Annotated in this window: 50 protein-coding genes; 20 read left to right on the top strand and 30 right to left on the bottom strand. The window is 66.7% G+C overall.

The annotated features are described in order from the left end of the window. Positions 1-3,066 (top strand): autotransporter outer membrane beta-barrel domain-containing protein (locus tag CEY11_RS24450; RefSeq protein WP_088606055.1); only part of this gene is annotated, 3,066 nt, incomplete at its 5' end. Between the two features lie 278 nt (positions 3,067-3,344). On the opposite strand, the gene selD is transcribed toward CEY11_RS24450, so the two are convergent. From selD to argF, 4 genes are all read right to left on the bottom strand, one after another. Beyond that, positions 3,345-4,406, bottom strand: a complete 1,062-nt coding sequence (gene selD / locus CEY11_RS24455) for a selenide, water dikinase SelD (RefSeq protein ID WP_088606099.1) — start codon at positions 4,404-4,406, stop codon at positions 3,345-3,347. A 104-nt stretch (positions 4,407-4,510) separates the two neighbouring features. After that, positions 4,511-5,620: a tRNA 2-selenouridine(34) synthase MnmH gene (mnmH, locus tag CEY11_RS24460; protein ID WP_088606056.1), complete on the bottom strand. Its 1,110-nt coding sequence runs from the start codon at positions 5,618-5,620 to the stop codon at positions 4,511-4,513. 74 nt (positions 5,621-5,694) lie between these two features. Further along, a complete protein-coding gene (locus tag CEY11_RS24465) occupies positions 5,695-6,156 on the bottom strand; it encodes a GNAT family N-acetyltransferase (RefSeq protein WP_088606057.1) in 462 nt (153 codons plus the stop codon). A 149-nt stretch (positions 6,157-6,305) separates the two neighbouring features. Beyond that, the gene (gene argF, locus CEY11_RS24470; RefSeq protein WP_088606058.1) at positions 6,306-7,247 is read right to left on the bottom strand and encodes an ornithine carbamoyltransferase; all 942 of its coding nucleotides are present in this window, start codon (positions 7,245-7,247) and stop codon (positions 6,306-6,308) included. Between the two features lie 324 nt (positions 7,248-7,571). On the opposite strand from argF, the gene CEY11_RS24475 reads away from it, so the two are divergent. Next, positions 7,572-7,898 (top strand): DUF3579 domain-containing protein, encoded by a 327-nt coding sequence (locus CEY11_RS24475; RefSeq protein ID WP_088606059.1) that lies wholly within the window; start codon positions 7,572-7,574, stop codon positions 7,896-7,898. Between the two features lie 252 nt (positions 7,899-8,150). Here CEY11_RS24475 and rpsT read toward each other — a convergent pair whose 3' ends face one another. The 3 genes from rpsT to CEY11_RS24490 form a co-directional block, all read right to left on the bottom strand. After that, positions 8,151-8,414 (bottom strand): 30S ribosomal protein S20, encoded by a 264-nt coding sequence (gene rpsT, locus CEY11_RS24480; RefSeq protein WP_088606060.1) that lies wholly within the window; start codon positions 8,412-8,414, stop codon positions 8,151-8,153. A 159-nt stretch (positions 8,415-8,573) separates the two neighbouring features. Beyond that, a complete protein-coding gene (locus CEY11_RS24485) occupies positions 8,574-9,554 on the bottom strand; it encodes a Bug family tripartite tricarboxylate transporter substrate binding protein (RefSeq protein ID WP_088606061.1) in 981 nt (326 codons plus the stop codon). A gap of 91 nt (positions 9,555-9,645) precedes the next feature. Beyond that, positions 9,646-11,070: a CoA transferase gene (locus CEY11_RS24490; RefSeq protein ID WP_088606062.1), complete on the bottom strand. Its 1,425-nt coding sequence runs from the start codon at positions 11,068-11,070 to the stop codon at positions 9,646-9,648. A gap of 95 nt (positions 11,071-11,165) precedes the next feature. On the opposite strand from CEY11_RS24490, the gene CEY11_RS24495 reads away from it, so the two are divergent. Beyond that, positions 11,166-12,113, top strand: a complete 948-nt coding sequence (locus CEY11_RS24495; RefSeq protein WP_088606063.1) for a LysR family transcriptional regulator — start codon at positions 11,166-11,168, stop codon at positions 12,111-12,113. On the opposite strand, the gene murJ is transcribed toward CEY11_RS24495, so the two are convergent. From murJ to CEY11_RS24535, 8 genes are all read right to left on the bottom strand, one after another. Next, positions 12,088-13,650, bottom strand: a complete 1,563-nt coding sequence (murJ, locus tag CEY11_RS24500) for a murein biosynthesis integral membrane protein MurJ (protein WP_088606064.1) — start codon at positions 13,648-13,650, stop codon at positions 12,088-12,090. The two genes, CEY11_RS24495 and murJ, sit on opposite strands and share 26 nt — an antisense overlap. Positions 13,651-13,655: 5 nt before the next feature. After that, positions 13,656-14,414 carry a 3-hydroxyacyl-CoA dehydrogenase gene (locus CEY11_RS24505; RefSeq protein ID WP_088606065.1) on the bottom strand — a complete coding sequence of 253 codons (759 nt, stop codon included), beginning with the start codon at positions 14,412-14,414 and terminating at the stop codon, positions 13,656-13,658. Positions 14,415-14,426: 12 nt separating this feature from the next. Further along, positions 14,427-15,083, bottom strand: a complete 657-nt coding sequence (adk, locus tag CEY11_RS24510) for an adenylate kinase (RefSeq protein WP_088606066.1) — start codon at positions 15,081-15,083, stop codon at positions 14,427-14,429. Positions 15,084-15,210: 127 nt separating this feature from the next. Further along, positions 15,211-15,975, bottom strand: a complete 765-nt coding sequence (kdsB, locus tag CEY11_RS24515) for a 3-deoxy-manno-octulosonate cytidylyltransferase (protein ID WP_088606067.1) — start codon at positions 15,973-15,975, stop codon at positions 15,211-15,213. Next, on the bottom strand, positions 15,972-16,163 hold the full coding sequence (locus CEY11_RS24520; protein WP_088606068.1) for a Trm112 family protein: 192 nt from the start codon (positions 16,161-16,163) through the stop codon (positions 15,972-15,974). The genes kdsB and CEY11_RS24520 overlap by 4 nt, the downstream gene beginning before the upstream one ends. Positions 16,164-16,479: 316 nt before the next feature. Next, the gene (lpxK, locus tag CEY11_RS24525; RefSeq protein ID WP_088606069.1) at positions 16,480-17,559 is read right to left on the bottom strand and encodes a tetraacyldisaccharide 4'-kinase; all 1,080 of its coding nucleotides are present in this window, start codon (positions 17,557-17,559) and stop codon (positions 16,480-16,482) included. Next, positions 17,556-17,966, bottom strand: a complete 411-nt coding sequence (locus tag CEY11_RS24530) for an ExbD/TolR family protein (RefSeq protein WP_088606070.1) — start codon at positions 17,964-17,966, stop codon at positions 17,556-17,558. The genes lpxK and CEY11_RS24530 overlap by 4 nt, the downstream gene beginning before the upstream one ends. Beyond that, the gene (locus tag CEY11_RS24535; protein ID WP_088606071.1) at positions 17,963-18,589 is read right to left on the bottom strand and encodes a MotA/TolQ/ExbB proton channel family protein; all 627 of its coding nucleotides are present in this window, start codon (positions 18,587-18,589) and stop codon (positions 17,963-17,965) included. The genes CEY11_RS24530 and CEY11_RS24535 overlap by 4 nt, the downstream gene beginning before the upstream one ends. Positions 18,590-19,498: 909 nt before the next feature. Here CEY11_RS24535 and xseA point away from each other — a divergent pair. From xseA to pcaF, 4 genes are all read left to right on the top strand, one after another. Next, positions 19,499-21,004, top strand: coding sequence for an exodeoxyribonuclease VII large subunit (gene xseA / locus CEY11_RS24540; RefSeq protein WP_088606072.1), 1,506 nt, complete (start codon positions 19,499-19,501; stop codon positions 21,002-21,004). 247 nt (positions 21,005-21,251) lie between these two features. Continuing rightward, positions 21,252-21,830 carry a superoxide dismutase [Fe] gene (gene sodB, locus CEY11_RS24545; protein WP_088606073.1) on the top strand — a complete coding sequence of 193 codons (579 nt, stop codon included), beginning with the start codon at positions 21,252-21,254 and terminating at the stop codon, positions 21,828-21,830. A 238-nt stretch (positions 21,831-22,068) separates the two neighbouring features. Beyond that, positions 22,069-23,523: a chloride channel protein gene (locus CEY11_RS24550; protein WP_088606074.1), complete on the top strand. Its 1,455-nt coding sequence runs from the start codon at positions 22,069-22,071 to the stop codon at positions 23,521-23,523. Between the two features lie 264 nt (positions 23,524-23,787). Continuing rightward, complete coding sequence (gene pcaF / locus CEY11_RS24555) at positions 23,788-24,996, top strand: 3-oxoadipyl-CoA thiolase (protein ID WP_088606075.1); 1,209 nt, start codon at positions 23,788-23,790, stop codon at positions 24,994-24,996. Between the two features lie 198 nt (positions 24,997-25,194). Here pcaF and CEY11_RS24560 read toward each other — a convergent pair whose 3' ends face one another. Both CEY11_RS24560 and CEY11_RS24565 read right to left on the bottom strand, forming a co-directional pair. Next, positions 25,195-25,761, bottom strand: a complete 567-nt coding sequence (locus CEY11_RS24560) for a DUF192 domain-containing protein (protein ID WP_088606100.1) — start codon at positions 25,759-25,761, stop codon at positions 25,195-25,197. Positions 25,762-25,886: 125 nt separating this feature from the next. After that, positions 25,887-26,129, bottom strand: a complete 243-nt coding sequence (locus CEY11_RS24565) for a cold-shock protein (RefSeq protein ID WP_088606076.1) — start codon at positions 26,127-26,129, stop codon at positions 25,887-25,889. A gap of 372 nt (positions 26,130-26,501) precedes the next feature. Between CEY11_RS24565 and clpS the strand changes: the two genes are divergently transcribed. From clpS to putA, 6 genes are all read left to right on the top strand, one after another. Continuing rightward, the gene (gene clpS / locus CEY11_RS24570) at positions 26,502-26,825 is read left to right on the top strand and encodes an ATP-dependent Clp protease adapter ClpS (RefSeq protein ID WP_088606077.1); all 324 of its coding nucleotides are present in this window, start codon (positions 26,502-26,504) and stop codon (positions 26,823-26,825) included. Between the two features lie 148 nt (positions 26,826-26,973). Then, positions 26,974-29,292: an ATP-dependent Clp protease ATP-binding subunit ClpA gene (gene clpA, locus CEY11_RS24575; protein WP_088606078.1), complete on the top strand. Its 2,319-nt coding sequence runs from the start codon at positions 26,974-26,976 to the stop codon at positions 29,290-29,292. Between the two features lie 79 nt (positions 29,293-29,371). Next, entirely contained in the window at positions 29,372-30,694 is a 1,323-nt protein-coding gene (locus CEY11_RS24580) for a paraquat-inducible protein A (protein ID WP_408608164.1), read from the top strand. A gap of 227 nt (positions 30,695-30,921) precedes the next feature. Continuing rightward, positions 30,922-32,553, top strand: a complete 1,632-nt coding sequence (locus CEY11_RS24585) for a PqiB family protein (RefSeq protein ID WP_088606101.1) — start codon at positions 30,922-30,924, stop codon at positions 32,551-32,553. Between the two features lie 22 nt (positions 32,554-32,575). Beyond that, positions 32,576-33,217: a PqiC family protein gene (locus tag CEY11_RS24590; protein WP_158215435.1), complete on the top strand. Its 642-nt coding sequence runs from the start codon at positions 32,576-32,578 to the stop codon at positions 33,215-33,217. Positions 33,218-33,426: 209 nt separating this feature from the next. Further along, complete coding sequence (gene putA / locus CEY11_RS24595) at positions 33,427-37,263, top strand: trifunctional transcriptional regulator/proline dehydrogenase/L-glutamate gamma-semialdehyde dehydrogenase (RefSeq protein WP_088606081.1); 3,837 nt, start codon at positions 33,427-33,429, stop codon at positions 37,261-37,263. 64 nt (positions 37,264-37,327) lie between these two features. Here putA and gspF read toward each other — a convergent pair whose 3' ends face one another. Genes gspF through gspG form a run of 11 tightly spaced genes read right to left on the bottom strand, consistent with a single transcriptional unit; the run spans position 37,328 to position 48,061 of the window. After that, positions 37,328-38,533 (bottom strand): type II secretion system inner membrane protein GspF, encoded by a 1,206-nt coding sequence (gene gspF / locus CEY11_RS24600; protein ID WP_088606082.1) that lies wholly within the window; start codon positions 38,531-38,533, stop codon positions 37,328-37,330. A 16-nt stretch (positions 38,534-38,549) separates the two neighbouring features. After that, the gene (gene gspE, locus CEY11_RS24605) at positions 38,550-39,971 is read right to left on the bottom strand and encodes a type II secretion system ATPase GspE (protein WP_088606083.1); all 1,422 of its coding nucleotides are present in this window, start codon (positions 39,969-39,971) and stop codon (positions 38,550-38,552) included. Then, complete coding sequence (gene gspD, locus CEY11_RS24610) at positions 39,968-42,433, bottom strand: type II secretion system secretin GspD (RefSeq protein WP_088606102.1); 2,466 nt, start codon at positions 42,431-42,433, stop codon at positions 39,968-39,970. The genes gspE and gspD overlap by 4 nt, the downstream gene beginning before the upstream one ends. A gap of 29 nt (positions 42,434-42,462) precedes the next feature. Then, positions 42,463-43,227, bottom strand: a complete 765-nt coding sequence (gene gspN, locus CEY11_RS24615) for a type II secretion system protein N (protein ID WP_088606084.1) — start codon at positions 43,225-43,227, stop codon at positions 42,463-42,465. Continuing rightward, entirely contained in the window at positions 43,227-43,820 is a 594-nt protein-coding gene (gene gspM / locus CEY11_RS24620; protein ID WP_158215436.1) for a type II secretion system protein GspM, read from the bottom strand. The genes gspN and gspM overlap by 1 nt, the downstream gene beginning before the upstream one ends. Beyond that, positions 43,817-44,977, bottom strand: a complete 1,161-nt coding sequence (locus CEY11_RS24625; protein ID WP_158215437.1) for a GspL/Epsl periplasmic domain-containing protein — start codon at positions 44,975-44,977, stop codon at positions 43,817-43,819. Before CEY11_RS24625 ends, gspM begins: the two co-directional genes overlap by 4 nt. Before the next feature lie 20 nt (positions 44,978-44,997). After that, on the bottom strand, positions 44,998-45,990 hold the full coding sequence (gene gspK / locus CEY11_RS24630) for a type II secretion system minor pseudopilin GspK (protein ID WP_233155062.1): 993 nt from the start codon (positions 45,988-45,990) through the stop codon (positions 44,998-45,000). Continuing rightward, positions 45,987-46,655, bottom strand: coding sequence for a PulJ/GspJ family protein (locus tag CEY11_RS24635; protein ID WP_088606087.1), 669 nt, complete (start codon positions 46,653-46,655; stop codon positions 45,987-45,989). The genes gspK and CEY11_RS24635 overlap by 4 nt, the downstream gene beginning before the upstream one ends. Next, a complete protein-coding gene (gene gspI, locus CEY11_RS24640; protein ID WP_088606088.1) occupies positions 46,652-47,059 on the bottom strand; it encodes a type II secretion system minor pseudopilin GspI in 408 nt (135 codons plus the stop codon). The genes CEY11_RS24635 and gspI overlap by 4 nt, the downstream gene beginning before the upstream one ends. Beyond that, the gene (locus CEY11_RS24645) at positions 47,056-47,649 is read right to left on the bottom strand and encodes a prepilin-type N-terminal cleavage/methylation domain-containing protein (protein WP_158215438.1); all 594 of its coding nucleotides are present in this window, start codon (positions 47,647-47,649) and stop codon (positions 47,056-47,058) included. Before CEY11_RS24645 ends, gspI begins: the two co-directional genes overlap by 4 nt. After that, positions 47,618-48,061 carry a type II secretion system major pseudopilin GspG gene (gspG, locus tag CEY11_RS24650; RefSeq protein ID WP_088606090.1) on the bottom strand — a complete coding sequence of 148 codons (444 nt, stop codon included), beginning with the start codon at positions 48,059-48,061 and terminating at the stop codon, positions 47,618-47,620. The genes CEY11_RS24645 and gspG overlap by 32 nt, the downstream gene beginning before the upstream one ends. 182 nt (positions 48,062-48,243) lie before the next feature. Between gspG and CEY11_RS24655 the strand changes: the two genes are divergently transcribed. Next, complete coding sequence (locus CEY11_RS24655; protein ID WP_233155063.1) at positions 48,244-48,714, top strand: type II secretion system protein N; 471 nt, start codon at positions 48,244-48,246, stop codon at positions 48,712-48,714. Positions 48,715-48,720: 6 nt separating this feature from the next. On the opposite strand, the gene CEY11_RS24660 is transcribed toward CEY11_RS24655, so the two are convergent. Beyond that, positions 48,721-49,389: a prepilin peptidase gene (locus tag CEY11_RS24660; protein WP_233155064.1), complete on the bottom strand. Its 669-nt coding sequence runs from the start codon at positions 49,387-49,389 to the stop codon at positions 48,721-48,723. 7 nt (positions 49,390-49,396) lie between these two features. Further along, a complete protein-coding gene (locus CEY11_RS24665; protein ID WP_088606091.1) occupies positions 49,397-50,587 on the bottom strand; it encodes a formylglycine-generating enzyme family protein in 1,191 nt (396 codons plus the stop codon). Positions 50,588-50,915: 328 nt separating this feature from the next. Here CEY11_RS24665 and CEY11_RS24670 point away from each other — a divergent pair, with 328 nt between their 5' ends. The 6 genes from CEY11_RS24670 (at position 50,916) to CEY11_RS24695 (ending at position 57,378) form a co-directional block, all read left to right on the top strand. Continuing rightward, on the top strand, positions 50,916-51,419 hold the full coding sequence (locus CEY11_RS24670; RefSeq protein WP_332888383.1) for a YidH family protein: 504 nt from the start codon (positions 50,916-50,918) through the stop codon (positions 51,417-51,419). Beyond that, a complete protein-coding gene (locus CEY11_RS24675; protein WP_088606092.1) occupies positions 51,412-51,738 on the top strand; it encodes a DUF202 domain-containing protein in 327 nt (108 codons plus the stop codon). The genes CEY11_RS24670 and CEY11_RS24675 overlap by 8 nt, the downstream gene beginning before the upstream one ends. 172 nt (positions 51,739-51,910) lie before the next feature. After that, a complete protein-coding gene (locus tag CEY11_RS24680; RefSeq protein WP_233155065.1) occupies positions 51,911-54,121 on the top strand; it encodes a sulfatase-like hydrolase/transferase in 2,211 nt (736 codons plus the stop codon). 232 nt (positions 54,122-54,353) lie between these two features. Next, positions 54,354-55,472, top strand: a complete 1,119-nt coding sequence (locus CEY11_RS24685) for a hypothetical protein (RefSeq protein WP_088606094.1) — start codon at positions 54,354-54,356, stop codon at positions 55,470-55,472. Positions 55,473-55,520: 48 nt separating this feature from the next. Then, a complete protein-coding gene (locus CEY11_RS24690; RefSeq protein WP_088606095.1) occupies positions 55,521-56,099 on the top strand; it encodes a UGSC family (seleno)protein in 579 nt (192 codons plus the stop codon). Positions 56,100-56,151: 52 nt separating this feature from the next. Continuing rightward, positions 56,152-57,378, top strand: coding sequence for a CaiB/BaiF CoA transferase family protein (locus CEY11_RS24695; RefSeq protein ID WP_088606096.1), 1,227 nt, complete (start codon positions 56,152-56,154; stop codon positions 57,376-57,378). Positions 57,379-57,400: the final 22 nt, after the last annotated feature.

Genomic DNA, 57,400 nt, shown 5'->3' on the forward strand with positions numbered 1-57,400 from the left:
GGCTCGACGGCCGGCGAGTCGGACATCACCAATGACCGGGGCGGCCGTACGACATTCGCCGATGCGGGCACCACCGCGGGTACGTCGGACATCACCAACGAGCGCGGCGGCCGCACGTCCTTCCGCAGCGGTTCGACAGCCGGCGACTCGACTATCACCAACAAAACAGGTGGCCGCACGACGTTTGCCGGCACGGACACCACCGCGGGCTCGTCGCATATCAGCAACCGAACCGGCGGCAGCACAGCCTTCTACTGGGGCTCGGACGCGGGTTCGTCGCATATCAGCAACGTCGGCAGCGGCAGCACGAGCTTCAACGACAACTCGTCGGCCGACGAGGCCCGGATCAGCAACAGATTCGGCGGCAGCACTGCCTTTAACGACAGGTCGACAGCCGGCGACGCCACCGTCAACAACGCGTTTGGCGGCAGCACGACGTTCAACGGCCGTTCGAATGCCGGCGGGGCAACGATCAACAACGTCCTGGGTGGCAACACGGCGTTCAACGACCGGTCCAATGCCGGTGGCGCGACGATCGACAACGTCCTGGGCGGCAGCACGGCATTCAACGACCACTCGTCGGCGGGCCATGCCGATATCGCCAATAGCCGTGGCGGCAGCACGGCCTTCAGCGGCGGCTCGACAGCTGACGAATCGACCATTTTCAATGGCCGGGGTGGCCGCACGACTTTCGCCGATGCGGGCACCACTGCCGGCACGTCGACGATCGCCAATAAGCGCGGTGGCAGCACTGCGTTCAGCGGCGGTGCGACGGCGGACGGCGCAAGCATCACCAACGATCGCGGCGGCCGTACGACGTTTGCCGATGCCGGCACTACAGCCGGAACATCGACGATCGTCAACGAGCGTGGCGGCCGTACTTCGTTCGGCCGCGGGTCGTCGGCCGGCGAGGCAAGCATCGCCAACAGCCGCGGCGGCAGCACCTACTTCGGCTATCAGTCGTCCGCCGATGGGGCAAGCATCAGCAACAGCCGCGGTGGCCGCACCTACTTCGGCTATCAGGCCTCGGCCGACGGGGCGGCCATCTCCAACAGCCGTGGCGGCACGACCGCCTTCGGCAACGGAGCGACGGCCGGCGGGGCGAGCATTACCAACACCCGCGGCGGCAGCACCACATTTGCCAAGGGCTCGGATGCCGGCTCGGCCACCCTTGCCAACAGCAAGGGCGGCAGCACGCTGTTTGCCGACGGCTCCATGGCAGAGTCCGCCCAGATCACCAACAGTTCGGGCGGTTATACCTCCCTGGCCGGCAACGCCGCTCTCGGGGCATCCACCGTCACCAACAACGCCGGCGGTGCTCTGTTGATAGGCGGCCAGGCCAACGCGGCCGGCGCCACGGTCATCAACAATGCCGGTGGCAGGGTGGACATCAGCCGCACCTCGGCGGGCGCGAGCATCGGTTCGCTGTCGGGCGCCGGTAATGTTTACCTGGGTGGCCAGGCGCTGACCGTAGGCGCGTTGAACCGCAACGAGACGATCAGCGGCGTGATCTCCGACGGTGGTGTCGCGGGCGGTACTGGCGGCAGCCTGGTGAAGGTCGGTACGGGCACCCTGATCCTCGACGGCGTGAATACCTACACCGGCGGCACCGCCATCAATGGCGGCACGCTGGAAGTGGGCGATGCAAGCACACCCTCGGCGAGCATCCTGGGCGATGTGTCGGTCAATTCCGGCGGCACCCTGCGAGGCCACGGCAGCGTCAACGGCAATGTGGACAACAACGGCGGCATGGTGTGGCCGGGCGGATCGATCGGCACCCTGACCGTGAACGGCAACTACACGCAATCGCCCACCGGCACCCTGCAGATCGAAGTCAGCCCAGAGGTGGCTTCGCAGCTGAAGGTGTCGGGCACGGCCACGCTGGCCGGCAACCTGAGCCTGCTGTATGCGCCGGGTACGTACTCCAGCCAGACGTACACGCTGGTCAGTGCGAATACCGTCAACGGCACCTTCTCTACGGTGGCGGGCAATGCTCCGGCGGGCTCGAAGTACGGTGTGTTGTACCTGTCCAGCGCGGCCAACCTGAGCGTGGCTCCCATGGTTGTGGCGCCCACCCAGGCGACCATATACGGAGCGGTGGCTTCGTCGGCCCTGCGTGAATCGCAGCGCGCCAACGATGCACTGCTGGAGCGCCTGGCCGGGCCTTGCGGCGTGGTGGCCAAGGCTGGCGGCAAGGATGCCGGCAGCAGCGCCGGCCAGACTCCCGACATCTGCGCCCGCCAGGGCAACGGTGTCTGGATTCAGGCACAGGGCACCAACACGCAGGTCGACGGCAATCACGATGCGCCGGACGTCACCGATCGCCGCTTCGGCTTCTTGACTGGGTTGGATCACCAGTGGAAGGGCTGGACGGTGGGCGTGGCCGGCGGCTACAGCCATGCCGATGTGCTGGAAAGCGGCAATGGCTCCAAGGGCACGCTGGATACTCTGCGCATCGCGGGCTACGGCGCGAAGAACCTCGGCGCCTTCACCCTGGCCGGAACCTTGGGCTATGCCTACGACTTCGCATCGACCACGCGTTCCTTCGGTGGCTTGGGTAGCGCCAAGGGCAGCGGCAACGGGCAGGAAGTCACGGCCGGCCTGCAAGGCAGCCGTTCCTGGAATCTGGGCTCGGTGGTGCTCACACCTCGAGTGGGGCTGCGCTATGCCCACCTGGACGGCTTCGGCATGGACGAAAGCGGCCCGACGGCGCAGAACCTGCGCGTGTCCAACCAGAGCCTGGAAAGCCTGCAGCCGTATGTGGGCGTCACGCTGGATTACCCGTTCGTGATGCGTAACAGCGATCGTCCGGCTTCCTTGCAGCTGCGTGCGGGCTATGCCTACGAAACCCTGAACACGGGCCGCAACGTCTCGGTGACGGCGGCCGATGGTACGGGCTTCGTGATCCCGGGTACGGTGGACTCTCGTGGCATGCTGACGGCCGGGGTCGGGGCGAAGCTGCCGATCGGCAAGTCGGCCAGCGCCTACCTGAGGTATGACAGCGTGCTGCACATCGACAATGTGAGCGCGCAATCGCTGCAGGCCGGGGTGGAATACCGGTTCTAAGGCGGGCCCACCGCCTCGGCGGTAGGCGATGGCGGGGCCGGCACCTGGAGAGGTGCCGGCCCCGTCTCATTTACAGAGTGGGCGCCGCGGGCTGGGCGCGGTGCCTGCTCGCCGCGGCACAGGAAGTGTCCGCGCAACCCGGCTTTGCCGGACAGGCGGGCGTAGGGCGGGAAACGATATGAATGCAGTGTTACAGCGTTGCGGTATTGCGTTGTTGCGGTATTGCGGTATTGCGGTATTGCGACGTTGCGACGGCGCGGCCGCCGGCGCCATGCCGCTCAGGCGACGATGATGCGCGGCTCTCCCGCGGCCATGTGGCCGATCAGTGTCGCGTGCCCGAAGCCGTCATTGTGGAATATGTCCAGCACTGCGTCCGCGGCGGCGGGGTCGCAGGACACCAGCAGACCGCCCGAGGTCTGCGGATCGGTCAGCAGGGTCTGAGCGATGGCCGGCAGGGCGCCGGATAATTCCACCTCGGCCGAGCACGAGGCCCAGTTGCGCGCCGAGGCGCCGGTGCGGATGCCGGCCTCGGCGAATTCGCGCGCGCCCTGTATCCACGGTAGCGCATCGTAGCGGATGTGCGCCGCCAGCCGGGCGCCGCGGCACAGTTCCAGCGTATGCCCGAGCAGGCCGAAGCCGGTGACGTCGGTCATGGCATGCACGCCCGGCAGGGCGGCCAGGCGCGAGCCGGGCCGGTTCAGCAGCGTCGTGGAGGCGATCATGGCGCGGTAGCCGTCGGCGCCGAGCTGGTTCTTTTTCAGCGCGGCAGACAATATGCCCACTCCCAGCGGCTTGCCCAGGATCAGCGCGTCGCCGGCACGCGCACCGACATTGCGGGCGATGCGCTGCGGATGCACCAGGCCGAGCGCGGCCAAGCCGTAGATGGGCTCGACCGAGTCGATGGAGTGGCCGCCCGCTATCGGTATGCCGGCCTGCGCGCAGACCGAGGCGCCGCCTTCCAGCACGCGCGCGATCACGTCGTGCGGCAGCACGTTGATGGGCATGCCCACCAGCGCCAGGGCCATGATGGGCTTGCCGCCCATGGCATAGACGTCGGACAGCGCGTTGACCGCGGCGATGCGCCCGAAGTCGTAGGGGTCGTCGACGATGGGCATGAAGAAGTCGGTGGTGGCGACGATGGCCTGTTCATCGTTGAGCTTGTAGACGGCGGCGTCGTCGCTGGTGTCCGAGCCCACCAGCAGGTCGGGAAAACCGGCGGCCGGCGACAGGTGCCCGAGCAGCTCGGCCAGCACGCCCGGAGAAATCTTGCAGCCGCAGCCGCCGCCGTGCGAGAGCTCGGTGAGCCTGGGGGCCGCTGCCACCGCCGCCGCCGCTTCCATGGCTGCGGTCGCGCAAGCCGTGGCGCCGCCAGCGGTGGCGTCGATGGTGTCGGTCGCGGCGGAGGAAGCCGCGGTAAAGGAGTCGGTAAAGGAGTTTGTGGCAGTCATGATGTCGTCGCAGTGTTGCGGGTATCCCGTTGCCCTGTACCTGGGCTTCGCAGCGCCGCGGCGTCGAAGCGGCCCAGCAGCGCGCGAGCCTGCTCGAGGCAAGATTCCGGGGCGCTGTTCAGGACGCAGTGCGTGGCGCGATCCAGACCCTGGAAATGCGCGCCGCTGCTGCGGGCGTATGCCGGGTCGTAGTGCAGTTCGATAAGTTCGGTGAACAATTCAACGCGTGCGCCGGCGTTTATCATGTCGTGCCAGCGCTGCACGGTTTTCTTGCCATGCAGCTGGGTATAGCGCGCCAGGGTCTGCTTGAAGCCCTCGGGCTCGTCGAACAGGTGGGCGTAGTCCTGCAGCAGGAAACCGACGCGATCCGCAATGCTGGCGCTGACCGCGATGCAGTCGCCGCGGTGCACGCAGTCCAGCAGCGGCAGCGGTACGCTGATGCGGCCTATGCGTGAACTTTCCGCTTCGACGAAGACCGGGCGCGCCGGATCGAAGCCCGCCAATGCGGCAACCAGATCCGTCTCGAAGCGCTTTTGCGAAGGCTGCGGCTGGCGTGGCAGGGCGCCCAGCAGCGAGCCGCGGTGCGCGGCGAGGCGTTCCAGGTCGAGCGCCTGCGCGCCTTCGGCCGCCAGCGCTTCGAGCAGCCGCGTCTTGCCGGTGCCGGTGTGGCCGGTAAGCACTACGTAGCGAAAGCGCGCCGGCAGCGTCTCGATCCGATCGAGTACCGAGCGCCGGTAAGTCTTGTAGCCGCCGTCCAGCTGGCGCGCCTGCCAGCCTATCATGTTGAACCAGGTCGTCATCGAGCCCGAGCGCTTGCCGCCGCGCCAGCAGTAGATCAGCGGCCGCCATTGGCGCGGCCGGTTGGCGAACAGGGTTTCGAGATGGGCGGCGATATTGCGCGCCACCAGCGCGGCGCCCAGGCGTGTGGCCTCGAAGGGCGAGACCTGGACGTACATGGTGCCCACGGTGACGCGCTCTTCGTTGCTGAGCACCGGCGCATTGATCGCGCCGGGCACATGGTCGTCGGCGTATTCGAGCGGCGTGCGTACATCGATGATCTCGTCGAAGTCGCCGAGGTTTTCCAGCGGGACGATCAGGTTTTTCACTTTGGAGTCGGGTTCGGGGCCAGGGCCTGTCTACACCAAAAGGGATGAGCCTTTTCTTTTGGCGCAAACGAGCCCTAAAGCGGCTTGCGGTACACGACGAAGCCGGACTTGTCGGCCACGCTGTCGTATAGCCGCATGGCCGTCTGGTTGGTTTCGTGCGTCTGCCAGTATACGCGCTGCGAACCGGCCTGCCTGGCGCGTTCGTAGACGGCCTCGATCAATGCCCGGCCCACACCCTGGCCGCGTGCGTCGGCCGCCGTGTACAGATCCTGCAGGTAGCAGATGGGGCCGATCATGGTGGTGCTGCGATGGTACAGGAAGTGAACCAGTCCCAGCAGCCGGCCGTCGCGTTCAGCCACCAGTGCGTGCATGGGCTCGTAGGCGTCGAAGAAGCGCGACCATGTGGTTCGGGTGATGTGCTCGGGCAGCGCGGTCGGGCCGCTGCGCCCGTAAAAGGTGTTGTAGCCGTCCCAGAGCGGCAGCCAGGCGGGAAAGTCGGATTCGGCAAGCGGGCGGATGTGCGCGGGGCTGGGCATGAGTATTTCCTTGGTTGAACGCCGGCCGTGGAGCCGGCGCGCATTTGCGGTGCAAGGCTGGCGCAAGGACGCCGCAAGGCCTCCGGGCTGGGACGGAACGACAGCGGGGCGGTGCGCCTCGCCGCAGCCGGGCTTGCGGGGAGCCGGCTTCAGGCCACCTGGCCCAGCAGCAGGAATTCCATCAGCGCCTTTTGCACGTGCAGGCGGTTCTCGGCCTCGTCCCAGACCACGCTTTGCGGGCCGTCTATGACCTCGCCGGTGACCTCTTCGCCGCGGTGCGCGGGCAGGCAGTGCATGAACAGCGCCGCCGGGTCGGCCACCGCCATCATCTCGGCGTCCACGCACCAGTCGGCGAAGGCGCGGCGACGCTCTTCGTTTTCGGCTTCGTAGCCCATGCTGGTCCAGACGTCGGTCGTGACCAGGTGCGCGCCGCGGCAGGCCTGCATGGGGTCGGCGAATTCGCGCAGCACGGTGTCGGAGGGCTGGCCGATGCGCTTGCGGTCGAGCTGATAGCCTTGCGGGGCCGAGACGTGCAGGCGAAAGCCCAGCATCTCGGCGGCTTGCAGCCAGGTGTAGGCCATGTTGTTGCCGTCGCCGATCCAGGCCACGGTCTTGCCTTCGATCGGGCCGGCGTGTTCTATGTAGGTGAAGATGTCGGCCAGGATCTGGCAGGGGTGGAATTCATTGGTCAGGCCGTTGATCACGGGCACGCGCGAATGGGCCGCGAAGCGTTCGATGCGCGTCTGCTCGAAGGTGCGGATCATGACCAGATCCACCATGCGCGAGATGACTCTTGCGGTGTCTTCGATGGGCTCGGCGCGCCCCAGCTGCGAATCGCCGGTGGTCAGGTGTATGACCGAGCCCCCGAGCTGGTACATGCCGGCCTCGAACGACACGCGGGTGCGGGTGCTGGCCTTTTCGAAGACCATGGCCAGATTGCGGTCGTGCAGCGTATGGTGCGGCTGGTAGCGCTTGAATTTGTCTTTGATGAGGCGGGCGCGATCCAGCACATAGCGTATTTCGTCGCGCGACAGGTCGCGGAATTGCAGGAAGTGCCGCAGCGGGCCGGTTTGCGGTGGAGTGGAAGCCATATCGAGCCTTGATCGAGAAAAACTCGGCCGGCGCTCAATGCAAGAGCGCTTTTGCAAGTGATGATGGGAAAGAGTCAATGATATACATATTCGACGTCTCGCGGGTAGCGGCGCGCTGGAAGCGCTGCGCGGGCAGGGCGGCTTGTAGGCAATCCGAAAGCTCAAATTGGGTACAATTCGGGCGCGGACGTTCATGGCGCAGGGCCTGCCGGTTCCGCAAGCGCCGCAACCCCTGCCGGGGCGGCCTCCATTTGCCCACTGGGGCAGCGCTACTCTGGGTGCCAGCGTCTCTTTGGGTGCGTAAATGGGCTGCAAGGCCCGTTTGTGCTAAACCAGCGCCCTTTTCAGTGTAAACAGACCTTAGTGCAACAGTTCATCATCCACGGCGTCACCCTCGATGGGCAGCGCTTCCGCCCCAGCGACTGGGCCGAGCGCCTGGCGGGGGTGCTCTCGCCATTCCGGCCGGCGGGCAGCGCCGGCGGCCATCTGACTTATTCGCCGTATGCCTTGCCCACGCTTATAGACGGGGTGCGTTGCGTGGTGGTGGATGCGCGCCTGCGCGATCTGGAGCCCCTGGCCTGGAAATTCGCGTACGAATTCGCGCGCGACAACCGGCTGCAGACCACCGAGTCGCCGGGCCCCGCGGCTTGAGCAAACGGCGGCTCGGGCCGGAATAAGCAGCCTGCGGCGTTGGCGGGGATGCACACTGAGGATGTGTGGGGATGGCCGGATGTGCGGGGGATGGCCGCTGCCGGGCCATGCGGCCAGGTGTCCGGACGAGAAGATGCCGGACGAAAAGCTTCCCGATGAGAAGGTTCCAGGCAAAACAAAGGGGCGCCGCGGCGCCCCCAGTGCTGTAGCGGCTGCGAAAAACTTCGCGCCGCTACGACCCGGTCGTGTCGATTAGGCCAGGGCCTTGACGGCCGCGGCCAGGCGGCTCTTGTGGCGAGCGGCCTTGTTCTTGTGGATGATGTTCTTGTCGGCAACGCTGTCGATGACGCTGGTTGCTTTGCGGAAGACTTCGGCAGCGGCGGCCTTGTCGCCGGTGGCGATAGCCTGGCGCACGCGCTTGATCGAGGTGCGCAGCATCGAACGCAGGCTGGAATTGTGTTTGTTGCGCTCTACCGACTGGCGGGCGCGCTTACGAGCTTGGGCGGAATTGGCCATTGTTAAATATAAACCTAGAATTAAACCGGGCAAACGTAAATTGTATAGGGAAAACAGGTACATGTAAATAGCGACCAGCTCAAGGTGGCTTGGCCCCGCCACGCCGGCGGGGCGCCGGTGCCGCGCCGGCGCGGGGCTCCTTCCTGTGCCGCCGGATCCCTAGCTTCCCGCCTTCAGGCCCAGGCGCTTGACGGTGCCCGACCAGCGCTCATATTCGCTGTTTATATAGGCCTGGCACTGCGGCAGCGTCTTGTTCATGACTTCCGCGCCCTGGAAGCGCAGGCTCTTCATTACCTCCGGACTCTTCATGGCGGCCTGCACGGCGTGATCGAGTTTCTGCAGTATTTGCGGGCTGGTTCCCTTGGGCGCCAGCAGCACCTGCCAGGTGCCGGCGTCGTAGCCCTTCAGCCCGGGCACGGCTTCGCCGAGCGTGGGCACGTCGGGCAGAACCTGGGAGCGCTTGGCCGAGGTTACCGCCAGCGCCTTGACCTTGCCGCTGTTGATGAACGGTATGGCACTGTTGAACGAACCGGAATACATGAAGCTGGTGTTGCCCGCGGCCAGGTCGGACAGCGCCGGGCCATTGCCCTTGTAGGGCACGTGCTGGAAAGTCAGGCCCAGCCGGGTGGCGATGTCGGTGCCCACCAGGTGGTCTATGGAGCCGACCCCGGACGAACCCATGAAGTACTTGCCGGGGCTGGCCTTCATGTCCTGGTAGAGCGCCGTCGCGCTTTGGACATTGAGCTTCTTGCCGGCCAGCAATATCAGCGGCACCGCGACCGAGCAGCCGGCCACGTCGAAGGCGGTCTTGGGGTCGAGGTCGTTGCGCCCGAACAGCGCCGGCGCGGTGGTGATGGACGAGGTGCCGTACAGCAGCGTGTAGCCGTCGGGCTTGGCGCGCAGCAGATCCTGTTCGCCCACGGTGCCGCCTGCGCCCGGGCGGTTTTCTATCACGACCGGCACGCCCAGTTCCTGGGACACCTGCTTGAACAGGACTCGGCCTATGGAGTCGGTCGGCCCGCCGGGCGCGAAGCCGATGATCAGGGTAATGGGCTGGGACGGGTAGTTTGCGGCCTGCGCTGCGGGGTAGGCGAGGGCCGCCGCGACCGATGCCGCCGCGATCAATGCGGGTTTGAACATGCTTGTCTCCTAATGGTAGTCAGCCAGTGGCTGGGACTTCGAGCTGCTTGCTTCAATCTTCGGCCGTGTCGTCCGGCCTTGTTTTATTTGTTTATTCGCGCCAGCACGGTGCATGCGCGCCGTTGGGCGCCGGCGGCAGCGACCAGCGCGCGGGGGTGTGGGAAAACTGCGCCACCGGCGGCAATTGCTGCAGCGGGCCGTAGGCTGAAGAGCGTGTTTCCAGCACCGGATCCAGCTCGTCGGCGAAATGGCGCCGAGGCGCGCGCGGATCGTAGTCTGGTTCCAGCCCCAGTTCTTGCACCCACATCGAGGTGCGTGCCAGCGACACACGCACGTGGTAGCTGCCGCCTTCCGTGGCGCGCCGTATCAATGCCATCATGACGCCCGCCGCGCCCAGATAGCCGGTCAGATAATCGTTCAGCAGGTAGGTGGGCACCAGGCGCGGCTTGTCCGCGCCGCCTTCGTTGGTCGCCACGCCGGTCGCCACCTGGCCCAGCTGCTCGAAGCCGCCGCGCGTGCCCCATGGGCCTTCGTCGCCGAATGCGGTAACCGTGACGTACACCAGCCCGGGGCGGATGACGGCCGCTTCCTGCGGCCCCAGGCCGCGGGCTTTCATGCTGCCCGGCCGCCACGACTGCACCACCACGTCGGCGCCGCTGACCAGCTCGCGCGCCCGCGCCTGATCCACCGGCCGGCCCAGGTCGAGGAAGGCCGAGCGCTTGCCGATATTGGTGTCCACCGTCTGGCGGAACGGATCCTGGTTGGTGGGCGAACTGATGCGCAACACCTCGGCTCCGTGCTCGGCCAGCGAGCGTGCCACCACGGGGCCGGCTATCACGTGGCCCAGATCCAGCACGCGTATGCCGTCCAGCGGCCGGGTCGCGCCACTGGGTGGCTGCGGATCGCCGTCGGCGATTTTCGTGACCTCGATGGCCGGCTTGCCCGCCAGCAGCGCCCCTTGCGGGTGCGCGAGCCATTCGTCGGCCGAGCGCGCGTAGACGCCGGGCAGCTTGCGCTGCGCGAAGGCTTCCTCCAGATCGTGGCCATTCCAGCCGGCGATGGAGGCCGCCAGGGCCGGGGCCGTATTGGCGCATTGCAATAAATCGAGGACGCCGTCGCGCAGGTGCGGGTACGAGCCTATCGGAAAGAACCACAGGCCGTCGCGCGTGCGGTAGAAATCGGCTTTCAATTCCGTGAGCAGCGACAGGGCGGGCAGGGCGTAGCCGCTCTGGGTCTGGAAGTGCCCCGGATTCAAGGAACTGGCCGCCTGCATCCAGTCCATGGCTATAGATTGACGCTGGCCGCGCGCCATGTGCCACCATTGTTCGACCCCCAGCGCGTAGGCGCCTACCGCGCTTGCCGCCGCCAGCGTCAGCTTATGCGCCGAGTCGAAGCGGGGCAGCGTGCCATGGAAGCGCAGGCGCCGCGACGCCCCGGTGTCGGCCCAGGGCTGGCCGGCCAGCAGGGCCAGGACGGCGTCACGAGTGTCATCGGCTAGGGTATGTGCTGCCTGCATGGCGGTTTCCTCGGTTTGAACAGCAGCAGTTTAGGTAGCCGGAATCTACACGTCCAACATATAATTCATGTATCTGTAAGACAAGAAAAGTCTATATGTTGAATAGCCGGCTATTGCGCCAGTTCATCGCCGTGGCAGAGGAATTGCACTATGGCCGGGCGGCGCTGCGGGTCGGCATGGCCCAGTCGCCGCTCAGCCAGGCCATCCAGCGGCTCGAAGCCTGCGTCGGCACGCCGCTGTTCCTGCGCAACAAGCGCGCGGTATCGCTGACTCCCGCGGGGCGGGTGTTCCTGGAAGAGGCGTATCAGTGGCTCAAGTTCGAGCAGATCGCCATAGAGCGCGCCCAGCATGCCAGCGGCGGCCAGATCGGCCAGTTGTCGCTCGGGTACATCGGCAGCGCGGGCTACGGCTTCATGCCCGATCTGATCCGGCATTTCCGCCGCAAGTACCCTCAGGTGCGCCTGCGCGTGGTGGAAATGACCACCAAAGACCAGATCGAGCGCCTGCAGGAACGTGCACTGGATCTGGGCATGCTGCGCACGCCGCTACCGCGCGAAGGCGCTATTTTCGAAACGCTGCTGTACCGGCACGACCGCCTGATGGCGGCGCTGCCGGCCAGCCACGCGCTGGCCGGGCGCAAGGCCATTGCGCTGCGGGAACTGGCGCGGGAATCGTTCGTGTCCTTCTCGCGTGAAAAGGTGCCTTCGGCGCACGCACATCTCATTTCGGCCTGTGCCGCGGCGGGCTTCGCGCCCAATATCGAGCAGGAGTGTTCGCAGGTGGGCAGCGTCATGTGCCTGGTGGCGGCGGGGCTGTCGGTGGCGCTGATACCCAGCAATCTGGCATCGCTGATGCACCCCAAGGTCAGGTATTTGCCGATATTGGACGACGGGCCTTACCTGACCCAGGAGGTCTCCATCGCCTGGCGCAAGGATGACGATAACCCCGCGCTGGCAAGCTTCCTGGCCGTGGCGCGCGAGCTGGCCGCGCTGGACGAACCGCCCGGGAACGGGCCGCTCAGGCCCGCGCGCGGCGCCGCGTGAAGTCGCGCGTGCGGAAGCCGCAGGCCAGCAGCACGGCGAAATAGGCGATGCCCGAGGCGGCCAGCACGCCCAGCAGGTACAGCACGCGGCGCCCGGGATGGGCCGCCAGGGCCAGCCAGTCCACGGTGTGATTGGCAGCCAGCAGCACGGCGGCCAGGGCGGCCAGGGCCGGCACCATGCGCAGCAGGAACAGCGTCCAGCCGGCGTGCGGGCGGTAAACGCCGCGGCGGCGCAGGATGACTGCCAGGCACAGCGCATTGACGCTGGCGCCCAGGCCGATCGACAGCGCCAGCCCCGCATGTGCGAATTGCGGCACGAATATCAGGTTGAAGACCTGGGTCAGCACCAGCACTGCGATGGCCACCTTGACCGGTGTGCGGATGTCCTGGCGGGCATAGAAGCCCGGGGCCAGGATCTTCACGGCCAGCAGGCCGATCAGGCCGACGGCATAGGCCATGACGGCCAGCCGCGTCTGCATCACGTCGTGGCCGTTGAATGCGCCGTAGTTGAACAGTGTCGCCACCAGCCCTTCGGACAGCATGGCCATACCCAGCGCTGCGGGCAGGCCCAGCAGCATGACCAGGCGCAGGCCCCAGTCCAGCAGCGCGCTGTAGCCGTCGGCGTCCTGTTTGGCGTGGGCCGCCGACAGGCTGGGCAGCAGCACCGTGCCCAGGGCCACGCCCAGCAGGGCGGTGGGAAATTCCATCAAGCGGTCAGCGAACGACAGCCAGGTGACGCTGCCGGCCGCGAGCCAGGTGGCGATGTTGGTGTTGATGAGCAGCGACACCTGCGCCACCGAGACACCCAGTATGGCGGGCAGCATCTGCCGCAGAATGCGCTTGACCGTGGGGTCGCGCCAGGCGGCGCGCAGCCGCAGCGAGTAGCGCGGCAGCAGCCCCAGCCGCGCCAGCGCCAGCCATTGCACCAGCAGCTGCAGCAGGCCGCCCAGCAGTACGCCGGCCGCCAGCGCGTAGATGGGGGTGTGGAACCACGGCGTCAGGAACAGGCAGGCGCTGATCAGTGCGATGTTCAGCAGCACCGGCGTGATCGCCGGCACGGCGAAACGGCTCCAGGTATTGAGTACGCCCGAGGCGAAGGCCACCAGCGACATGCAGACGATGTAGGGGAACATCATCCGGGTCATGTCCACCGCGGCCTGGAATTCGTGATGGCGCGCCGTGGCGCGCATGCCGCTGGCCATGGCGCTGACCACCCAGGGGGCGGCCGCCATGCCGGCCAGCGTCACCAGCAGCAGCGCCGCGGTCAGCAGCAGCGCCACGCGATCCAGCAGCAGGCGCACCTCGGCATCCGATTTGTGCGTGCGGGCCTGGCCCAGGATGGGCACGAAGGCCTGCGAGAACGCGCCTTCGGCGAACAGCCTGCGCAGCAGGTTGGGGATGCGAAAGGCCACCCAGAAGGCGTCGGTAAGCGGCCCTGCGCCGAAGGTGCTGGCGATCAGCACATCGCGCAGCATGCCCACGACGCGCGACAGCAGCGTCAGGCTGCTGACCGTGGCGGCCGAACGGAACAGGCTCACTGATCTTATTTCGGCGCCATGCGGATCGCGCCGTCCAGGCGGATGGTCTCGCCGTTGAGCATGTCGTTGGTGATGATGCTGTGCACCAGCTTGGCGTAGTCTTCGGGCCGGCCCAGGCGCGAGGGGAAGGGAATGCTGGCGGCCAGCGAGTCCTGCACTTCCTGCGGCATGCCGAAGATCATGGGCGTGCCGAAAATGCCCGGGGCGATGGTGCAGCAGCGTATGCCCAGCTTGGCCAGGTCGCGTGCAATCGGCAGTGTCATGCCGACCACGCCGGCCTTGGACGCCGCGTAGGCGGCCTGGCCGATCTGGCCGTCATAGGCCGCCACCGAGGCGGTGTTGATCAGCACGCCGCGCTCGCCGGTGGGCTCGGGGTCGTTCTCGCTCATGGCGGCGGCGGCCAGGCGCGCCATGTTGAAGGTGCCGATCAGGTTGATGCCGACCACCTTCTGGAACAGCTCCAGCGTATGGGCGCCGTTCTTGCCCACGATGCGCGAGGCCGGGGCGACCCCGGCGCAGTTCACCAGGCCGAACACCGGCCCCAGCGCGCGCGCGGCGGCCACGGCAGCCTGGCCGTCGGCGTCTTGCGTGACGTCGCAGTGCACATAAGTCTGGCCCAGTTCGCCGGCCAGTGCCCGGCCGGCCTCGTCCTGCAGGTCGGCCAGCACCACGCGCGCGCCGTTTTCGGTCAGCATGCGCGCCGTGCCCGCGCCCAGGCCGGAGGCGGCGCCGGTGACGATGAATACTTTGTTCTGGATTTCCATGGGGTGATCCTTTCAGCTTTGCAGTGCCTGGAAGATGCGGTCGCGGATTTCTTCCACGCTGCCCAGCCCGGATATCTGGCGGAAGCGCGGCGCGCCGGGCGCCCCGGAATCGGCCCACTGCGAGTAATAGTCGACCAGCGGCCGGGTCTGGTCGCGGTACACGGCCAGGCGGTGGCGCACGGTTTCCTCGCGGTCGTCGTCGCGCTGCACCAGCGGCTCGCCGGTAATGTCGTCGATGCCGGGCGTCTTGGGCGGGTTGAAGTGAACATGGTAGCTGCGTCCGCTGGCCGGGTGCACGCGGCGTCCGCTCATGCGTTCGATGATGTTTTCTTCGGGCACCACCATTTCGACGACATAGTCCAGCGAAATCTTGGCGTCTTTCAGTGCGTCGGCTTGCGGCAGCGTGCGCGGGAAGCCGTCGAACAGGTAGCCCGGCTTGCAGTCGGATTGCTCGAGCCGGTCGCGCACCAGGCCGATGATCAGGTCGTCGGATACCAGGGCGCCCGTGTCCATGACCTTCTTGGCCTCGATGCCCAGCGGAGTCTGGGCCTTGACGGCGGCGCGCAGCATGTCACCCGTGGAAATTTGCGGAATACCGAATTTCTTGGTGATGTACGCAGCCTGGGTGCCTTTGCCGGCGCCCGGCGGGCCAAGCAGTATCAGTCGCATGAAATTTTCTCCTGGAGTTTTTCGAGTTTTTTGTCGATGTTGCGGTTTTCTTATCGATTATGCCGCAATGCAGCAATTCCTGCTCAGCCGCCGATTTCCCGCCGGCCTGCGTGGATCCCGGCAAGGTTTATAACCGATTTCCGTATGCCTCGCGCACCCGCGCCAGGTCGGCCTGCGTGTCCACGCCCGCGGCCGGATGGTATTCGGTGCGCAGCACGGCGATGGCGTGGCCATTTTCCAGGGCGCGCAATTGTTCCAGCGATTCGTAGCGTTCCAGTGGGCCCACGGGCAAGGTGGGAAAGAGCGCCAGGAAGCCGGCGCGGTAGGCATAGAGTCCGATGTGGTGCAGTGCCGGCAGGCCGTTGGCCAGTTTGCGCCGCCCGTCGGCCAGGGCGTCGCGGGCCCACGGTATGGGGGCGCGCGAGAAATACAGTGCGCGGCCGCGCTGGTCGCATACGACCTTCACGGCGTTGGGGTCGAACAAGGTGTCCGCATGGCCGATGGCGCTGGCGCAGGTGGCGATCGCGGCCTGGGTATCGTGCGCCAGCAACTGCGCCACCGCGTCGATCTGGCGCGGATCTATGAGCGGTTCGTCGCCCTGGACGTTGACCACCACGGTGTCTGCGGTCAGCTGCAGCCGCGCCGCCACTTCGGCCAGGCGGTCGGTGCCGGTGGGGTGGTCGGCGCGGGTCAGCAGCGCTTCGAAACCGTGGGCCTGCACCGCCGCCTGGATTTCGGCGGTATCGGTGGCGACGATGACGCGTGCGGCGCCGGAACGTGCCGCCTGTTCAGCCGTGCGCACCACCATGGGCTTGCCGGCGATGTCCAGCAGCGGCTTGCCGGGCAGGCGCGTCGAAGCCCAGCGGGCAGGCACTATGGCGATGAAGCTCACTGCGCTTCGGCCTGATTTTCGGCGTCGTTCAGGTCGCGCGCCTCGTTTTCGAGCATTACCGGTATGCCGTCGCGCACCGGAAAGGCCAGCCGGTCGGCCGAGCACAGCAGTTCCTGGCGTTCGCGGTCGTAGCGCAGGCGGCCTTTGCACAAAGGACACACCAGAATTTCGAGCAGGCGGGATTCCATGCCGGGCTTCGTAAACCTATAGAAGAAAATGCGGGAACATGCGATTCGGGCATAGGCGGGAATGCCTGCCCGGCGCGCATGGAATGCGGCCCGGACAGCAGCAAGGCGGCCCGGCTACGCACAACGAATGTATAAGTGTAAATCGCGGGCCGCGCTTTTGAAACCGGCTGTCGACAGGACACTTCTACTTGGGAGAAAACCGGACACTTCTATTTGGGAGAAAAGGGGGTGCGGACACTTCTACTTAGCGTTGACACCGGCTGTCGACGCGGCCCGGCGCCACGCTTGCGGGTTGCCGGAGGATTCTGGGCGGGAACTACCGCGCCGCCGCCCCAGGCGCCGCCGCCTTCTGCGCCGCCAGCGCCGTCAGCCGGGCATGCAGTTCGTCGAACCAGCCAGGCGGCGTGAAGCGCGTCGCGGCCTCGACCACCCACACCCGGTCGTCGGCCCAGGCGCCGCATTTCACCGCATCCTTGGCTGTGATCAGCACCACATCGGTATCGAAGTATCCGAAGGGCGATCGGGTGTATTGCGCGTGATCGGGCATGGCGCGGGTCTGCGCCAGGCTTAGTCCGTGGGCCTGCAGCATGCCGAAGAAGCGCCGCGGCTGCCCGATGCCGGCCAGGGCACCGGCACGCGCGCTGCGGTATTCCTGCCGCCACGCGCCCCAGTCCAGCTCGCGGCCCGAGGCCAAGTGGAGCATGCGGCCCGGTGCCAGGCGCATGACGACCTGGCGCGCCGGCGTGGCGGGGCCGGCCGGCGTGGCTTCGCCCGTGGCCAGATTGGTGACGATATAGTCGACTTCGGCCAGGCGCGAGGCCGGTTCGCGCAAGGGGCCCGCCGGCAGCAGCCGGCTGTTGCCCAGGCCGCGCGCGTCCTGCACCACGATTTCCACGTCGCGCGCCAGGGCCAGATGCTGCAGGCCGTCGTCGGCAATGATCAGGTCGACTTCCGGGTGGCGCGCCTGCAGGGCCTGCAGGGCGAGCGCGCGGCGCGGGTGCACGGCCACCGGCACGCGGCCGGCCGCGGCGATCAGCGCCGGTTCGTCGCCGTAGCGTTCGGCCTGCAGCCGCCCCAGGCCGACCAGCGGCTCATCTTGCGCGCGGCCGCCGTAGCCGCGGCTGACCACCCCCGGGTGCCAGCCGCGCGCGCGCAAGGCGTCGATCAGGGCCAGCACCACTGGTGTCTTGCCAGTGCCTCCCACATACAGATTGCCCACGATGATGACGGGGTGGGGCGAGCCCGTGGCGGATTCGGGATTGCGGCGGTAGCGGCGCCGCTTGGCGGCCACGACGCGGCCCGTGATCCAGGCCAAGGGCAGCAGCAGGGTGCTGGCCGGGCCCTTGCTGCGCCAGACGGCATGCGCCGCGCGGGCCAGGGCGGCGGCCGGCTTCAAGGTGCGTCCCGGGTCGCGAAATCGACCCGGCCTATGTGGGCCAGCCGCGCTGCCTGCATGACGCGCACCACCGATGCATGGGTGCTTTGCGCGTCGGCATTGATGACCAGCACCGGATCTTTCCTGCCGCCGGCGGCCTCGGCCAGCGCCGCGGCGATGGCGGCCGTGTCCGGGTTCTGCAGCCAGCGGCCGTCCAGCGCGTACTGCCCGTCGCGGCTGACGGCGATATTGATGGCCTTGGGATCCACGGCATCGGCCTGGGCCTGGGGCAGCTCGATGCCGAGCTGCTTGATGCGTGTGAATGAGGTGGTCGCCGCCAGGAAAATCAGTATGACCAGCAGCACGTCGATCAGCGGTATCAGATTGATCTCGGGCTCGTCGCCGCTGTTCGGCGGGCGGAAATTCATGCCCCGGCCCCCGGCCCGCGCTGCTGCCGCGTACCCAGCAGGCGGCTCAGGGCGCTGGCCTCGCGTTCCATGCGGTGCACGTAGTAGTCGACCCGCGAGCGGAAATAGCGGTGGAAGATCAGGGCCGGCACGGCAATGATGATGCCGAAGCCCGTGTTGTACAGCGCCATGGATATGCCGCGCGCCAGCATTGCCGGGTCGCCTCCGGCCGGGTCGTAGGCGCCGAAGATCTCTATCATGCCCACTACCGTGCCGAACAGCCCCAGCAGCGGCGCGACCACGGATATGGTGGCCAGGGCAGGTATATACCTGTAGAGCCGGTAGGCCACGTCCTTGCCGGCGTCTTCGGCGGCGCGGGTGCGCTGCGATTCGCCGTCGTCGCGATGCAGCAGCACTTCGGCCAGCACCCGGCCCAGGGGCGAATTGTCGGCCAGGCGCGTCAGCGCCTCGGGCGTATCGCCGTTCTGGCGGATCATTTCCATGACCTGCGAGGCGAGCTGCGGAGGAATGACGAGGTTCTGGCGCAGGGACAGCAGGCGCTCGATGATCAGGGCCAGGCCCAGCACGGAGGTGGCCACCAGCAGCCATATCGGCCAGCCTGCTTCGCGTACGATTTCCAGCAAAATGTCTCCTGTGGCCGATAGCCTGCAGTGGGTGATGGGCTTGCTATTTTAAGGGCAAGCTGTCGTATGGTTTAAGGGCAAGCCGTCGCATGGTTTAAAGGCAAGCCGCGCCATGGCTTACGGGCAAGCTGTGGCGTGGCGGCTTGCGGCCCGCCGGCCTGCCTCGGCCAGGTGCAGAGCCAGGTGCAGCCGGCTGGCGCCGGCGCCGATTTGGGACAGGGCCGGCATGGCGCGAAGCCGGCCGGGGCAAGTGCCCCGCGCTGCGTGCGTTTGGGGCTGTAACAAGCCCGTAATGCCCATGATACTTGCATGGCCGAGGGCAAAACGGCATGAACGCTTACTCTCCGGCGGGTATCCACAAAAACTGTGGATAATTCTGTGCAGAACTTGCGCAATAGGCGCAATTACGTAGGCCTGGAGGTCGATTGGGTAATTTTGAGTCAAATTGGTTTGCTAATATTTAATAATATAAATCAAATGCTTATAGAAAATATTTAAAGCATATGCTGACTATCAGGGCGAATTTAATTGATATTTCAGGAGTTTGACAGTAGCCCGCCGTCTGTGGACAGCATGCCGCTGTTTCCGGCCCGGGCCTGGCTTGCCGAGGCTGCACCGGCCGCGCAATTTCGCGGGATAATCGCTACTGGAGCCATGGCTTGCGCTGGCCGGCCTTAATGTGAAAGAAGCCTCTTTCATCCTCGGGGGTGGCCGCAACTGCCGTCCTCGTTAGGGCCTGCCCGTGCCAAAAGGCGAGCCGCATGGCCACAAAGACAGCCCGTGTATCGGGGCGCAGAGCGTAGCCGTGGCAGTGCCACGGCGAGCATCGGCGGCGCGGGATGCCGTCACGGGATTCCATCACTATTCGGATCTAATCTATATCTATATAGCTGCACTTAAACATACTCTATGTATCAAGGTAAAAAAGGCGATCGGTCGAGCAACACATTCCCGGGCAACTCTTTGCCCGACGGCGATGTTTCGGGCAACGCTTTGCTGGGCGACACCTCGCCGGGCAACGCTTTGCCGGGCAACATCTTGCCGGGCACCTCGCTGCCGGGCAACGAACTGCCGGGCGGGCAACTGCCGTCCGGCAGCGAGGTGCTGTCGGTCTCGGAACTGAACCGCCGGGTGGGCCGGCTGCTCGAGGCCCAGGTACCGACACTATGGGTACGCGGGGAGGTCTCCAATTTCACCCAGGCTGCCTCGGGCCACTGGTATTTCACTATCAAGGACGAACGCGCGGCGGTGCGTGCCGTGATGTTCCGCGGCCGCGCCCAGGCCGTGGGCTTCGTACCGCGTGTCGGAGAGCGCTTCGAGTTTCGGGCCGCAGTCACGCTGTACGAGGCGCGTGGCGAGTACCAGCTGCAGGTCGAGGCGCTGCGCCGGGCGGGGCAGGGCAACCTGCACGAAGCCTTCATGGCCCTGAAAGAAAAGCTCGCCGCCGAGGGGCTGTTCGATCCGGCCCGCAAGCGGCCCTGCACGCCCATGCCTGTGCAGGTGGGCATCGTTACCTCGCTGGCCGCCGCGGCGCTGCACGATGTGCTCACGACGATGCGGCGCCGCGCCCCGCATGTGCGCGTCATTGTCTATCCGGCTCCGGTGCAGGGTGCCGATGCCGCGGGCCGTCTTTGCCAGGCGTTGACGCAGGCGTACGAACGTGCCGAAGTAGATACATTGTTGCTGGTGCGCGGCGGCGGCAGCATCGAGGATCTCTGGAGCTTCAATGACGAAGCGCTGGCGCGCATGATCGCCGCCAGCCCCATGCCGCTCATCAGCGGCGTGGGCCATGAAACCGACTTCACGATCGCCGACTTCGCCGCCGATCTGCGCGCGCCTACGCCCACCGCGGCGGCCGAACTGTGCTGCCGCGCCCGTAGCGAATGCCTGCGCAGCATAGAGGCCGCCCTTACGGCCTTGCAGAACCAGCAGCGGCGCCTGCTGGAACGCGCCGCGCTGCGCCTGGATCGTGCCGTGGCCATGCTGGTGCCGCCGGCGCAGCGCCTGGCGCGCCAGCGGGACGTGCTGCGCGGCCTGTGCGACAGGCTGGCACGCGCCGGTACAGGCGGGGCAGAACGGCGCCGCGCCAGACTGGAAGCGCTGACGGCGCGCCTGGTTCAGGCCACGCCCGACCCGGCGCGCGCACGGCTCGATCTGCTGCGCCACCAGCAGCAGCTTGTGCGCGCCGCCGAGCGTGCGCTGGCCTTGCGGCGCGCGCGCCTGGACGCCGCGGCGCAGATGCTCGAGGCGCTCAATCCGCGCAAGATACTCGGACGCGGCTATGCGCTGGTGCGCGACGCCAGCGGGGCTCTGGTGTGCGATGCGCGCGCTTTGCAGCCCGGTGATCGCCTGGCGCTGGAGCTTGCGCAGGGCGGCGCGGAAGTGTCGGTGCTGCAGGCCCACGGTCTGTTGTAAGCGCCGCGGCGAGGGGCTTATATACTTATGTCGAGGGTTATCACAATTAATTCTCGCGTTCCCGATACAATGGGCAGATACGGGCTTGCAACACAAGCAAGGATGGCGTCGCCATGCCTAGGCGTACTATTTGCACTGTTTGTGGCTGCACGCCTCGTTCTTGCGACGTGGTTGCCGCTGCGGCTGCGGGCCCGTACAGGCTGATCGAATTTCGCTGATTGCTTTTTTAAGAAGGAAACTGCACATCATGGCTCATACTCTTCCCCCTCTTCCTTATGCTCTGGACGCCCTGGCTCCGAACATTTCGAAAGAAACGCTGGAATTCCACTACGGCAAGCATCACCAGTCCTACGTCACCAACCTGAATGCCCAGATCCAGGGCACCGAATTCGAATCGGCCTCGCTCGTAGACATCATCAAGAAGGCGTCCGGCGGCGTGTTCAACAATGCCGCCCAGGTCTGGAACCACACCTTCTACTGGAACAGCCTGTCGCCCAACGGCGGCGGCGAGCCCAGCGGCAAGCTGGCCGACGCCATCAATGCCAAGTGGGGCAGCGTGGCTGCCTTCAAAGAAGCCTTCAGCAAATCCGCCGCGGGCAACTTCGGTTCGGGCTGGACCTGGCTGGTCAAGAAGCCCGACGGCTCGCTCGACATTGTCAATACCAGCAATGCCGCCACGCCCATCACCACCGCCGACGTGCCGCTGCTGACCTGTGACGTCTGGGAACACGCCTACTACATCGACTACCGCAACGCGCGTCCCAAGTACCTGGAAAACTTCTGGAACCTGGTGAACTGGAAGTTCGCCGCCGAAAACCTCGGCTGATTTCCCGGTTTCTAATGCTTGGACACGAACCCTCGCTCATGCGAGGGTTCGTCCTTTTTAGCGGGTATGATCACAGTTGCCGAGCCGCTGTGTGCATGCGTCCCGCGGCTCGGCATACGGGTTTGCCTCGCACGCAATTCCAGCTTCGCACGCAATTCCAGCCTCGATCACAGCCTCTTTACTTCCTGCTTCCTACAATGTCGCCGGGCTTCCACTCGGCGCGGACGGATTCCAGACCATGAGCCTGATTGCTCCGCTGCGGCGCCTTCCATTTCAAGCCCGGCGGGCGATACGCCGCAAGGCGCGCCAGTTGCGGCGCCTGTCGCGCAAGACCCTGCAACTGACGCTGCTGCTGGGCGGTGCGGCCCTCGTGGCCCTGGTTTCGCTGGGCTTTGCCCGCCTTGCGGATCTGGCGATCGCCCTGAATGGCCGCTGGCTTGCCGCGCTGCCCTGGCTCGGCTGGGTGTTGTTGCCGTTCGGTCTGGCGCTGATCCGCTGGGCGACCCTGCGCTATGCGCCCAACGCCGCCGGCAGCGGCATTCCGCAAGTCATCGCTTCACTGTCGTTGCCGCCCACTGGCGGGCGGCGCCAGCTTACTTCGCTGGTTCAGGCCTTGTGGAAGATTCCCCTGACCTTCGCCGGCCTGGTGTTCGGCGCCTCCATCGGCCGCGAAGGCCCGTCGGTGCAGGTGGGGGCCGCGGTAATGCTGACTTGGGGCAACTTCTGGAAGAAGATGGGGGTGCCCCTCAAAGGATTCCACGCCAGCGAGCTGATCGCGGCCGGCGCCGCGGGCGGTTTGGCGGCGGCTTTCAACGCGCCGCTTGCCGGCGTCATATTCGCCATCGAAGAGCTGGGCCGCGGTACGGCGCTGCGTTGGCAGCGCCTGGTGCTCATCGGGGTGCTGGCCTCGGGCTTCCTGGTCGTGGCCCTGGTGGGCAACAACCCGTATTTCGGCACCTTCTCGGGCCACTCGCTGGCGCACAATATGCTGGCCTGGACACTGGTGTGCGGCCTGGCCTGCGGCGTGCTGGGGGGCATTTTTTCGCATGCCCTGGGCAAGGGGCCGGCGGCATTCGTCCCGGCGCGCTGGCGCGGCTGGGTGCGGCGCCACCCCGTGCAATTGGCGTTTGTCCTGGGCTTGGGGCTAGCGGCAGTCGGCCTGTATACGCACAACACCGTCTATGGCACGGGCTACGCTCACGCATCCCAGGCCTTGGCCGGTGCCAGCCCCGAAGTTGCCGGCTTTGGCGTGGCCAAGCTGGCGGCGACTCTGGCTTCGTACTGGGCAGGCATCCCGGGCGGCATTTTCACGCCGGCCTTGACCACGGGGGCGGGTATCGGCGCAGAGATCGGACGATTGGCCGGCTCGGCGGCCGACCCCAGGGTGCTGGTGCTGCTTTCCATGGCGGCCTTCCTGGCGGCCGCCACCCAGGCCCCCTTGACCGCAAGTGTGGTGGTCATGGAAATGACGGGCAGCCAGCCGATGTTGTTCTGGCTGCTGGTCGGCTCGCTGTTCGCCTCCGTCGTATCGCGCCAGTTCGGCCCCCACGCTTTCTATCACAACGCGGCGGGCCGCTACCGGCACCGCGCCATCGAATATGACCAAGCCCAGCGCGCCAAAGCTCAGGCCCAGCGCCAGGCTCCGGCCCAGGCTGCGAACCAGGCTGTAAGCCCGGAGCGGGCTTCGCCTTAGTGTGAAAGAAGCCTCTTTCATCCTCGGGGGAGGCGGCGCCCGCCATGACCGTTAGAGCCGGCCTTCGGCTCGGGCGCGGCCGCCCGAGCTCGGGTGCTCCCAGGGAGACGTGGCCACTCTGTGGACGGCGAGGGCGATTTCGACAAAAAAGTCCGCCTGGTGCGATAAGATTAGCTTTACGCTTGCCGGGAGGGCAGGCTCCGCGCCGTTTGCTGTACATCTCGTTAGTTTCTTCATTTCTTCTTTTTCGACCCCGGGTTTTCCATGACTACACCACAAGCTTTCATCTGCGATGCCGCGCGCACGCCCTTCGGCCGCTACGGCGGTTCCCTGGCCGGCGTACGCGCCGACGACTTGGGCGCCGCGCCTATCAAGGCGCTGGTGGCGCGCAACCCAGGCGTGGATTGGGCGCGCCTGGACGACGTGCTGCTGGGCTGCGCCAATCAGGCCGGCGAAGACAACCGCAACGTGGCCCGCATGGCGATCCTGCTGGCCGGGCTGCCCGTCGACGTGCCCGGCGCGACCATCAACCGCCTGTGCGGCTCGGGGCTGGATGCGCTGGGCAGCGCCGCCCGCGCCATCCGTGCGGGCGATGCGCAATTCATGCTGGCCGGCGGCGTGGAAAGCATGAGCCGCGCGCCTTTCGTCATGGGCAAGGCCGAAACCGCGTTCTCGCGCAGCGCCGCCATCTACGACACCACCATAGGCTGGCGCTTCGTCAACAAGCGCCTCAAGGCCGAATACGGCATCGATTCCATGCCTGAAACGGCCGAGAATGTGGCCGACCAGTTCCAGGTCTCGCGCAAAGACCAAGACGCCTTCGCCCTGGCCAGCCAGCTCAAGGCGGCCGCGGCCCAGAAGGCGGGCGTGTTCCGGGATGAAATCATCCCGGTGGAAATCCCCCAGAAAAAGGGCGATCCGCTGGTCGTCGACACCGACGAGCATCCGCGCGAGACCTCGCTCGAAGCCCTGGCCCGCCTCAAACCCATCGTGCGCCCTGACGGTACGATAACGGCCGGCAATGCCTCGGGCGTGAACGACGGCGCCTGCGGGCTGCTGGTGGCCTCCGAGTCCATGGCCGGCACGCTGGGCCTGACGCCGCGCGCCCGGGTGGTGGCCATGGCCACGGCCGGCGTCGAGCCGCGCATCATGGGCATAGGGCCGGCGCCTGCCTCGCGCAAGGTGCTGCAGCTGGCCGGCATGAAGATCGAGCAGATGGATGTCATCGAGCTCAACGAAGCCTTCGCCGCGCAAGGCCTGGCGGTGCTGCGCATGCTGGGTGTGGCCGACGACGATCCGCGCGTCAATCCCAACGGCGGCGCCATTGCCCTGGGCCACCCTCTGGGCGCCAGCGGCGCGCGCCTGGCCATCACGGCGGTCAACCAGTTGCACCGCAACGGCGGGCGCTACGCGCTGTGCACCATGTGCATAGGCGTGGGGCAGGGCATCGCCGTCATCCTCGAACGCGTCTAGCCGGCGCTACGCGGCCCGCGCCCGCCGGCGGCCGCGCGATTCCAGGCGCCGCTCCCGCGGGAGCGGCGGCCCGTCGCGATTATCTCTTGAGATGCTCTAGAGCACTTTTAACGCAAGCACATATATTTTTCGTGGCCGCATTAGCCAGGCACCACGACAATTCAGTATGCATGTGCGCCCTATTTAGCGTTACAGGCATTAGGGGCGGGGCAAGTCGGCCACTTTCTGCCCGGCGTGTACGCGATGCCGGGCGAACCATCCTTGCTGCATTTCAAGCGCATACAGCACCGGCTGCGCCGGGCAGTGCGGGGTTTCCGTCTGCGGCTGCATGTCGGCGATGTTCACGATGGTGCCGTTGCCGGAGATGAATGCAATGGACAGCGGCACGAGCGTATTTTTCATCCAGAAGCAGAACGGGCCGGCCTGCTCGAAGACGAACAGCATGCCGTGGTCGGGTGCCAGCGACTTGCGGTACATCAGGCCCTGGCTCTGGCTGGCCTCGGTGGCGGCGATCTCGGCCTGTACGGCGTGGCCGCCAACGGCCAGGCGCATTTGCGGCAAATGCATGTCGCGCGGCGCTTGTGCGACGGCGGCGCCGGCCGGCAGTGCGGCGCCGACTATAGCCGCGCCCGCCAGCGCACAAGCGCCGCGTCGGATCGAACGCAAGCAGGAAAAGCGCAGCGAAGCCGCGCCGGCTTGCCGCCTGGCGCGCGGCTTTGCCTGCCGCCCGGGTTCGCCGCGCGCCTCGTCGTTCGCGGGAGCCATACCGTGTTCGGGCTTTCCCTTCTCGCGGCTTGCGCGCCGTCCCGCGGCGAAAAAAATGGGGCCGTCAGGCCCCAGGGTATTGCGTGTATCGAACATCTTTTATGATTTGGTAAGCATCGAGAGGATCAGGCAGCCGTGATGTTCAGCGCTTGTTTGCCCTTCGGGCCCTGGGCGATTTCGAACGCGACCTTCTGGCCTTCTTTGAGCGTCTTGAAACCGTTCATCTGGATGGAGGAGAAATGAGCGAAGAGGTCTTCTCCGCCATTGTCAGGGGTGATGAAGCCAAAGCCCTTGGCGTCGTTGAACCATTTGACGGTTCCGGTAAGTTTTTGCGTGTCCCCTGCGGAGGTTGCGGTTGAATCTGACATGCGGACTGCCTCTCGACTATAGTGTTGACTTGAATGCCCGGCGCGCCGGGTTTAGCCTATTTCTGTTCGTGGTGCCTTCATGGTGCCGGTGCCGACGACGGTGCTAACAAATACATGAAAACATTCAGAATATTATGATAATGCTTAATGTAACCCATGCTGGTCAAGTATGGAAAGCACTTATATAGACTTTGACGCCACATTTTGACGGTTTTTCGGGGGTTTGCGGCGACTTTTTATGCCGTCGGCCGGGATCGCCCCCCACTCGGAGCCGCCGCGGCTCCGGCGGGGCGGCGGCAGTCCGGCCCACTAGCGGACGCCAGCCCCCTGAATTTTCCGGGCTTCGTTTCCCAGGTTTCCCAGTTTCACTCTATGGCCATACAAACCGACAACCAGCAGGACACCGTACTCGACCGGCAGGCCAGCAAGGTGGCGCCGCCGCCGATGTACCAGGTGGTGCTGCTGAACGACGACTACACGCCGATGGAATTCGTGGTCAATGTGCTGCAGCGCATATTCGGCAAGAATGAAGACGAGGCGGCGCGCATCATGCTGCTGGTGCACCACCAGGGCCGCGGCGTGTGCGGCGTGTACACGCGCGACATCGCCGCCACCCGCGTCGAAATGGTGCGCCAGATGGCGCGCGCGCGCCAACACCCTTTGCAATGCATCATGGAACCTGCGCCCGATGCCTGAGCCGTCATGCCCGAAACGCCCGCCGGCTGCGGTTTTTGATGCAATCCGGTAACACTAGGGTCGACGTGAACAATACGCGGCCGCGAATTAGTCATAGAATAGGCTATGCCGATTTGTTTTGTCCGCTTCGATATGTCATGGAGGAAGCGTGATTTCCGAAGAACTTGAGGTCAGCCTGCATATGGCCTTTGTCGAGGCCCGCACGGCCCGGCACGAATTCATCACCGTAGAGCACCTGCTGCTGTCGCTGCTGGACAATGCCTCTGCGGTCGAGGTTCTGCGCGCCTGCTCGGCCAATATCGACGTCTTGCGCAAAGACCTGCGCAAATTCATCAACGAGAACACGCCGGTCTTTCCGGGCGAAGACGAGGTGGACACCCAGCCTACGCTCGGCTTCCAGCGTGTCATCCAGCGCGCCATCATGCACGTGTCTTCGGGCAATTCGTCCAAGACCGCGGTCACTGGTGCCAATGTGCTGGTTGCCATGTACGGCGAGAAAGACTCGCACGCCGTCTACTACCTGCTGCAGCAGGGCGTAACGCGCCTGGACGTGGTCAATTACCTGTCGCACGGCATCACCAAGACGCCCGAAGAACCTCCGGCCGAGCCGCCCGCCAAGCAGCAGGGCGGCACCGAAGGCGAGCACAAGTCCGACCAGCAGAAGTCGCCGCTCGAACTCTACGCGCTCGATCTCAACGCCGAGGCGCGCCAGGGTCGCATCGACCCCCTCATCGGCCGCGAACAGGAAGTCGAGCGCGTCATCCAGGTGCTGTGCCGGCGGCGCAAGAACAATCCGCTGCTGGTGGGCGAGGCGGGGGTGGGCAAGACCGCCATCGCCGAAGGCCTGGCCCGCCGCGTCATCCAGGGCGAAGTGCCCGACATCCTGGCGCACGCCCAGGTCTACGCGCTCGACATGGGCGCGCTGCTGGCCGGCACCAAGTACCGCGGCGACTTCGAACAGCGCCTGAAGGCGGTGCTCAAATCGCTCAAGGACAATACCAACGCCATTCTCTTCATCGACGAGATCCATACGCTTATCGGCGCGGGCTCGGCCTCGGGCGGCACGCTCGACGCCTCCAACCTGCTCAAGCCGGCGCTGTCCTCGGGCCAGCTCAAGTGCCTGGGCGCCACCACCTACAACGAGTACCGCGGCATCTTCGAGAAAGACCACGCGCTGGCGCGGCGCTTCCAGAAAATCGACGTGGTCGAGCCCACGGTCGAGCAGACCATCCAGATCCTGCGCGGCCTGAAGGCGCGCTTCGAGCAGCACCACGGCGTGCGTTATTCGGCGGCGGCGATCACCGCGGCGGCGGAACTCGCCGCGCGCCACATCAACGACCGCTACCTGCCCGACAAAGCCATCGACGTCATCGACGAAGCCGGCGCCGCGCAGCGTCTGCTGCCGCGTTCGCGCCAGAAAAAGCTCATCGGCAAGGCCGAGGTGCAGGCCACCGTGGCCAAGATTGCCCGCATCCCGCCGCAAAGCGTGTCCAGCGACGATCGCAACAAGCTGGCCACGCTCGAGCGCGATCTCAAGACCGTGGTGTTCGGCCAAGACGCCGCCATCGGCGCGCTGGCCGGGGCCATCAAGATGGCGCGTTCCGGCCTGGGGCGTCCCGACAAGCCCATAGGCGCCTTCCTGTTCTCCGGCCCCACCGGGGTGGGCAAGACAGAAGTCGCGCGCCAGCTGGCCTTTACGCTGGGCGTCGAGCTGCTGCGCTTCGACATGTCCGAATACATGGAACGCCACACGGTTTCGCGCCTGATCGGCGCGCCCCCGGGCTACGTCGGCTTCGATCAGGGCGGCCTGCTTACCGAGGCCATCAGCAAGCAGCCGCATTGCGTGCTGCTGCTCGACGAAATCGAAAAAGCGCATCCGGATGTATTCAACATCCTGCTGCAGGTCATGGATCACGGCACGCTCACCGACAACAACGGCCGCAAGGCGGATTTCCGCAACGTCATCATCGTCATGACCACCAATGCCGGCGCCGAGACCCTGAACCGCAGCTCCATCGGCTTTGCCAGCGCCCCGCACGTGGGCGACGAAATGGCCGACATCAAGCGCATGTTCTCGCCCGAGTTCCGCAACCGGCTCGACGCCATCATCGGCTTCACGCCGCTGTCGCGCGAGGTCATCCTGCGCGTGGTCGACAAGTTCCTGATGCAGCTCGAAGACCAGCTGCACGAAAAGCACGTCGAGGCGGTGTTCACGCAGGAACTGCGCGACCACCTCGCCAAGGAAGGCTTCGATCCTCTCATGGGCGCGCGGCCCATGCAGCGCCTCATCCAGGACACGATCCGTCGCGCCCTGGCCGACGAGCTGCTGTTCGGCCGCCTGGTGGGCGGCGGCCACGTCACCATCGATCTCGACGAGCAGGGCAAGGTCGTGCTGCTGTTCGACGAGCGCCCGTCCGGGCCCGGACGGCGCGCGGGTGTCGAGCCGGAAGCCGAACTCGTCGATTGAGGCGGGTTAGTTATCGATGCGGGCACAAGGCGCAGAGCCGCAAACGTTACGAGCCGCAGGGCAGGACGCCGCAACGCGCATCGCGCATCGATTACAGACCGGGCATGCCGGCCGCCCTCGGCCGCTGATCGCCTGCCCGCAATGTGCCTGCCTGCATGAGCGCGCCCCGATTCCGGTCGGGGCGCAGGCGCGTTGCCGGCGCTGCGATCATGTGTTGTATCGCCGCAGCCACTTGAGCCCGTCCGGCTGGGTCGCCGTGACTCTCACGGCGCTGATCGTGTTCGCCCTGGCCAATTTCTTTCCCATCGCCACGCTCAAGCTCAGCGGCATGACGCTCGAGGCCACGCTGCCCGATGCCATCATGCTTACCTGGGAGCAGGGGCATGAGGCAGTGGCCATCATGACCGGCCTGTTCGGCTTCGCGCTGCCGCTGGCGCAGTTGCTGTTCCTGCTGTGGGCGCTGCTGGAGCTGTGCCGCGGCCGGCTGCCTTCCGACTTCGGCCACGGCATGCGGGTGCTGGCCGCTATGCCCGCCTGGAGCATGGTGCCTGTGCTGATGCTGGGCATACTGGTGGCGATCGTCAAGCTGTCGAGCCTGGCCACCCTGAGCACCGGGCCGGGCCTATGGGCCTTTGCGGTGCTGACCGTACTGATGACGTCGCTTACCCGTGCCGGGGCGCGGTATCTGTGGCACGAGGCCGAAGACGCGGGTCTGGTCGAGGCTTCCGGTGCGGCATTGGCCGAAGGCCTGCCGGTAGCCGCCTGCGAGTCTTGCGGCTGCGTGCAGAGCCTGCCGCAAGATGGCGCCGCGGCCAGGTGCCGCCGCTGCGGTGCGGCGGTGCACCTGCGCAAGCCCATCATGGCCTCGCGCGCCTGGGCCTATGTGGCGGGAGCCACCATCTTGTATTTTCCGGCCAATCTGCTGCCGGTAATGCTGCTGCGCACTCCCGCCGGCACCAGTGCCCACACCATACTGGGCGGGGTGATCGAACTCTGGCAACTGGGTTCCTGGGACTTGGCCATCGTGGTGTTCGTCGCCAGTATCGTGGTGCCCATGACCAAATTGTTCGCGCTCGCATTCCTGCTGCTGCACCGGCGTTGGCAAGGCGCCGAGGCGCAGCGCCAGCGCACCCGCCTTTATGAATTCGTGGAATTCATCGGCCAGTGGTCGATGCTGGACGTATTCGTGGTGATCCTGCTGTCGTCCATGGCCAATTTCCCGGGCTTCAGCCAGATCACGGCCGGGCCGGGCGCGGCCAGCTTCGGGCTGGTGGTGGTGCTGACCATGCTCGGGGCCATGAGTTACGATCCGCGTAGCGGCTGGGACGCGCGCGAGGCGGCTCGCGGCACGCACCCGTCCGCCAACGACGCGCATCACGAGGCGATTAGAGAGACTGCATGACCGAATCGAGTATTCCTCCTTCCGATCCGGAAAAGCCCGCCGCAGCGGGCGGCCGAGGCTCCGAAGAGGCGTCGGGCGTCGATACGTCGGGTGTCGATACGTCGGGCGCCGCCGCATCGGGCGCCGCAGCCGCCCCGGCCGGCAAAGAGGCTGGCAAGCATGCCGGCACAGAAGCCGGCGCCGGCACGGCGGGCGTTGCTCCTGCCGGCAGCGGCGCGCCTGCCGCCATGGATGCCTCGTCGGCCGGCGCGCCGCTGCCGCCGCGCGTGGTTCCCAAACGCCAGACGCGAATTTCCTGGATCTGGCTGATCCCCATCCTGGCTGCGGTGATCGGTCTGTCGCTGGTGGTCAGGGCCTGGATGCAGATCGGGCCGGTAGTGACGATCAGCTTCGAGTCGGCCGACGGGCTCGAGGTGGGGCAGACCAAGGTGCGCTACAAAGATGTCGCCATCGGCGTGGTCAAGGACATCAAAGTGTCCCAGGATCGCAGCCGCGTCCTGGTGAAGATCCAGATCAGCCGCGACAGCTCCGACTATGTTGCGCGCGAAGGCACACGCTTCTGGGTGGTGCGTCCCAGGCTGGGCATCACTGGGGTGTCCGGACTGGGCACCTTGCTGTCGGGCGCCTACATCTCCGTGGACACCACCAATTCGCAGGCTGGCGGGAGCGCGGCCAAATACCATTTCACGGGCCTCGAGAAGCCTCCCGAGGTCGCCAGCGACCGTCCCGGACGGCGCTACACTGTGACCGCACCCGACCTGGGCTCGCTCGAGATAGGATCGCCCGTCTACTATCGCCGCATCCAGGTGGGGCGGGTGGTCGGCTACGATCTCGATCCCGGTGGAAGCAAGGTGCGCATCCAGATTTTCGTCGATGCGCCCAACGACAAGTTCGTGACGCGCGATGCGCGCTTCTGGAACGTCAGCGGCATCAATATATCGCTCAATGGCGACGGCCTGGCCGTGCAGACCGGCTCCCTGGCCGCCATCGTCTCGGGAGGCATTTCCTTCTCCCACGGAAGCAGCGGCGACAGCACCCCGGCGCCCGCCAACGCCGTGTTCGAACTCAAGGCCAACGAGGCCGAGGCCGAGGCCCAGCCCGACGGCCCGCCGTTCCCCATCAATCTGGTGTTTCCGCAGTCGGTGCGTGGCCTGAAGGTCGGCGCCCCGGTGGACTTCCGCGGTATCGAGCTGGGCAAGGTCGAGGACATCACCCTCGAATACGACCGCAAGGAACATGACTTCGTGGTCTTGGTCAAGACCGTCGTGTACCCCTCGCGCCTGGGGGCGGCCTATGAAAGCCTGTACCAGGACAACGTCCACAGCGGGCGCAACGGTGGCGCCGCGCTGGCGCCTCTGGTCAAGAAGGGTTTGCGGGCGCAGTTGCGGGTGTCCAACCTGCTGACCGGCCAGCAATACGTAGCCCTGGATTTCTTCCAGCACGCCGCGCCGGTGGAATTCGACGTTACCGCCGATCCCGTCCAGCTGCCGACCTTGCCGGGCAATTTCGACCGGCTGCAGCAGCAGCTGGGCAATATCGTGGACAAGCTCGGCGAGGTGCAGTTCGGCGCCATAGGCAGCGACCTGCAAGACCTGCTGAAGTCGCTGACGCGCCTGTCCAACCGGCTGAACGACCAGGTGGCGCCGCAGGCCACGGCCGCCCTCAAGGCGGCGCGGCGCTCGCTGGGGCACGTCGATACATTGGTGGCGCCGGGCTCGGCGCTCAACGGCAATCTGGATCAGACCCTGCGCGAATTGCAGGCCGCGGCGAAGTCCCTGCGGGCGCTTTCCGACTACCTGCAGGCCCACCCCAGTTCCATGTTGCGCGGCAATCCGGCCGACGTGCTGCCGGGCCAGTAGGTCTGTTTGAATGGAGCGATGCTTGAAGAGTTACAAGTTTTTGTGCGTGGCGGCTGCGGCGATGCTGCTGGCCGGGTGCGCGGCGCCGTCGGCCAATCAGTACTACACGCTGGCGCCGGAACCGGCCTCGGCGCCGGCCCCGGCGCCTCATGGGCGGCTGGCCTATGCCTTGAGCGTACAGCCGGTCAAGATACCGGCGCAGGTAGACAGGCCGCAGATCGTCATCGGCGATTCGACTCGGCCGGCACAATTGCAGCCCTTGAATCATTCGCTGTGGGCGGCGCCGCTGGCCGATGAAATCCGCCATGCGCTGGCCGGCGAGCTGTCGCAGCGCCTGGGCGTGCCCGACATCCCGCTGGGCACGCAGCCGCGCGGCCTGCCGGTGTGGCGCCTGGATTTCACCGTCGACCGCTACGAGCTGATATATGCCCGCGCAGCGGTGCTGGAAGCCACCTGGCGCCTGGCCGAGCTGCGCGGCGGCACCGGGCACGAGTCGGTGCGGGTGTGCCGTGCGCTGGCCGAGGTGCCGGCCCGAACGGGCGTGGCGCCGCTGGTGGCCGGGCAGCGGCTGGCCCTGCAGCATATCGCCGCGCTGATCGCGGGCCAGATCTCGGGGCATGGCGAAGCTCCTGCGACTGGCGTTACGCTTGAAGGTTGCACCTGAAAATCGTTTATGAAGCAATGGGCTAATCAATTTTCATAAGAAAATGTCGCGATACCTTATATAAAGGGTTAACCCTAATATATAGAATGTTGCAACCCATTTAGCATACCATTCCATACGCCGTCCAGGTCGCCGCGCGCAGCGCCGCTGCGCCCGCGCCCTCATTCAACCGCAACCCGCGCATCCGGGCGGCATATTGGGACGTGCACATGGCAAGCACTACATTGGGCGTCAAGGTCGACGACGCCTTGCGCGAACGGCTGCGTCTGGCCGCCGAGAAAGTCGGGCGCACTCCGCACTGGCTGCACAAGCAGGCCATCCTGTCCTACGTCGATGCGATCGAGCGCGGCCGCATACCGGTGGAAATCTCCGGCCGGGCCAGCCCTGAAGCCGAATCGGCGCAGGGCGCCGCGGCGCCCGAGCCTATGCCGGTGTTTTATGAATTCGCGCAGGAAGTACAACCCCAGTCGGTGCTGCGCGCGGCGGTCACCGCGGCGTACCGGCGCCCCGAAGCCGAGTGCGTGCCGCTGCTGCTCGACCTGGCGCGCAGCCGCCAGCCGCGCGAGGTGCACGATCTGGCCCTGCGGCTGGTCGAGGCCCTGCGCGGCAAGCGCAAGGGCGGCGGGGTCGAGGGTCTGATCCAGGAGTTCTCGCTTTCGAGCCAGGAGGGCGTGGCGCTGATGTGCCTGGCCGAGGCCTTGCTGCGCATTCCCGACCGGGCGACCCGCGATGCCCTGATACGCGACAAGATCAGCCACGGCGACTGGAAGTCACACTTGGGCGAGTCGCCGTCGCTGTTCGTCAATGCCGCAACCTGGGGGCTGGTGCTGACCGGCAAGCTGGTGGGCGTCAATAGCGAGCAGTCGCTGTCGCACGCCCTGACGCGGCTCATCGGCAAGGGCGGCGAGCCGCTCATACGCAAAAGCGTGAACATCGCCATGCGCATGATGGGCGAGCAGTTCGTGGCGGGCCAGACGATCTCGGCGGCCATCGCCAACGGCTGCGAACTGGAAGTAAGGGGCTTTCGCTATTCCTACGACATGCTGGGCGAGGCGGCCACCACCGCCGAAGACGCCCTGCGCTATTACTCCTCGTACGAGCAGGCCATACACGCCATCGGCAAGGCCGCGCAGGGCCGCGGCATCTACGAAGGCCCGGGCATTTCCATCAAGCTCTCGGCGCTGCATCCGCGCTATGCGCGGGCGCAGCGCGAACGCGTCATGGCCGAGCTGCTGCCGCGCCTGGCGGCCCTGGCCCATCTGGCGCGCGGCTACGACATCGGCCTGAACATCGATGCCGAAGAGGCCGACCGGCTGGAGCTGTCGCTCGACCTGCTCGAGGCGCTGTGCTTCGATCCCGGGCTGGCGGGCTGGAACGGCATAGGCTTCGTCGTCCAGGCCTACCAGAAGCGCGCGCCTTTCGTGATCGATTACGTCATGGATCTGGCGCGGCGCAGCTCGCACCGGCTCATGCTGCGCCTGGTCAAGGGCGCCTACTGGGACGCGGAAATCAAGCGCGCCCAAGTGGATGGGCTCGAGGGGTATCCAGTGTATACACGAAAGATCTACACCGATATTTCGTACCTGGCCTGCGCGCGCAAGCTGCTGTCCGATCCCGTGGCGGTGTTTCCCCAGTTCGCCACGCACAATGCCCATACCCTGGCGGCCATTTATCACATGGCGGGGCAGAACTTCTATCCGGGCCAGTATGAATTCCAGTGCCTGCACGGCATGGGGGAATCGCTGTACGAAGAGGTCACCGGCCCGCTGGCGCAGGGCAAGCTGAACCGGCCATGCCGCATCTATGCGCCGGTCGGCACGCACGAGACGCTGCTGGCCTACCTGGTGCGGCGCCTGCTGGAAAACGGCGCCAATACTTCGTTCGTCAACCAGATCGGCGCCCCCGACCTGGATATCGAAGCGCTGATCGCCGGCCCCGTACAGGCGGCCGAGCGCATCCGCCCGCTGGGGGCCGCGCACCACAAGATTCCGCTGCCGCACGATCTGTACGTGCAGGCCGAAGGGCGGCTCAATTCCTCCGGCCTGGATCTCAGCAACGAGCAGCGCCTGGCGTCGCTGTCGGCGGCGCTGCTGGCCGGCGCCGCTACGCCCTGGCGTGCTGCGCCGCTGGTGGGCGAGGGTGCGGCCGGTGTCGAGTGGGACGAGGCGCGCGCCGTCGCGGTACTCAACCCGAGCGACAGGCGCGATGTCGTGGGCCAGGTCATCGAGGCGGATGCGGCGGAAATCGAGACGGCTCTGGCCGCCGCGGTGCACGTGGCACCCATCTGGCAGTCGACGCCGGTGCCCGAGCGCGCCCAGTGCCTGTTGCGTGCCGCCCAGTTGCTGGAAGACGAAATGCAGCCCCTGCTGGGCCTGATCGTGCGCGAAGCGGGCAAGTCCTTGCCCAACGCGGTCTCCGAGGTGCGCGAGGCGGTCGATTTCCTGCGCTACTACGCAGGCATTATCGAACGCTCTTTTTCCAACGACACGCACCGCCCCTTGGGGCCGGTGCTGTGCATCAGTCCGTGGAATTTCCCGCTGGCCATCTTCACCGGCCAGGTGGCCGCGGCCCTGGCGGCGGGCAATCCGGTGCTGGCCAAGCCGGCCGAGCAGACCAGCCTGATCGCCGCGCAGGCGGTGGCGATTCTGCATCGTGCCGGGGTACCGCGCGCCGCCGTGCAGCTGCTGCCCGGGCCCGGCGAGACCGTGGGCGCGGCGCTGGCCGCCAGCCCGCGGGTGCGCGGCGTCATGTTCACCGGTTCGACCGAGGTGGCGCAGGGCATCAACCGCAAGCTGGCAGAACGCCTGGACGACGCCGGCCATCCGGTGCCCCTGATCGCCGAGACCGGCGGCCAGAACGCCATGGTGGTGGATTCGTCGGCGCTGGCCGAGCAGGTGGTGTACGACGTGCTGGCTTCGGCTTTCGATTCCGCCGGGCAGCGCTGCTCGGCGCTGCGCCTGCTGTGCCTGCAGGAAGAGTGCGCCGACCGCGTGCTGGCCATGTTGCGCGGCGCGCTGCGCGAATTGCGCGTGGGCCCCACCGACAATCTGGCTAGCGATGTCGGCCCCGTCATCGACGAATCGGCGCACTCGGTCATCGAGGCGCACGTCGAGGCCATGCGCGCCGCGGGCTTTGCCGTCGATCGGCAGGAGCTTGGCGCGGCTTGCGCACACGGCTGCTTCGTGGCGCCGACGCTGGTCGAGATCGACGACGTGTCGGTGCTGGGCCGGGAAGTGTTCGGGCCGGTGCTGCACGTACTGCGCTACGCCCGCGGCGAGCTGGACGCCTTGCTCGACGGCATCAATGCATTGGGCTATGGGCTGACTTTCGGCGTGCACACGCGCATCGACGAAACGGTAGAGCGGGTCACGAGCCGCATCCACGCCGGCAATCTGTATGTGAACCGCAATATCATCGGGGCGGTGGTGGGAGTGCAGCCTTTCGGCGGCGAAGGGCTGTCGGGCACCGGGCCCAAGGCCGGCGGCCCGCTGTATTTGTGGCGGCTGCTGGCGCAGCGGCCGTCCGGGCTGCCGGCGGGCTGCGAACTCGGGGCCGACGGCCGCGCCTCGATTACGCTGCCGGGCCCCACCGGGGAAAGCAATACCTACCGCCTGCAGCCGCGCGGCAGCGTGCTGTGCATCGCCGCCACGGCAGCGGGGGCGCAGGCGCAATATGACGCCTGCCGCGCCACGGGCAACCCTATGCTGTTGCTGGAAAATGCCGCGGGCCGCGAGTTCGCCGCCACCGCCATCGCCGGCACGGCCGGCCGCACCGCCGCCGGCCTGCGGCCGCAACTCATGGCCGAGGACGCAATCGATCGGGGCTCGTATCACGCGGTACTGTTCGAGGGCGACGGCGATGCGCTACGCGAGCTGAACCGGCGTGTAGCGGCGCGCGGCGGGCCGATATTGGTCGTGCAGGGCCTGAGCACGGACGAGATCCTGGCCGGCCGGCCCTACGTGCCGGATCGCCTGCTGCGCGAGGTGTCGCTCAGCATCAACACCGCTGCCGCCGGCGGCAACGCCAGCCTGATGATGGTGGGGTGAAAGCAGGGCCGAGCATTGCGCCGGCTTTGCTTGCCGTTCCATGCAGCCTGCGTTGCGCGGCTTTTCACTGCACCAGCTGGTTCAGCTCGATGATGGGCAGCATTACCGCCAGCACGATGAGCAGCACGATGCCGCCCATGATCAGGATCATGAGCGGCTCGAGCAGGGCGGTCATGGTCATGGCGCGCCGCTCCAGATCCGTGGCCAGGACGGCAGCGGCGCGTTCCAGCATGGCGGGCAATTCGCCGGTGCGCTCGCCGCTGCCCACCAGATGGATCAGCAGCGGCGGAAAAGTCTTTTGCGATTGCAAGGCCTGTGCCAGGGCGCCGCCCTCGCGCACGCGGTGGGTCGCTTCGTCTACCGCGGCGCGCAGCCGAAGATTCTTCAGCGTATGGCGCGATGCGTCCAGCGCCGCCAGCAGCGGCACCCGGCTGGCGGTGAGTATGGCCAGCGTGGCCGCGAAGCGCGCCACGTCCACCCCCAGGGCGTAGCGCCCCAGCACCGGCAGGCGCAGCACCCGCGCATGCCAGGCCATGCGCGCGGCGGGGTGGCGCAAGTACAGTCGCCAGGCGGCGAAACATGCGGCGAGCAGCACGCCGGTGGCCAATCCCCAGTTCTGGAAGTAGGCGCTGGCGGCCAGCATCATGCGGGTCAGCAGCGGCAGGGTCTGGTGTGCCTGGGTGAAGGCGCCCACCACTTGCGGTACGACGTAGCTCAGCAGAAAGACCACGATGGCCACCGACACGACGCTGACGATGCAGGGGTAGATGAAGGCCGTCAGCACCTTGTTGCGCAGGGCGCCGCGCGATTCGATGTAGTCGGCCAGCCGCTCCAGCACGCGGGCCAGCTCGCCGGACTGTTCGCCGGCGTCCACCAGGGCGCGGTAGATGGCCGGAAAGTCGCGCGGGTGCGCGGCCAGGGCTTCCCCGAGCCTGTGGCCGGCGCGCACGTCGTCGCGCACTGCGGCCAGCGTCAGGGCCACGTGGCGGCGTTCGGCTTGCTCCAGCGTGGCGCGCAGCGCCGATTCCAGCGGCAGCCGGGCGGCCAGCAGGCTGGCCAGCTGGCGCGTGAGCCAGCCCAGGTCGGCGTCGTTGATGCGCGCGCCGAGCGCTGCGCCCGGCGTGCGCCGGCGCCGCGACTCGGTCACTTCCAGTGGCAGCAGCCCGCGGGCGTGCAGGATCTGGCGCGCGCTGCGCGCGCTGTCCGCATCCACCATGCCGCGCTCGCTGCGTCCCGCGGCGTCGATGGCTTGGTACTGGTAGGAGGGCATGGCGGGCTCCGTCGCCTCAGCCGTCGCGCGTGACGCGCTCGATCTCGGCGAGCGAGGTCACGCCTTGTTCGATCCAGCGCTCGGCGTCCTGGCGCAGGCTGCGCATGCCGCGCTCCCGCGCCGCCAGGCGCAGCGCATGCTCGCCTTCATCGGCGTGGATCATGGCGCGCAGGCCGTCGTCCAGCACGAACAGTTCGTGCACCCCAGTGCGGCCGCTGTAGCCGGTATGGCCGCAGGCCGCGCAGCCCGCGGGGTTCCAGGTTGCGCTGCCGTCGGCCTGCGGCTGCCGGCACGAGGGGCACAGCTTGCGCACCAGTCTTTGCGCCAGTACGCCGCGCAGGGTGGAGGCCAGCAGGAACGGTTCGACTCCCATGTCGATGAGCCGGGTCACGGCCGATACGGCGTCGTTGGTGTGCAGCGTGGCCAGCACCAGGTGGCCGGTAAGCGAGGCCTGCACGGCGATCTGGGCGGTTTCCAGGTCGCGGATCTCGCCCACCATGATGACGTCCGGATCCTGGCGCAGAATGGCGCGCAGCGCCGAGGCGAAGGTCAGGTCGATGCCCGGATTGACCTGGGTCTGGCCGATGCCGGGCAGGTCGTACTCGATGGGATCCTCGACGGTCAGGATGTTGGTGGTCGCGGCGTCCAGCCGGCCCAGGGCGGCGTACAGCGTCGTGGTCTTGCCGCTGCCCGTGGGCCCGGTCACCAGAAAAATGCCGTGCGGATGGTGGATCAGGTCGTCCAGTCCCCGCAGTACCACGGCCGACATGCCCAGGCGCTCGAGCTGCAGGCGTCCCGCGTCCTTGTCCAGCAGGCGCAGCACCGCCCGTTCGCCGTGTCCCGTGGGCAGCGTCGATACGCGCACGTCTATGGCCCGTCCGCCGACGCGCAGGGCGATGCGGCCGTCCTGCGGCAGGCGCTTTTCGGCAATGTCCAGGCTGGCCATGATCTTGATGCGCGAGACCAGGGCGTTGTGCAGCGCGCGGCGCGGGCTGACGATGTCGCGCAAGGTGCCGTCGACGCGATAGCGCACCACGGAGTGCGTCTCGAACGGTTCTACGTGAATGTCGCTGGCGCCGTCGCGCACCGCCTGCGTGAACAGGGCATTGATCATGCGGATGATGGGCGCATCGTCGCTGATTTCCAGCAAGTCTTCGACCTCGGGCATTTCCTGCAGCAGGCGATCCAGATCGATTTCGTGCGAGGCCGCGTCCATGACGGCCGCTGCGTCTCCGGTTTGCGCGTAGGCGGCGGCCAGCAGAGTGTCGAGTTCGGCGTCCGAAACCCGGCGCAGCGGCACTTCGCCGTGGCGGCGCCGGATCTCGGCCACCGCCCAGTCCGGCGTGCGTTCCGAGATCGTCAGCGCCGGGCCGGCGATGCCGGTCTGCAGCAGCGCGCGCTGGCTGCGCGCCCAGACATAGGGCAGGCGCTCCGTCATAGCAGGGATCCGGGCGGCCTGGCCGGCACCGGCGCGGGCTGCGGGGTGGCCGCGGGCGCCGGGGTTTGCGGCGCTGGCCGGGTGTCGGGCGCATCTGCGCCCGCCCCGTGCGCGGCGCCGCGCAGATCGATCAGCCCGGTGCGCGGATCCTGCTGTGCATTGGGCAGCAGCGTGGGCGCGGCCGCCGGCATCAGCCACGAACCGGAAGACGGCTGGCGGGTCTGCAGCGCGCGCATGTAGTTGTAGCGATCCAGCGTCACGCCGGCGCTGTCGCGCGCGGTGCGCACGATGTGGGGGCGCAGGAACAGCATGAGGTTCGTCTTGGTGTGGGTGCGCTTGCGGTATTTGAACAGATTGCCCAGAACCGGGATGTCGCCGAGCACGGGCACCGAGGCGTCGGAATCGTCCATCTCGTCCTCCAGCAGGCCGCCCAGCACGATGATCTGGCCATTGTCGACCAGCACATTGGTTTGCAGGGCGCGCTTGCGCGTGATGATGGAGCCCGAGGTCAGGGACGAGGACGGATCGATGCTGCTGACTTCCTGATAAAGCGCGAGCTTGACCGTGCCGCCCTCGGTGATCTGCGGGCGGATGCGCAGCGTCAGGCCCACGTCTTCACGCTGCACGGTCTGGAACGGGTTGCTCGCGCCGTCGCCGGAGGTGGTGTAGGAGCCGGTCACGAAGGGCACCGTGCGGCCGACGATGATGCTGGCTTCTTCGTTGTCCAGCGTCATGAGGTTCGGGGTCGACAACACGTTGACCCCGCCGCGCTGCTTCAGGGCGCGCGCCAGGACACTGAGGTTCAGGATCTGGCTGCCCAGCACGTTCACGGTGCCGTTGACCACGCCGAGGCTCAGGCCGGTGCCCAGGGCGTCGATGGTGGTGAGGGCATTCGTATTGGTGCCTATCCCGGTGCCGCCCAGGTTGGCGCCGCCGAAGAAGCTGGAATGGCCGCTGTCCAGTCCGTTGGAGCCGGCCATCCATTGCACGCCGAGTTCGGCTGCGTTGTCGGCATTGACTTCCACGATCAGGCTTTCGATCAGCACCTGCGCGCGGCGCTGGTCGAGTTCGTCGATGACCTGGCGCAGGCTGCGGTACAGCGGGTCGGGCGCTGAAATGATCAGGGTGTTGGTGGTGGGATCGGCCTGCACCGTCGCGCCCGATGCCGAGAAGCTCACCGCCTGCTGGGGCTCGGCAAGCGGCGTCTGCGACATGCCGGCGCCCGTTTGCGCCGATGACGCCAGCGATGTCTGGGCCGATGCCGGACTCGAAAAGGCGGCCGTCGGCACGGTGGTGCCGTGTTGCTGCTGTTGCTGCATGCCTGTCGCGGCCAGCGGCGTGCTGGCCGCGTTGTTTGTCGTATTGCTGCGGCCCGTCAGGGCACCGCGCAGCACCTCGGCCAAGTGGGAAGCCTGGGCGTTGCGCAGATACACCACATGCAGATTGCCCGCCTCGGATCCCGGTGCGTCGATGCGCAGGATGAGATCGCGCACCAGCTTGAGGCGCTCGGGCGTGCTGGCCCGCACCAGCACGGAATTGCTGCGCGAATCGGCCAGGATGCGGAATTGCTGGTCGTTGCGGCCCTGGTCGTCCTGCAGCAGGCGCTGTGCCAGCGCGGCCACGTCCAGCGCCACGCCGTACTCGATGGGAATCACGTCGGTATTGAGCGCCATGGGCGTATCGACGCGGCGGATGATCCTGGCAATGCGCTCGAGGTTGCTGGCGTAATCGGTGATGACCAGCGCGTTATTGCCGGCTTGGGCGGTGATGGTGTTGTTGGGGGGGATCAGCGGGCGCAGCACCGGCAGCAGGTCGGCCGCCTTTTCGTAATGCAGCGGGAAGACCCGCGTGACGAGTTCGCCGCCCGATGCCTGCTTGCCGCCGGAGGCCACCGGCCCGCCCAGCAGCTTGGCGTCGGCCTCGGGCACCACGCGGCTCACGCCGTCCACCTCCACCACCGCAAAGCCCTGCATGCGCAGCGCGCCCAGCAGCATGGAATAGGCGGTGTCGGGGTCGACAGGTGTGTCCGACACCAGGGTCAGCTTGCCCCGCACCCGCTGATCCACCACGAAATTACGGCCGGTGAATTGCGCCAGCGCCCGCACCACGGCTTGCAGATCCGCCTCTTTGAAGTTGAGCCGGGTGGTTCGCTCCTCGTGCGCGGCGGCGCCCTGCTTGGGCTGTTCGTCGTCGAACGTAGGGCGGGCCGGTAAGGGCTGCAGCCTGCGCGGCCGGGGTTGGCGTGCTTGCGTATCGTCGGGAAAGTGCTGCGCTTGTTCGGCCTGCTGCGAGCCGACCGAGGTGTAGACCATCAGCGGAGACCCGTCGGCCTGCGGCGGCTTGCCGGGTTGGGTCGTCGCGCAGCCGCTCAGTGCCAGTGCCACCAGCACGCTCGAGGCCAGGGGCCTGAGGCGCAAGGGTGGGCGGGAGTCCGCCTGCGGACGTTGATGTCGAGAGATCATGGCAACCATATTTTGTTCTAGATAAATTCCTAACGGACTCGTAAGCGGGTCTTGCCCTGCTGGTCTATGTTCGGGCCGAGCGCATGCAGTACGCCGCGCAGCGCCGCGCGGGTGCCGGGAGGGGCGGACGGATCGGCCCAGGCCTCGCCGTCGAAGCGGGCCCGGCCCGAGCGCGGCAGCGTGCCGCGGCCCGCCAGCATCAGAGGCCCGCGGTCGGTCTTCAGGCTCAGATCCAGGGAGCGGCCGGCGCTGCGGCTCAGCAGCAAGGTGTAGTCGCCGAAAGGCTTGATGCTCGACAGCGAGGACGATGCGTTGTGCCATTGCAGCGTCAGCACGCGGCCGTCGCCGTCCGTCGGCAGCGCACCCCATCCCAGCGTTTGCGCCGGCCATTCGACCTGCACGGTGCCGCCCGGATCCAGTGCGTTGAGCAAGGCATGTGCCGTCGTCAGCGCGGTCGCGGGCAGCTGCAGGGACTGGCTCGATATATGTATGCCGCGCCAGGACGGCGACAGTTCGAGCGGGCCGCGCAGCCACGGGTGCCTGAGTTCCAGATGCGGGCCGCCGGCAAAGCTCAGCCGCCACTGCAGCGGATCCGGCAGCGTGCGGCGCAGGCCCGGCGCGCCGACCGCCAGGGTTGCGCGCGCCGACCACAGCGTACCGGTGGCGTCGGTGACCATCACCGGAGACGACTCCGGTATCCAGGCCATGACCCAGCGTGCCGGCAGTATGTACAGCGCCGTCGCGCAGCCCGCCGCGATCAGCAGCCCCAGTTTCAGGAGTCTGGCCGGCCGCATCACGAGGCCTCGGCCTTGTCGGGCAGGCCGAGCAGCACGTCGCCGTCGAGCAACCCCGGCTGTTCGCGTCCGGCCACGGTGCTGCGCGCCAGTTCCAGCGCCTTGACCTGCACCTGGGCAATGGCGGGCAGGCCGGCCAGCCAGGCCATGACCTTGCCGGCCGGAGCCCGGGTGAAGGATATCCGCCATTGCGCTGCGTCAGCCGCGGCGTTCGGCTGCGCGCTGAAATGGCCGACCTCATTCAGCCCCGCGTTGTGCAGGCCCGCCTGCAGGGCCTGGGCCGTGGCGCCAGCGGGCAGGGTGCTGGCGCGCCGGCGGCCCAGCGCCTGGGCTTCGATGATCACCGTGTGCAATTGCGCCGCCTGGGCCTGCAGCACGGGCAGTTGCCGGCGCGCGTCGCGTATTGTGTCGATGGCCGGGCGCAGGCCGGCCTGCCACAGCAGCAGTGCGGCCAGCAGTAGCGCGGCGCCAGACAGCAGACGCCGTTCGCGTAGAGTCCGCTGCTGCCAGGCGGCGCGCATCCGGTTCGCCAGGGGGGCGTAGCGCTCGTGCCCGAGTGCCAGCACTGCCCGCAGTCGTGTTGCGGCCGTCATGGCAGGCTGGCCTGTGTATTCAGCCGCGTCCGCCCGTCGCGGGCCGGCGCGCGCCCGTGCGCGGCGGCGCCATGCGCATTCTGCGCGCCGCTTGTTCCGGGCCGGCGCACGTGCCATACCTGAGGCTGCGCGGCATCTTTTTCCAGCAGCACGCGCTGCACCGCTGCCGTTTGCGCCAGGGCCGCTTCGTTGGCCGGCGGCACGAAACCGTCCGCCAGCGTCAGGGTCAGCACGCCTTTGTCGTAACGCAGCGCGCGCACGTGGCTTTGCGCAAAGCCCAGCACTCGCGCCGTGGCCAGCGCCAGGGGCATGAAGTCGTCGGTGGCGGCCCAGCCCTGCGCGCGTGACAGCGCGTCGCGCTGCTGCTGCGCCTGGCGTAGCGGATCGATGATCACGGGAATCTTGGGAAAGGCCTGGGCGACGGCATCCGTCATGGCCTGCCGCAAGGCCTTGAGCTGCGAGCCGCGCTGCAGGGCATAGATGTTCAAGCCCACGATCCAGAGCGCCGCGGCCGCGCCCGTCCAGGCCAGCGCGCGGCGCCAGCGCCCCAGCCCGGCCGTGGGCCGCGGGATGGCGTCGTGCAGGCTCCAGTCCGGCAGCGGCGCCAGCCAGGCCATCGCGCTGCCCGCATCGTGTTTGTCGCCTGTGTCGATTGTGTCGCCTGTGTTGCCTATGCTGCTCGTGCTGCCCGTATCGCTTGTGCCGCCCGTGCCGCCTGCGCCGGTGCCCGAGCCCGCCTGCGGCCGCAGCAACTGGCGCGGCACGAAGCCCGCCACGGTGAGCCCCGCCGCGGCCATCGTAGCCCAGGCGCGGCGCAGCGCGCCGCGCGAAGCCCAGGCCACCGTGACGCCGCCGTCCACGGCTTGCGGGCCGTGGCCCACGGCCAGTTCTTCTATATCGGACAGCGCCATCGGTTCGATGGTGGCGAGCACCGCCGGACGCAGGCGTTTCACCGGCACCGGCGGCACGGTCACGCGCGTGACGATGGCATCTGACTCATGCAGGATGGCGTAGGCGGGCCAGGTGCGCGCCAAGGCGCCGAGCTGGCGCAGCGGCGCCCGGCCGTCGCGCGTCAGGCGCCCGTCACGCCCGATCAGGGCGTAGTCCACGGGGGTGTCGGCCTGCAGGCTGGACAAGGGCTCTAGTGCCAGCCGCATGTGTTGTCTCGTGATTTTTTTCATTGATAATGTATCCAGCGGGCTTCAGACGACCCCTCTTTGTCGCGATGTAGCAAGGCCCGAAGGCTGACAATCGTACCATCCACGGTGACGCTGCCGGCGACGCGAAACCAGTCGCTGCGAACGGCGATGCGCTGCGCCTCGCCCGGGCCGAGCCTGGACACGCGATTGACGAAGTCGCCGTGATTGACGAACCACTGCCCCCTGTCGCGTTGAGCCACTAGTTCGCGCGCTCCGGCCAGACCCAGCGAGCCGACCACTGCGCCCAGCACTTCGGCAGAAGCCGTATTGACATTGATCGGCGTAACGGCGGGGAGATACGTCAGGTACGGCTGCAAGGCGTCGATCACCTCGGGCGTGAAGCCGTCCAGGGCGCTCAGGTCGCCGATGCCTTGCAGCCCGACCGCCTGCGGCGGACTGCCGGCGATGGACTGGGCGGCGGCCACGCGTGCGGCCATGTCCTGCGCCAGGCCCGGATCCAGGCTCAGCCACTGCAGCAGAGACTGCAGCGCTGCCAGCTGGCGGGCATCGACGCTGCCGCCCTTGGCGAGGTTGTACAAATTGAATTTGCCCTGCGCGTCCTCGATCTGCCCCGAAAACAGCGCCTGATTGGGGTTGGCCGACGGGCCGACCGGCAAGTCGGCGATGGGTGTGGCCCATAGGCCGTCGCGCCGCGTGGTGGGGTTGTTTTGCGCGTCCATCTGCAGAACGACCCGCGACCAATCCAGGCCGCCGCGCAGCAGCCAGTCCGCCTGCGCCCGGTTGCGTTCGATCTGCAGTACGTCGGCCAGCACGCTTTGGCGCTGTATCACCGAAGTGGCGAGAGCCGCCGCCGCGATCACCACCAGCAGGGCGGCGATGATGGCCATGCCGCGCTGCGGCGCCCGGGCGGCAGCCAGGTTCGGGTCGCCGGCGCCGCCACCCATACTGCCGGTTTCCGTAGCGGCTCTGGTTCCGGTACCGGCGGCGTGCTTGGCTTGGGCGCCGATCATCGCAGCACCACGACTTTGCGGTACGGCTGCCTGGCGTCGCCGTCTTGTGTGTATATGGAAACCTCCAGCCCGGTGGCGGAGCCGGATGGAGCCGTCGTAGTGCGCGCCGCAGTAGCGGGCGCGGCGTTGGCCGGCGCCGTGGCGTCGGCCCAGCCCAGCCCGGGTAGCCACAGGCGCACGGCAAACGCGCGCACGCCATGCAGCACCGCGACAGGCGCCTCGACATCGGGCAAGGGCCAGAGGTACGAGGGCGCCGCAACGGAGCGGTACAGGATCCCGTCCCGCAAGTACCAGTGCAGGCGCTGCCAGCGGCCATCGCCCGCCGCGCGCACCATGCCCAGGCCGGTTTGCGCCGACCAGTCCATGCCCGGCGGCAGTGCCGGCTGCGCCGCGCCGTTATGCGCCGGCCCGGCGGCATCGGCGGGCGCCAGATCCGTGTCCGGCAGCACGCCCGGCCCCGGACGCAGGCGCACGTCGCGCGCGATCTGCCCCAGCGCGCGCACCATGGCCAGCGTGTCTTGCGCCCGGGCGTCGAGCCGCTCGCCGACGTGCTGCGCGGCGTCCAGCCCGCGCCAGGACATCAGGCTGACCAAGGCCAGCAGCGTCAGGGCAACCAGCACCTCGATCAAGGTGAAGCCTTGTTGGGGGTAGGCAGCCTGGCTCATGGCAGTTTCGAGGCCAGTCCGTCGATCTCGGCCAGCACCGGGCCGTCGCCGAGCCGCGCGCGCACGGTCACGCGCCGGAAGCGGTAGTTCGGTGTGGATTGCACCAGCAGTTCGCAGCGCAGCGCCAGCGGGCCCTGGGGGCAGGGCAGGCTTTGCCGCCCGGGTGCCGGGAAGCTGCCCTGCAGGCGCATTTCGGCCAGCGTGTTTTCGGCCGCCTGCGTGGCCAGGCTGCGCTGCTGCAGGTTGCGCACGCCGTTGACCCCCGTGCTCAGTGCCCTGACGCTGGCTGCCAGCGCGATGCCCACGATGGCCAGCGCCACCAGCACCTCGATCAGCGTGAAACCGCGCTGCGCATCGCCGCGCGCCGCGGCGTGCCGGGCGGGGTTGTGGCCGGTTCGCCTCATGAGCGCGCCCGATCCTGGGGAGGATGCCGCGCGGCGTCGGGCGGATCGTCCAGCGTGCGCACTACGTAGCGGCCGTCACCGAGCCGCAGCAGGTGCACCGTATGGCCGCCCGCCTGCAGGAGGATGTCCAGCGGTGCATGCACCCAGTCGGCATCGAATACTATCTGCACGTCGGGAGTCACTGACACGGATACCGGGTCGTCCGTGCTCCAGCGGCGGGCCCGCAGCGGCGAGTCGCCGCCAATGACCGTGGCCGGCGCGGCGGCGCCGCGGGCCGCCAGGCGTGCCGGCAATACCAGTTGCCGCGGCAGGCGCACGAAGTCGTAGCCGCCCGCCGCGTAGCGCCAGATCAGCGTGTCGCCGCTGGACATGGCCGTGGTCTGAGCCACGATGAACAGTTGCGCCAGGCGCTGCCCGTCTTCGCGCAGCTTGCGCGCCTGCGGGTTGCCCAGCATCGAGACGCTGGCCGCGGCCGTGGCGATGCCTATGATGAGCAGCACCACCATCATCTCCAGCAGCGTAAAGCCGCGCTGGGGGTTTGCGCCCTTGCGCGCAGCCTCAATGCGACCAGGAGCCGATGTCGCTGTCAAAGCCTTCACCTCCGGGCCGGCCATCGGCGCCCAGCGAAAATACGTCGATCTCGCCGTGCACACCGGGATTGAGATACTGATAGGGCGTGCCCCACGGATCTTTGGGGATGTGATCCATGTAGCCCGATTTGCCGCCCTGCGTGCTGACCAGCGCCTCCAGCCCTTGCTCGGTGCTGGGATAGCGGCCGTGATCCAGCCGGTACAGCTTGAGCGCCTGCATGATGGCGCCCACGTCCTGGCGGGTGGCGATGACCCGCGCCTGGTCGGGCCGTTCCATGACATTGGGTACGATCAGCGCCGCCAGCACGCCCATGATGACTACCACCACCATGATCTCGATCAGTGAAAAGCCGCGTTGGCCAGGGGCGGAGAGTGCCGGTCTTGCGTAGGATGAAAGCTTGCGGGTCGTCATGGCGTATCGTTGGTGCGGCCACGCGCCGCGAGGCGCGGGCCAGGGAAGGAAGCAGGGAACAAGGCAAAGCATGGTAGCGGGGGAAATGCCCCGGCAGCGGCGGCGAGCGGTGGCGAAGGTGGTGCCGCGCGCGGCGCAGACGCACTATACTGCGCGCACGTACCGTCACAGACCGGAGCCCCATGACCGCCGCTATTTCCGTGTTCGCCCAATGGCTGCGCCCGCAAGGCCCGCGCCTGCTGCAGGGGCTTGCGATGCTGGCTCTTGCCTGCGGCGCAGGCTTGTGGGGCGCCTTGCTGCTGGCGCCGCGGCCGGCCGCGGCCCCGCCCATGCTCGCCGAAGGCGCCGCGCCCGGGCAAAGCATCGAGCCGCTGGTCGGCTGGTTCGGCGGCGCCAGTTCGCGGCTGCGCCTGAAAGTCGTCGGGCTGATTGCCGCAGGAGAGCGCGGCACCGCGCTGCTGTCCATCAATGGCGGCGCCGCCGAGGCCTATCACGTAGGAGAGTCGCTTGCGCCCGGAGTCACGCTGGTGGCGGTGCGTGCGAATGCCGTCTCCATCGGCCAGGATGGCCTGGTCGAAGAGGTTGCGGCCCCTGAACAGGCCCTGCCCGCCAATGGTTTCGTTCCGGTGGGAAAGCAAAGCGCCCATCATTGATTCCCGCTATAGTCCGAGCAGCGCCGCCAGGCCCGCCGCGGCCAGGTAGGGGCCGAAGCTGACGGCCGCGCCCGCGGCCAGATTGCCCGCCAGGCGGCGCGCCAGCGCCACGGCCAGGCCCAGCATGGCGGCAGCCAGCAGCACCCTGGGCAGCGATGCCCAGCCCAGCCAGGCGCCCAATGCGGCCAGCAGTTTGCAATCGCCGAAACCCAGGCCGTGCCGCCCCGTGAGCCACAAGAACAGCGCCTGCACGCAGTACAGCGTCAGATAGCCCGCTGCGGCTCCCACGACCGCGTCGGCCAGCGGGGCGAACGTGTCATGCAGATTGACCAGCAGCCCGAGCCATAACAGGGGGATCGTCAGGCGGTCGGGCAGCAGGCCGGTTTCCGCGTCGATCCAGGCCAGCGCCAGCAAGACCATGGCGCAGACTATGGCCGCGGCCGCCGCGCCGGTGGCGCCGAAGCGCCAGGCGCAGCACATGGCCAGCAGCGGGCCCGCCGCCAGGAACGCGAGGCGCAGGCGCCGGTGCGCGACCGACGGCATCGCCGACGTGACGGCGCCCAGGGCCCGCGGCAGCCGCCAGGCCGCCATGCTCAGCGGCACCGCCAGCGCCAGCGCCAGGCCGCTGGCCGCCAGCAGCGCCGCTGCCGTGTCGATGTGCCATACCGCCCACATTGCCAGGCTAGCCCGGCCGCCGGCTTGCCGCCGCTACATAGGCCGCCGTCGGCGCCGGCGCGTCTTGCACCAGGCGAAAGCCGATGTGCGACATCGGGCTGTCGGGGTCGGCCGCCATGCGTGCACTGGGCCGATACGACAGGCAATAGCTTTCATTGCACAGGAACGAGCCGCCGCGGATCACCCGCTTCGGCGCGTGCACCGGCACGCCCGGCGTGGACGGGTCGTAGGACGTGTCCGGCCCGCGCGGGTCGTCGATGGGCTTGCCCTTTGCGGACTGGGCCTGCTTGGCGAAATAGCGCGCGTCGTACCAGTCGGCCACCCATTGCCAGACGTTGCCGGTCATGTCGTACAGCCCGTAGCCGTTGGGCAGGAAGGACTTGACCTGCATGGTACCCACGGCGCCGCTGCGCGGATCGACCACGGGGAAGGGCGGGCGGCTGCTGTCCCAGTAATTGGCCATGGGCTTGCCGTCGGGTTCGAGCTGGTTGCCCCAGGCGTAGTCGGCCTGTTCCAGCCCGCCGCGCGCCGCGTGTTCCCATTCGGCCTCGGTGGGCATGCGCTTGCCAGCCCATTTCGCGTAGGCCTGCACGTCTGTGTAGCTGATCTGCACCACCGGGTAGTCGCCCTTGCCTTCGATGGAGCTGCCCGGCCCTTGCGGGTGGCGCCAGTCGGCCCCCGGCACATAGCGCCACCACTGGCTGTAATCGGTGAGCCTGACGGGTTTGGCGGTGCCGACGAACACCATGCCGCCCGGCACCAGCACGTCGTCGGGCGGCTTGGGCGTGCCCGGCGGAAGCTGCACGCGGATGGCGTTCCAGTCGGGCTTCTGTTCGGCCGTCGTCACATAGCCGGTTTGGTGCACGAATGCGGCGAACTGGTCGTTGGTGACGTCCGTCACGTCCATCCAGAAACCTTGCACGCGCACCGGGTGCGCCGGTTTTTCGTCGGTGCGCGCCATCTTGCTGTCACTGCCCATCTGGAACACCCCCGGCGGAATCCAGGCCATGCCCTTGGGCGTGGTCGCGCCATCGCCGAGTATGACGACCGGCGGCTTGCCGTGGGTTCCGGACGACGGCGTTGCGTCGAAGCCGTACCAGGCATAGGCCCCGGCGACCGTCAGCGAGGCCGCCAGAGCCCCGCCGGCGGCAAGCAGCCATTTGCGCGGAATATTGCGAGGAGTGCTAGTGAACGCCATAAATTGCCTTGCGATGACTCATGGTGCCGCCGAGCTTCTTGGCCGGGGCGGGCCCGCCAGCACGTGCCGCGCTCCTGCGCGGCGCCGGCGCCGCTTGGGCCGCAGCCGGGCGGGCTTGGGCTGTTTGGTTCAAGATTTGCTTTCCCAGGTGAATTGCGGCAACCGGCAATGGATGCAATCGCCGGCTTTTTGTAGTGTTTTGTCTTTCTTTGTGAAGGTACTTGACTGCGAGACTAAGTGCAAGTCCCGGCCCTTCGGGGAATCGGATCGTGCGCCGCGGCCCGCTGCCGCAGCCCTGCTTTGCCGTCGGAAATGAGCCGCGATTTGCATGCCATCCCGAAAATGGCAAAATACACCGGCCGCAGGAGCGAAGCAGTTTGGGCCGGCCGCGGCGCGGCGCGGTTTGCAGCGCCGCAGACGGCCGAAGCCTCGGATGCTTGCGGCGCGGGGACTTGTTCAGGGGATTTTTAAAGCGGCCTCAATGATAAAAAAACCTTCATGGCGGGAGCAGGGGGACGATCCCGATTATCGATTCTCTCTGGCGAACGAACGTACCTTCCTGGCCTGGATACGCACATCCTTGGCATTGCTGGCAGCGGCCGTACTTCTGGATCAGCTGGAGGTTTCGCACCCCCAGGCCCTGGCAAAAGCGGTGGCCGTGGGTCTGGTTCTGGTCGCCGGGTGCTTTGCCGGACTGGCGTACTTCAGATGGCGCGCGAACGAAATCGCAATGCGCAACCGGGTGACCCTGCCGCATTCCATAACGCTGCTGGTGGCGGCCCTGTTGCTGATCGCGATTTCAGTCACCATCGGAGCCCTGGTTCTTGCCTAATCATTCCGACCCGGGGCTGCAGCCGGAACGCACATTGCTTTCCTGGAAAAGAACCTCATTGGCGTTGCTGGCCAATGCGTTCTTGCTGCTGCGCGCCGGATTTTTGCGTCATCAGCTGTGGCTGACGATCGCGGCTTCCATCTTGATTCTGGCCGCGGCGTTCGGGTATTGGGTGGTGACTTCCAGGCAAAAAGTATTCTTCGATGCCGGCGTTCCCCCCATCGTCGGCGAACGTGCGATTGCCTTTCACGCGATTCTGGCGTTCGGCGCGTGTTGCGTTGCCTTGCTGGGAATATTGCTCTGGAGCTCGCCGCTATAGCCGGCGCCTGCGGGCTGGACTTTAAAGTCATTAAACCCGAGCCTGGCGGGAAGATATGTAACAGAATAAGTGTCAAATCGAAACGATTCTGCTACAGTCTCGGTAAAACAGCCGATGGCGGCAGGTTGGTCGGCAATGCATGTCAGCCAAGCCGGCTTTAGGGGAAAGAGACTTGAGCAAAAAATTTCCAGCAGTTGTAATGGCCGCTTGCGCCGCATTGACACTGACTGCGTGCGACGGCGGTAGCGGCGGCGATACGGCCTCGAACGACGCCACTCATCCCAATATACTTTTCGTCATCATGGACGACGTCGGCATCGATCAGATGAAGTCGTTCGGCTACGGCGGCACGGTTCCGCCGAAAATGCCCAATATCGACGCCGTTGCCGCCGCCGGGGTGCGCTTCCGCAATACCTGGTCCATGCCCGAATGTTCGCCGGGGCGTGCGGCATTCTTCGTCGGGCGCTATCCGCTGCGCACCCACATCTATCAGGCCATCGGCCCCAGCGACCTGGCCAATTCACAGATTTCCCCCTACGACACCACCACCCCCAAGCTGCTCAAGAGCGCCAATTACGAAAGCGCCATGTTCGGCAAGTTCCATCTGGCCGGGCCTGACAACAACGAAGCGGGCAACTCCACGCCCAGCCAGCTCGGCTGGGACTATTTCTACGGCTGGATAGGCGGGCTGCCGGGCTCTATCGACACCACGGCCGGCGGCGTGGCCCCCGAGGGCACGTACAGCTGTGGTTTCGTGCCGGGCATCGACTTTACCGGCGGCGCCAAGACAGGCGCCTGCTACCAGGCCGACAACAGCTGTGCCGTCGTCACGCGCAGCTCTCCCGAGCAGGACGCGGCCGGTTTGCAATGCCTGCATTCGGGCGGCATCTTCGTGCCCAACGCCAGCTGCGGCACGCCGCCGGCCGGCCTGAACTTCACTCGCGAAAACGCCTATTACGTATCGCCGCTGGTCATCATCGAGAATGGCAAGGTCGAAGAAGTACCGCTCAGCGACCCGCGCTCGCGGGGCTACCGCACCGAGATCGAAACCAATGCGGCCATCGACTGGATCAAAGCACGCCCCCACGACAAGCCCTGGATGGCGACGGTCAGCTTCAGCGCCGCCCATACGCCGTGGCAGCAGCCGCCCAGCGACTTGCTGAGCGCGCAGGCCCCCGGTTCCGACACTTGGAGCTGTACCAGTTCGGTATTCGGCCGGCTCATCCAGAACCAGATGACCGAAGCCATGGACACGGAATTCGGCCGCCTCATGGTCGAAACCGGCCTGGCCACCCGCAATGCCGACGGCAGCCTCCACTACGATCCTGCGGCCAGCAACACCGTGGTCGTCATCGTCGGCGACAACGGCAGCCTGGGTTCGGCCGTCAAGGCGCCTTTCCGGCCCGACCAGGCCAAAGGCACCACCTACCAGACCGGCGTCTGGGATCCTCTGATCATCGCCGGGCCGCAAGTGGTGCAGCCCGACCGCGCGGTCGAGCACATGGTCAATACCGTCGATCTGTTCGAGTTCTTCGGCGAGCTGGCCGGCATCGACGTGCACAAGACCGTGCCGCGCACGCTCGATTCGGTGGGCATCCTGTCGTACCTCACCAAGCCCGATCAGCCCAGCCTGCGCACCATCAACTTCACCATGAGCGGCTTCAATCTGCAGGCCAATGGCGGGCGCAACGGGCCTTGCGTGATCCCCGGCTCGGATGCCGATCATCCCACCTGCACGCAGATCCCCACCACCAAGAACGTGTGCCAGGACAACCTGGGCATCTGGTGGGGCAAGGGCTACACTGATCCTTCCGTGGTGGACAACGGCGGCGTGGGCTATACCACCTGCGCGGCCGTCAACCAGGCCCTGTACAAGTCTGATGTCAAGCAATCGGACGGCAGCAGCGTCATGCAGGCCACGATACTGCCCGAAACCTCTTCGGCCATCCGCAACGACACCTACAAGCTGGTGCGCAACACCAGTCTTGCCTACGTGCCGTCCACCGACACCATCGAGTCCCAGACCACCGAGCAGATGTTCCAGATCGACGAGGCTACGCCGACTCCCTTGCTCGATACGCCCGACCGCGATCTGCTGCCGCCGGCCAACGCCGACGTGCAGGCGGTGTACGACGACTTGAAATCCAAGATGGACAAGATGCTGGCCTCCAACCCCGAATGCTCCGGAGACGGCAATCTGGATGGCAAGACCGATGCCGCGGATCTCAAGAACTGGGCGCGCATCGCCCACGATTGGGGCCTGTCCAGCGTGTACGACTTGCTGATCGGCGGCGTTCACGATGGTCTGACCAACAACCTCGACGAAAGTGTCATCCAGGCCAACCTGAACAAGCCCTGCGCGGCCACCTCTTCGCTGTACTGATCGCTGTATTGATCGCTGCACTGATCAATGGCCGGGCGCAAGCCCGGCTTTCTTTTTCCGGCAAGGCCCCCGGGGCGTGGCCCGGCCCACCACCCGCCGTGGTGCTTGCACACGGCTAGTTATATATGCATAAAAAACAATAATAAATGTAAATAGATTATTATTGTTATTAATAGCCTGACTGCGTAAGCTAGTCGATATCGACATCGACAACAAACGCAGGAGCAAGGCAATGGATACATTGGCAGGTAGCCGACACGACACCTATGACAGCGTGTCGCCAGGTCTGGATCTGGTAGAACACTATTTCGAGCAGGGCTTTACCGACGGTTTGCCCGTAGTACCCCCGACACGCCAGAAGATCGACGCCATCGTCGACAGGCTGGGGGGCGATCCCGACTATGTCGAAGCAAAAATCGCCCCGAGATGGGGCGAGCTGACGCGCGAAGTGCTGGCCATCAATATGGTGATGGCCGGCTGCAAGCCCGAGTACACCCCCGTGGTGCTGGCGGCCGTAAAAGCTATCACCGACCAAGCCTTCAACCTGAACGGCGTGCAGGCCACGACGCACGTCGCCTCGCCGCTGATCATCGTCAACGGCCCGATTGCGCGCGAGATCGGCATGAATGGCGGCTGCAATGCCTTCGGATCCGGCAACCGGGCCAATGCGACCATAGGCCGCGCCGTCAGGCTGATCATGCTGAACGTGGGCGGCGGCTGGCCCGGCGACCTGGACAAGAGCACGCTCGGGCACCCCGGGAAATACACCTATTGCGTGGCCGAGAACGAGCTGCAAAGCCCTCTGGCCCCGTACCATGTGGAGCACGGCTACAAGCCCGAAGATTCAACCGTATTCGCCATTGCGGCAGAGGCCCCGCACAGCGTCACCAATCACGTTGCCAACGACCCCGAAGGCATCCTGGACACCATGTGTTCGGCAATGAGCACCATTGCCTCGAACAGCGCGGTTCTGAGCGGACACGTCACCGTGGTGCTGGGCCTGGAACATGCGCGGCGCATTGCGAAATATGGATGGTCGCGCTCGGACATACGCAACTACCTCTACCACAATCACGGCAATCGTTTCATCGATCTTGCCTACGGCCACCGCTACGGCAAGGTCTACAACCGCAATCTGCCCAAGTACTTCAAGCGCGACCCCGAAACCCGCATACCCATCGTCGCCGGGCCCGACCACATCCACCTGTTTGTGATGGGTGGCGAGGCAGGGCAGTTTTCAGTATTGATTCCGGGCTGGGGCCACATGAGCACGCCGGTATTGCGGGCTATAGACAGCAGTGCCGTGGGCGGCAATGGCGGCGAGTGCGTGGGCGGCGCCTGCGCCCTCTAGGCCACCATCTGCGTGCCTTATAGCGTTAATTTTGAATTGGAGAGCATCATGTCTACCGTAATTGAAGAAGGCGTGGAAGTTTTTGATCCGCGCGGCCGCATCCGTTTTGAAAACCTGCCGCTGTCGGCGCGCAAGAGCAAGCTGGATGGGCTGCGCCTGGGTATTCTGGACAACTCGAAGTGGAATGCCAATAAATTGCTGCGCGGAGCGGCGCAGGCGCTGGGCAGCGAAATAGAATTCTCCGCCGTCAACTATTACACCAAGCACAGCTTTTCCAAGGACGCCTCGCCCGAACTCATCGCCCAAATCGCCGCGGAAAACGATCTGGTGCTGACCGCCATCGGCGATTGCGGTTCCTGCACCTCCGCCTGCATACGCGATGCGATCGCCCTGGAAAAGCTCGGCATTCCCAGCGCGCCCATCGTCACCACCGAATTCGTGCGCGAAACGGAACTTACGCGCCAGGCTGTCGGGATGCGTACCCTAGAGCCCGTGGTCATTTCGCACCCGGTAAGCTCCATCACGGCCGACGAGGTAGCCGTGCGCGTGCAGCAGATCCAGGCGCAGGCGCAAGAGGTCTGGCTGGGCACCAAAGAGCCGTTGAAAGTCACCGCCGAGCTGGCCTAGCGCGGGCCGGGCACGGATGGACATCGCCAGCTGCCGATAGGGGGAGAGTCGTATGGGTGCCTTGTCACACTTGCGGGTTCTGGATTTGTCGCGTGTCCTGGCCGGCCCATGGGCCGGCCAGGTGCTGGCCGATCTGGGGGCCGAAGTCATCAAGGTCGAGCAAGCGCGAAGCGGCGACGATACCCGGGCCTGGGGGCCGCCCTGGGCTCACGATGCGCAGTGGGGCGATGAGCCGCAGTCGGCCTATTTCCTGGCGGCGAACCGCAACAAAAAGTCCGTGGCCATCGATATCCGCCATGAGTCGGGCCGCGATTGCGTCAGGAAACTTGCCATGCAGTGCGATGTCGTCATCGAAAATTTCAAGGTGGGAGGGCTGAAGAAATATGGGCTCGACTATGACTCGATCAGGGCTGTCAAGCCGGACATTGTCTATTGTTCCATCACGGGTTTCGGCCAGACCGGGCCTTATGCTCACAGGCCGGGCTATGATTTTCTGATACAGGGGCTGGGCGGGCTGATGAGCCTCAATGGCCGCCCGGACGGGGAACCCGGCGCCGGGCCGGTAAAGGTGGGGGTCGCCCTGACCGACATCCTGACCGGCCTGTATGCGACGGTGGGCATCCTGGCGGCGCTCGCCCACCGCGACAAGACGGGCTGCGGGCAGCACATCGATGCGGCCTTGCTGGACGTACAGGTGGCCTGCCTGGCCAATCAGGCCATGAATTACCTGGTCAGCGGAAAAGCGCCGCAGCGCATGGGCAACGCCCATCCGAACATCGTGCCGTATCAGGATTTCCAAACCAAGGACGGCTACATCATCGTTGCCGTGGGCAATGATGGGCAGTTTCGGCGCTTCTGCGAGGCGCTCGGACATCCCGAGTGGGCGGACGATCCCAGGTTTTCTACGAATGCCGAACGCATCGCGCATCGGCAGACGCTGCAGGGATTGATTCAAGGCGTGATGCGCCGGCGCGGCACACGGGCGTGGACGATCGCCCTGGAGGAAGGCGGTATTCCCTGTGGGCCCATCAACAGCCTGAGCGATGTTTTCGACGATCCCCATGTGCGCCATCGGGAAATGCAATTCAAGCTGCCCGGCGGCGGGCCCGAGGCTGTCTCGCTCGTGGCGAATCCCTTGCGGCTTTCCGAGACTCCGGTGGAGTACCGGCAAGCGCCTCCGCGCCTCGGCGCACATACCCACGCCGTTCTGCGCGAGCGCCTGGGGCTTTCATGTGCGGAAATCGAAGCACTGTCCAATGCCCGGGCCATCCGGGTTTGATCGGCCGGCCACGCGGTCTACA

Origin of the sequence: Candidimonas nitroreducens, from assembly GCF_002209565.1 — a bacterium.
Lineage (GTDB): Bacteria > Pseudomonadota > Gammaproteobacteria > Burkholderiales > Burkholderiaceae_B > Candidimonas > Candidimonas nitroreducens.

What these genes read in the sequence shown, in the direction of transcription:
- selD (WP_088606099.1), bottom strand. Translation starts at nt 4,406, where the DNA reads ATGGAAGCGGCGGCGGCGGTGGCAGCGGCCCCCAGGCTCACCGAGCTC.
- CEY11_RS24465 (WP_088606057.1), bottom strand. Translation starts at nt 6,156, where the DNA reads ATGCCCAGCCCCGCGCACATCCGCCCGCTTGCCGAATCCGACTTTCCC.
- argF (WP_088606058.1), bottom strand. Translation starts at nt 7,247, where the DNA reads ATGGCTTCCACTCCACCGCAAACCGGCCCGCTGCGGCACTTCCTGCAA.
- rpsT (WP_088606060.1), bottom strand. Translation starts at nt 8,414, where the DNA reads ATGGCCAATTCCGCCCAAGCTCGTAAGCGCGCCCGCCAGTCGGTAGAG.
- CEY11_RS24485 (WP_088606061.1), bottom strand. Translation starts at nt 9,554, where the DNA reads ATGTTCAAACCCGCATTGATCGCGGCGGCATCGGTCGCGGCGGCCCTC.
- CEY11_RS24490 (WP_088606062.1), bottom strand. Translation starts at nt 11,070, where the DNA reads ATGCAGGCAGCACATACCCTAGCCGATGACACTCGTGACGCCGTCCTG.
- CEY11_RS24495 (WP_088606063.1), top strand. Translation starts at nt 11,166, where the DNA reads ATGTTGAATAGCCGGCTATTGCGCCAGTTCATCGCCGTGGCAGAGGAA.
- CEY11_RS24505 (WP_088606065.1), bottom strand. Translation starts at nt 14,414, where the DNA reads ATGGAAATCCAGAACAAAGTATTCATCGTCACCGGCGCCGCCTCCGGC.
- adk (WP_088606066.1), bottom strand. Translation starts at nt 15,083, where the DNA reads ATGCGACTGATACTGCTTGGCCCGCCGGGCGCCGGCAAAGGCACCCAG.
- CEY11_RS24520 (WP_088606068.1), bottom strand. Translation starts at nt 16,163, where the DNA reads ATGGAATCCCGCCTGCTCGAAATTCTGGTGTGTCCTTTGTGCAAAGGC.
- CEY11_RS24530 (WP_088606070.1), bottom strand. Translation starts at nt 17,966, where the DNA reads ATGAATTTCCGCCCGCCGAACAGCGGCGACGAGCCCGAGATCAATCTG.
- xseA (WP_088606072.1), top strand. Translation starts at nt 19,499, where the DNA reads ATGTATCAAGGTAAAAAAGGCGATCGGTCGAGCAACACATTCCCGGGC.
- sodB (WP_088606073.1), top strand. Translation starts at nt 21,252, where the DNA reads ATGGCTCATACTCTTCCCCCTCTTCCTTATGCTCTGGACGCCCTGGCT.
- CEY11_RS24550 (WP_088606074.1), top strand. Translation starts at nt 22,069, where the DNA reads ATGAGCCTGATTGCTCCGCTGCGGCGCCTTCCATTTCAAGCCCGGCGG.
- pcaF (WP_088606075.1), top strand. Translation starts at nt 23,788, where the DNA reads ATGACTACACCACAAGCTTTCATCTGCGATGCCGCGCGCACGCCCTTC.
- CEY11_RS24560 (WP_088606100.1), bottom strand. Translation starts at nt 25,761, where the DNA reads ATGGCTCCCGCGAACGACGAGGCGCGCGGCGAACCCGGGCGGCAGGCA.
- CEY11_RS24565 (WP_088606076.1), bottom strand. Translation starts at nt 26,129, where the DNA reads ATGTCAGATTCAACCGCAACCTCCGCAGGGGACACGCAAAAACTTACC.
- clpS (WP_088606077.1), top strand. Translation starts at nt 26,502, where the DNA reads ATGGCCATACAAACCGACAACCAGCAGGACACCGTACTCGACCGGCAG.
- CEY11_RS24585 (WP_088606101.1), top strand. Translation starts at nt 30,922, where the DNA reads ATGGATGCCTCGTCGGCCGGCGCGCCGCTGCCGCCGCGCGTGGTTCCC.
- putA (WP_088606081.1), top strand. Translation starts at nt 33,427, where the DNA reads ATGGCAAGCACTACATTGGGCGTCAAGGTCGACGACGCCTTGCGCGAA.
- gspF (WP_088606082.1), bottom strand. Translation starts at nt 38,533, where the DNA reads ATGCCCTCCTACCAGTACCAAGCCATCGACGCCGCGGGACGCAGCGAG.
- gspE (WP_088606083.1), bottom strand. Translation starts at nt 39,971, where the DNA reads ATGACGGAGCGCCTGCCCTATGTCTGGGCGCGCAGCCAGCGCGCGCTG.
- gspD (WP_088606102.1), bottom strand. Translation starts at nt 42,433, where the DNA reads ATGATCTCTCGACATCAACGTCCGCAGGCGGACTCCCGCCCACCCTTG.
- gspN (WP_088606084.1), bottom strand. Translation starts at nt 43,227, where the DNA reads ATGCGGCCGGCCAGACTCCTGAAACTGGGGCTGCTGATCGCGGCGGGC.
- gspM (WP_158215436.1), bottom strand. Translation starts at nt 43,820, where the DNA reads ATGACGGCCGCAACACGACTGCGGGCAGTGCTGGCACTCGGGCACGAG.
- CEY11_RS24625 (WP_158215437.1), bottom strand. Translation starts at nt 44,977, where the DNA reads ATGCGGCTGGCACTAGAGCCCTTGTCCAGCCTGCAGGCCGACACCCCC.
- gspK (WP_233155062.1), bottom strand. Translation starts at nt 45,990, where the DNA reads ATGATCGGCGCCCAAGCCAAGCACGCCGCCGGTACCGGAACCAGAGCC.
- CEY11_RS24635 (WP_088606087.1), bottom strand. Translation starts at nt 46,655, where the DNA reads ATGAGCCAGGCTGCCTACCCCCAACAAGGCTTCACCTTGATCGAGGTG.
- gspI (WP_088606088.1), bottom strand. Translation starts at nt 47,059, where the DNA reads ATGAGGCGAACCGGCCACAACCCCGCCCGGCACGCCGCGGCGCGCGGC.
- gspG (WP_088606090.1), bottom strand. Translation starts at nt 48,061, where the DNA reads ATGACGACCCGCAAGCTTTCATCCTACGCAAGACCGGCACTCTCCGCC.
- CEY11_RS24655 (WP_233155063.1), top strand. Translation starts at nt 48,244, where the DNA reads ATGACCGCCGCTATTTCCGTGTTCGCCCAATGGCTGCGCCCGCAAGGC.
- CEY11_RS24660 (WP_233155064.1), bottom strand. Translation starts at nt 49,389, where the DNA reads ATGTGGGCGGTATGGCACATCGACACGGCAGCGGCGCTGCTGGCGGCC.
- CEY11_RS24665 (WP_088606091.1), bottom strand. Translation starts at nt 50,587, where the DNA reads ATGGCGTTCACTAGCACTCCTCGCAATATTCCGCGCAAATGGCTGCTT.
- CEY11_RS24670 (WP_332888383.1), top strand. Translation starts at nt 50,916, where the DNA reads ATGCCATCCCGAAAATGGCAAAATACACCGGCCGCAGGAGCGAAGCAG.
- CEY11_RS24685 (WP_088606094.1), top strand. Translation starts at nt 54,354, where the DNA reads ATGGATACATTGGCAGGTAGCCGACACGACACCTATGACAGCGTGTCG.
- CEY11_RS24690 (WP_088606095.1), top strand. Translation starts at nt 55,521, where the DNA reads ATGTCTACCGTAATTGAAGAAGGCGTGGAAGTTTTTGATCCGCGCGGC.
- CEY11_RS24695 (WP_088606096.1), top strand. Translation starts at nt 56,152, where the DNA reads ATGGGTGCCTTGTCACACTTGCGGGTTCTGGATTTGTCGCGTGTCCTG.